Raw genomic sequence first — 56,832 nt, 5'->3', positions numbered from 1 at the left:
AAGGCGTCTTCGTCCATACCCGACAGGATGGCGAGTGCAAGCTTGGGCCCTACGCCATTGACCTTGATCAAGGCGCGGAACAGAGCACGTTCATGCTCACGACCGAAGCCATAGAGTAAGTGGGCATCATCACGAATGGTTAAATGGGTGAATAATGAGACGCTCTCGTTAATCGCAGGAAGTGCGACCAGCGTATTCATTGAGGTTTCTAGTTCGTAACCTACGCCATGAACGTCGATCACAATCCAGGGAGGTTGCTTTGCCACTAGCTGACCACTCAGACGTCCAATCATAAATACGCTCGCACCGGAATGAAAAAAATAGAGTGAAAAACAGGTGATTACTATAAAGCGACTCTGTACAGGTGACCAGTAGTTCAGCCAGCGGTACAGCGGGAATTAAAGCCGCCAGCGTCCAGTTGAGCGACGGCGGCCCCGAGATGGCGCAGCGGGCAAGCCATGGCTGCTAAACACAGAGCCGTTATAAGCATGGGTTAACGCAATGGCTAACGCGTCGGCGGCATCGGCCTGGGGAGTAGCGGAGAGCTGCAGAATGGCGGTCACCATATGCTGCACCTGCTCTTTGTCCGCGCCGCCCTGGCCGGTCACCGCCTGCTTGATCTGCCGCGCGGCGTACTCGGCAAGGCTCAAGCCATGATTGGCCATACACACCATTGCCGCCCCCCGAGCCTGGCCAAGCTTCAGCGCTGAATCGGGATTTTTGGCCATAAATACCCGCTCAATGGCCACCTGGGAGGGTCGATGCAGGCCGACGACTTCGCTAAGACCGGCGTAAATTTGCGCCAAGCGCTGCTCCAAGGCCCCTTCTGCCGTGCGGATACAGCCACTCGCTACGTAGCAGGGTTTAACGCCAATAATGTCGATCACCCCGTAACCGGTTACCCGGGAGCCAGGGTCTATGCCCAAAATGCGAATGGGTACGACGGGCTTTTGCTCTTCCATGGCGTCGATACTCGTGTGACTAGAACATACAAAAACACCGACGCCGTGGCGTCGGTGTTGAGCAGCCATCCAAACCGATTTATTCGGCGGCGGGTTCCGCTTTGACTTTCTGACGTAGGCGGATGTTCAAATCTTTCAACTGCTCGGGGCTGACTTCGCCCGGTGCATTGGTCATCAAACAGGCAGCGCTTTGGGTTTTCGGGAAGGCGATGACTTCACGAATAGTCTTGGCACCAACCATCAGCATGACCAAGCGATCCAAGCCAAAGGCTAAGCCACCATGAGGCGGCGCACCGTACTGCAGTGCATCCAGCAGGAAGCCAAATTTCTCTTGGGCTTCTTCTTCACCAATGCCTAGAATCTCAAACACCGTGCTCTGCATGGTCTGATCGTGGATACGAATAGAGCCGCCGCCCAATTCGGTACCGTTGAGCACCATATCGTAAGCGCGTGAAAGCGCGTTGGCAGGATCGGCCTTGAGCTCTTCCGGTGTGCAGGAAGGCGCGGTAAAGGGGTGGTGCAGTGGGCTAAGGCGGCCGTTGTCGTCGGCTTCAAACATTGGGAAGTCGACTACCCACAGTGGCGCCCACTCTTGAGTATAGAGTTCCAGGTCAGCACCGAGCTTGACGCGCAGCGCGCCAATGGCTTCGTTAACGATTCGCGCTTTATCGGCACCGAAGAAGATGATGTCACCATCTTCTGCGCCCACGCGGTCGAGCAGCTCTTCAACGATGTTTTCCATAAACTTGACGATCGGAGACTGCAGACCTTCAAGCCCTTTGGCGCGCTCGTTGACCTTGATCCACGCCAAACCTTTGGCGCCGTAGATGCCGACAAACTTGGTATATTCGTCGATCTCTTTGCGCGATAGCTTGGCGCCACCGGGTACTTTCAGCGCCGCTACGCGGCCATCATCCGCGCTGGCGGGGCCAGAGAAGACTTTGAAATCGACTTGCTGCATCAGGTCGTCGACATCGGTCAGTTCCAGCGGGATACGCAGATCCGGCTTATCGGAACCGAAGCGGTCCATCGCTTCCTGCCAGGTCATGCGCGGGAACTCAGGGAGTTCGGCTTTTAGCACGTCCTGGAAAAGCTGACGAATCATGGCTTCGGTAATGCCCATGATGTCGTTCTCTTCCACAAACGACGCCTCGATATCAATCTGGGTGAACTCAGGCTGACGGTCGGCGCGCAGGTCTTCATCGCGGAAGCACTTGGCAATTTGGTAGTAGCGGTCAAAACCCGCCACCATCAACAGCTGCTTAAACAGTTGCGGCGACTGAGGCAGTGCAAAGAAACTACCCGCGTGGGTACGGCTAGGCACCAGGTAATCACGAGCACCCTCTGGCGTAGCGCGGGTGAGTACCGGCGTTTCGATATCCAGGAAGCCTTGGTTTTCGAGGTACGCGCGCACGTTATGAGAAATACGCGAGCGCAGACGCAGCTTCTCGATCATATCCGGGCGACGCAGATCGATATAGCGATGCTTTAAGCGCACTTCTTCGCCGACCTTGCCATGCTCATCCAGCTGGAATGGCGGAGTAACGGCGGTATTGAGCACTTCAACGTCTTTTGCCAACACTTCAATCATACCCGTCGGCATGTTGGCGTTTTGGGTGCCTTCTGGGCGCAGCCGAACGCGGCCAGTGATACGCAGGACAAATTCACTGCGGGCACGGTCGGCATTAGCGAATGCCTCGGCGGTATCAGGGTCGACCACGAACTGTGCGATGCCGTCGCGATCGCGCATATCGAGGAAAATTACCCCACCGTGGTCACGGCGGCGATGAACCCATCCGCATACCGTAACCGTTTGATCCACCAAAGTTTCGTTTAGCTGGCCGCAATAATGGCTGCGCATGTCAAATCCTGTTCTGTTACGTGGCAATGAGTGTGTCGCGGGCGTCCCGACCCTGACTGCCGCGGCTATGCCGCGGCGCCCTTGTCTTTGGGAGTAACGCTCTTAGCGGTAGCGCTGGAATCGCTTGATTTACCGGCATCTGCAGAGGCAGTTTTGCCATCAGCGGCCAGGTTCTTTTTGCTACCCGTTTTGAAATCAGTTTCGTACCAACCGCCGCCGGCCAAACGGAATCCCGCTGCCGAGACAAGCCGTTCCAAGCCATCACTTTGGCATGCAGGGCAATCCTTGAGAGGATCGGCGCTAATCTTCTGCAATTTTTCCATACGATGGCCGCAGGCCTTGCACTCATATTCATAGATGGGCATCTTAATGACTCCTAATAAGCTCAACCCTGACAAGCTTAGTTCTGACAGAACTGATTCTAACGACTCAGCTCTACGGAAACAGCTCTGACAAATCCAGTTCTATCTAAAAGACTCGTTCTGAAAAGAAAGAACAATGGCGAACACAAACGCTGCCAGGCTGCAATATGTGGCCTGTCGGGTTAAATTCCAAGGCTGCGGTTGATAAAGCGCCGCCATTATACCCTTTTGTGCCCCCTGACGAGCAAGGTTATACAGACCCCTGCGGTTAATGGAGAGAAGAAAATGCCCCATGCGGTGATACTGGATACGCAAAGTCTCGGCCCCGAGATCAATTTGGCCGCCATTAAGGAGGCGGTTTCAAACCTTGAGGTGTTTGAGCAGAGTACCACGCAACAAGCGCGGGAACGCCTTGCTAACGCCGATATAGCGATCGTAAACAAGGTCGTGCTGGACGCCGAAACGCTGCAGCAACTGCCAAAACTGCGGCTGATATGCGTATTGGCGACAGGCCTCAATAATATCGATCTTGAAAGTGCAAAAGAACACGACATTGACGTTAAAAACGTGGCGGCTTACGGCACCGCTAGCGTTTCCCAACACACTTTGATGCTCATGCTCGCGTTAGCCAATCGTCTTCCCCAATATCAGCGCGATGTTGCCGCAGGCGAGTGGCAGCGTAGCGCTTTCTTCTGCTTGCAGGATTACCCAACGCTCCAACTGGCAGGCAAACAGCTCGTCATGGTCGGGCAAGGCGAGCTAGGTACCGAAGTAGCACGCTTGGCGGAGGCCTTTGGCATGCAGGTCACCTTTGCCGCCCGCCCCGGCAACGAAGCTAATGATAAGCGGCCTGCCCTGGACGACCTGCTTCCCGATGCCGATGTTATCAGCCTGCACTGCCCGTTGAGCGAGGCCACCAAGCACTTGATCAACCGGGAGCGCTTAGCGCGCGCCAAGAACTCACTACTACTGGTCAACTGCGCCCGCGGCGGGGTTATCGATGAAGTGGCAGCGTTAGAGGCGTTGCGCAGCGGCAAGCTGGGTGGATTAGGCGTTGATGTGCTGCCCGCTGAACCACCCAGAGATGGGCACCCACTGCTGGATGCGCTCAGCGAGCCGCTAAACTTAATCGTCACGCCTCACAACGCCTGGATCACACCGGAAGCGCGCCAGAATATTGTTAGCCTGACAGCTAACAATATCCTTGAATGGAAAGGCGCCCAATAGAAACCTGCCGTCTCATCAGAGGCTCCCAATAGGCTTTACTGGGTGGCAAAGTGGCTCGGGGCGCGGCAGTTATCCAGCACCTCGAGCTCCACGTGGGTAACTTGTGCACCTTCTGAGCCCTGCCATAGCCATTCGCTTAGCAGCTTGACTGCGTCGGAGTGACCACACATCAACACTTCAACCCGGCCATCGGGCAAGTTTTTGGCATAGCCGGTGATACCGTGCTGAAGGGCTTTCTCTTGGGTAGCCCGGCGATACCAGACCCCCTGCACCTTACCGGTCACAAGGGCACGTACACAGCAATCACTCATACTTACCTCCTTACCTTGGCGCTTCTGAACGGAGTGTTAAACATACTCACGTTTGACAATCACTGCACTGTTACGCGGAATCAGCGGGCGGCCACGGCGTAGTAGCAATGAGCGGGTGAACGCCGCCCCAAACAGCAATATTAGTGAACTGTAGTAGACCCATAGCAAAATCATGACTACCGACCCGGCGGCGCCATAGGTAGATGCTGTAGCCGTATACGCCAGGTAAATCGCGATTACACTGCGCCCAATAGTAAACAGTACGGCAGTGACGACTGCGCCAATCAACACATCTTGCCAGCGCAACACAACGTCGGGAAGTACTTTAAAAATGGTGGCAAATAGTAAGGTGACCACAGCCAGCGAGACCAGCGACTCAACTGACGTTGTCAGTAAGCTGGCATAAGGCACCAGATTATCGGCGGCCTGGAGCATACCGCGCAAAACGACGCCTAATACCAGCGATACCATCAGTATAAATCCGATGGAGAGCACCACCGTTAACGATAGCAACCGGCTTTTAATAAAACGTAAAGCGCTATTAGAAGTGGGCTTTGCCGTTACGCCCCAAATGGTATTGAGCGAAAATTGCATCTGGGCGAAAACGGTTGTTGCACCGATCACCAATGCCCCAACACCTAGTAGCGTTGGCAGTAGACCGGACTCTTCAATCCTCGACTGAGCAACAGCCTGTTCGATAGCCACTGCTGCATCCATTCCTAGCGTGCCTTGTAACTGAGCGACTATTTGTCCGTGGGCAGCCTCTTCACCTAAAACAACACCGATGACCGTGACTGCAATAATAATCGTGGGCGCCAATGAGAAAAGCGTATAGAACGCTAGCGAACCTGCGTAGCTAAAGGCATTACGCTCCAACCATAGTGACGTGGCGTCTTGGACTACTTTCCACCAAAAGGTAGCGGCGCGTTTAATCATATTCACTCCCTGTGCTCTGGGTATCGGGGCTTTTTATAAGCGTTATCAACATCCTATTTTTCTAGCATACCTAACCACAGCGTTTAGCGCAGTTTTCTGGTAGGTTGCATCTCTGAGTTCACCAAACGCAAAAGGAAGCTTGAATGGCTACTGATACTTCGCGCCCCGCGACTGCCTGCGACTTCGACTGTTTGGTGTTTATTGGTCGTTTTCAGCCGCCACATCTGGGGCATCTCGCGGTCATTCGTGAAGCGCTCAAACGCGCACGACAGGTCATTGTGTTGGTAGGCTCTTCTTGGCAGGCCCGCTCACTGCGTAACCCCTGGCGATTCGACGAACGACAAGCCATGCTTCGCGCGGGATTTGACGACGCCGATAATCAACGCTTGGAGATCACCCCGCTACTCGACGCCCTCTATAACGACGATGTTTGGGTGCGCGATGTGCAACGCAAAGTGCGCGATTTAGCTGCACCTGCCAATGCTCGCCTACCACGTATTGGCTTGATCGGAGCCAGCCGCGGCCAGTCAAGCTACTACCTTTCACTGTTTCCTCAGTGGGAGTCTGTCAGCGTGCAGTCGGTGGAGGGGATTTCAGCCAGCCAAATACGTGAGCGACTGTTTCGCTCGCCGAGCTCAACGAATGACTACCTGAGTACCGGCGCTTACCACGATTTACCGCCAGGGGTGGTGGAGAGCGTCAAACACTTTTGCAATGAGGGCGCCTATCAGCGCCTGATCGAAGAGCAGCAGTTGTTGGATCAGTACCGTCAGGCCTGGGCTCACGCGCCCTACCCGCCTATTTTTGTCACGGTCAACGCAGTGGTCGTGCAGTCAGGCCATGTGCTGCTGGTACGACGCACGGCGGCACCGGGCAAAGGCCTTTATGCCCTGCCGGGAGGGTTTATTAACCCCCATGAACGGCTGCTGGATGCTTGCTTGCGTGAACTTCGCGAACGCATTCGCTTAAAGGTTCCTGAGCCTGTACTCAAAGGCTCGCTGCGTGGGCAACGCCTGTTTGATGAACCCCACCGCAGCTGGCGCGGGCGCACCTTGGCGGAAGCTTTCTATTTTGCGCTACGCCCCGATCAGCAGCTGCCACGCCTAAAGCCCGTTAAAGGCGGTGATCATGCGCGCTGGGTAGCACTTGCAGATCTCGAGCCCGACAGCCTGTTTGAAGATCACTTCTTCATCATTCAGAACTTTTTAGGGCTACCCGCAGATTTTGGCAGTAGCTAAACGTCAACAGGCCCTAGGCTTGTAGGAAATCCCGCGGCAGCTTCATCATCTGCCGCCATAAACGCTCTACGCCGGGCTTATGCACCATCGAGCAGCGATATAAGCGGATTTCCAGGGGGATATCCCAGCTAGGGTCGCCTGCCCTCACCAAACGGCCACTTTTCAGCTCTTCACGAATACAAAAGTCGGGGATCCATGCGACGCCAACGCCTTGTAATACCATTCCCTTCAGGCCTTCAGCCATGGCCGTTTCATATACCGTACGCAGCTTCATACGCAGCGGGTCATTTTTCAGCAGCATGCGCACACTGCGCCCTAAAAAGGCCCCCTGGGTGTACGAAAGATAGGGAATGGAGGTGTCGTGCTGGAGTGAAAACTTTGCTTTCCCATGCTCGTCGGGTAACGAAACGGGCAGCATATTGACCTTACCAATTGAGAAAGAGGGGAATACTTCAGCGTCCAGTTGCATCGTCGCAAAAGGGTCATAGTAGGCGAGCATCAGATCACAGTTGCCCTCTCGCAGCACATGTATTGCCTCGCCCACATTCATGGCCACCAAGCGGGTCGGCAACTCGCCCAAACCCTGCTGCAGGCGAGAGATCCAAGGCGGATAAAAACTCAACGCCAGGGAGTGCGCCGCGACAATATCCAGCGCCTCATTGGCGATAGAGAGACCGCGCAAATGGCTAAGCGATTCGTTTAACTGTTCGACCAGATTGCGCGCAGTAACCAAAAACAGCTGCCCTTCGGGCGTTAACCCGACGGGGGTAGTTGAACGATCTACCAAGGTGACATCAACGGCCTGCTCCAACGCGCGAATACGGCGACTAAAGGCCGGCTGGGTCACGTGTCGCTGGCGTGCTGACGCAGAGAAGCTGCGCGTATTGGCTAGCGCTACAAAATCTTCCAGCCATTTTGTTTCAAGATTCACCCCATGACTCCTTGTCTCACCCTGCGTTTGAGCATCTCGATTTTCCTTTTAGGCTGACGTATCTATTGAACCGGGGCCATTAAATAGGCCGCCCGCGAAACGACTTTCATCCATACCGGGCGCTGGTTAATTTCATCGATGGTGACACGCCGACAGTGAGCAAAGTCTTTTTCCAGCATCGCCTCGACGCAGGTAGCAAAATCACGACTTGGAATAAACGCGGTAATCTCAAAATTTAACCTAAACGAGCGATTATCCAAATTGACTGTCCCTACCGTGGCTGCTTCGTTGTCTACCAGCATGACTTTTTGATGTAAAAAACCAGGGAGATAACGGTATATTTTAACACCTGCCCTTAACATATCGGGTAGAAATGAGAATGCAGAGAGAAAAACCAGCAAGTGATCGGGGCGCTCTGGAATCATTACCCGAACGTCGACGCCGCGCATCGCTGCAAGCCGGAGCGCATCCTGAACTCCCTGGTCAGGGACGAAATAGGGGCTGGTCACCCACAGGCGCTGCTTGGCACTATGAATGACCTGCTGGACGAGCAGGCTGGCGGTGTCCTGACGGTCGGCGGGCCCAGAAGGCACGATCACCACATGATGGTCGGTGGCAGAGGATGACGTGTCGGCCATCCAGTTCAGGCTAATCACTTCATCCGTCGCCCAGTGCCAATCCTCCCAAAATGCCTCCTGCAAGCCCAGTACGCTGGGTCCTGCAAGCTTGAGATGGGTATCACGCCAAGGCCCGTGCCGTGGGTTCTCGCCGAGATATTCGACCCCAATATTAAAGCCCCCTATCCAGCCCTCCTTGCCGTCTATTACCGTTATTTTGCGATGGTTGCGAAAGTTAAGCTGAAAACGGTGCTTAAAGCCTCGCGATGAGCGAAAGGCACTCACGGCCACCCCATCGCTGATTAAATCATTGAGGTAGCTATCGGCTAACTTGCGGCTACCCACTTCATCGTAAAGAAAATAGACCCTCACGCCGCGCCGGGCAGCGCGCTGTAAATGGTGCTTCAAACGTTGGCCGAGGGCGTCGTTACGAACAATGAAGAACTGCACCAACGCATACTGTTCCGCACGGTCAATACCATCAAACAGGCTTTCAAACGTTGCTGGCCCATCAATCAGCAGTGTGGCTTGATTGCCATGGGTTAGCGGCATCATGGCAAGCTGTTCGACCGCCTGAATATCGGCATTGGTAGAGGGCGCAACGTAGGGTTGAACATTAGCCCGGTAACGCACTAGAACCCGGCGTAGAACGGTGTCCCGCTGACCGCGGGCAGATACATAGCCATAAAACCTTGGCCGCCCGAAAAACCAGTACGCTGGAAGCGCGACATAAGGGAAGGTCAGCAGCGAGATGATCCATGCCACGGCACCCTGGGAGGTGCGACTGGACATCAGCGCCATAATGGCTGAAACGATGCCAAGCAGGTGTATCAGTAAGATGCTGGTCCCTAGCAACCAGGAGGTCATAGTCACGTCCTTATAAAGCCCTCACATAGAACAAGGCCTCGCCGTCAGCGAGGCCCTTATGCGTCTAAAGCCTAATCAACCTTACCACTCCATTACGCCGATTGGGCAATAATCTCTTTCCACTTTGCAGGCCCGGTTTGATGTACCGATGTGCCCAGGCTATCAACGGCGACGGTCACCGGCATATCTTCAACCTCAAATTCATAGATTGCTTCCATACCTAAGTCTTCGAAGCCCACTACCCGCGATTTTTTAATCGCTTGAGCGACCAGATATGCCGACCCACCGACCGCCATTAAGTACACCGCTTCATTGTCACGGATAGCATCAATAGCGGCTTGGCCACGCTCTGCTTTGCCGACCATACCTAATAGGCCAGTCTCTTCCAGCATAGTGCGGGTAAATTTATCCATCCGCGTGGCGGTCGTTGGGCCAGCGGGGCCAACGACTTCGTCACCAATGGGATCAACCGGGCCCACGTAGTAGATAAAGCGACCTTTCATATCCACGGGCAGCGGCTCGCCTTTGGCCAGCATATCGACCATGCGCTTATGAGCAGCATCGCGCCCCGTGAGCAGCTTACCGTTCAACAGCAGCGTATCACCAGGCTGCCAGGTTTTAACCTCCTCAGGCGTCACCGTATCAAGATTGACACGTTTGACGTTTTCACCCGCCTCGCGAGTGATTTCCGGCCAATCCTCAAGCTTCGGCGGCTCAAGTACCGCGGGGCCAGAGCCGTCAAGCGTGAAATGGGCATGACGGGTCGCCGCGCAGTTGGGAATAATCGCGACGGGCTTGTTGGCCGCATGGGTTGGATAGTCTTTGACTTTAATATCCAGCACGGTGGTTAAGCCGCCTAACCCCTGGGCACCGATACCGCTCTTGTTGACCTTGTCAAACAGTTCTAAACGCAGCTCTTCGGCACGGTTGCTGGGGCCACGGGCCTGTAGATCCTGAATATTGATAGGATCGAGTAGCGCTTCTTTGGCAATCAGCATGGCCTTTTCGGCGGTGCCGCCGATGCCAATCCCCAGCATCCCGGGTGGACACCAGCCAGCGCCCATCTTCGGAAGCTGCTCCATCACCCAATCAACCACACTGTCGGAGGGATTCAGCATGGCGAACTTGGATTTTGCTTCGCTACCACCGCCCTTCGCCGCTACGTGAATATCGACCGTATCGCCGGGCACAATCGAGTGGTGAATAATCGCCGGGGTGTTGTCTTTGGTATTGGCACGCTTGCCGTCGGGATCCGCCAGCACCGAGGCGCGCAGGATATTATCGGGGAGCAAATAAGCGCGACGAACACCTTCGTTAATCATGTCGTCCAGGCTCATGTCCGCTTCCCAGGTAACGTTCATGCCCACGTGAACGAATACGGTGACGATGCCAGTGTCCTGACAGATTGGACGGTGCCCGGTGGCGCACATGCGTGAGTTAATCAAAATCTGTGCGATGGCGTCTTTGGCGGCAGGGTTCTCTTCGCGCTCATAGGCGGCGGCCATGGCGTCGATGAAATCTTTAGGATGGTAGTAAGAGATGTACTGCAGAGCATCGGCAACGCTTTGAATAACGTCGTCCTGGCGAATCACGGTCATGGACTAATAGCTCCTAGGTTATCGTCTAGTCAGCGGCTTCCCCTCCGCGCCCGCGGAGGTGCCGTCTTAGCGTGCTACCAGTATACCGTATTGGCACTTACGCAGCAGCAATCCCTGGCACCTATATGACTACTATGGTTAGGGCTTTAGTCGATGGTATCTCTTAAGCAAGATAACGGTATAACCCTACTCACGCCGACTGACAATATGGGCATAAATAAAGCCTGCGCGCCCCGACCCTTTTGCGCTCGATCACCGTTCCACAGCGGTGGCACTCTAGCCCTGCTCGCTCGAAAACCGCAAAACGCCACTGCCTGCGCGGCTCACCCGCTGCTTTAGCCTGAGCAATCCAGGCCTCACGATTAGTAACACCTGCGGCTTGGTAGGCTTGCCGGGTAACATCAATGATGCAGTCAGCCAGAGTTTGCTGCTGTTCTGGGGTTAAATCCACCGGTCGAGCGCTTGGCGGAAGCTGGGAGAAAAAAAGGATTTCAGAGCGCAAATAGTTGCCCAGCCCGGCGACCAACCCCTGATCGAGCAGCAGTGCCCCCAGGCTGCGTTTATGAAACTGCTTTAAATTCAGCCGCTGCTGCACATCGGAGGGAGCCACGTCTTGACTCAGTAGATCAGGGCCCAAGCGGGCTAAGAAAGGGTGTTCGGTGAGATGTTCTGCGTGCCAGAGGGAAATATCGGAGGCGCTATAGAGGCTGGCGCAGTGCCCTTCTGCGCTCAATCGAACCCGCAGCGCTCGCTTGGTATTAGGCGGCTTATCCTCGCTATGCAGCTTCCAAACACCATAAAGTTGGTTGTGGGAATAAAGCACGCGCTGATCGGCAAACCGGACCAGCATTGCTTTACCCCAGGTATCTACTCGGGCAACTCGAACACCAATAAATGAGGCTGCCTGCTCGGCAAGTTCTGGAAAGGCGAACCAGGCATCGTCGATCACCCGTCCACCTATCTGCTGCTCAATACGATCCGCCGCGCGGCGAATTTCTGGGCCTTCTGGCATACCGCTAGCCCAGCGCCAGCTGTTTGTCTTTCATTTGATGGAGCTGGTCGCGAAGCCGAGCCGCCTCTTCGAACTCCAGATTTTGTGCTGCCTCAAACATGGCGTCTTCGAGCTTGCTGATGGCGCCCAACAGATCATGCTTGCTCATCGTGGTGACATCATACTCGGCGGCGCTTTCCGCCACCTTGCGCTCATTACCACGCCGACGGCTGTTCTTCTTGCCCGGCGCCTGGGCGGCTTCAAGGATATCGGCCACTGAGCGGGTAACCGTTGTTGGCGTAATACCGTGTTCTAGGTTGTGTTCGGTCTGCTTGGCGCGACGACGCTCGGTTTCATCAATCGCCTTGCGCATCGAGTCAGTAATCCGATCACCGTAAAGAATCGCCTTGCCGTGGGCGTTACGGGCAGCGCGGCCAATGGTCTGTATCAGCGAGCGTTCGGCACGCAGAAAGCCCTCTTTATCGGCGTCGAGAATCGCCACCAGCGACACTTCGGGAATATCCAGGCCTTCGCGCAGCAGGTTGATACCCACCAACACATCAAATTTGCCCAGGCGTAAATCGCGAATAATCTCAACCCGCTCGACGGTGTCGATATCCGAATGTAAGTAGCGCACCCGAATGCCGTGCTCATCAAAATACTCGGTCAGGTCTTCCGCCATACGCTTGGTTAGCGTGGTCACCAGTACTCGCTCGCCTACCGCAGTGCGCAAGCCGATTTCCGAAAGCAGATCGTCGACCTGGGTACTGGCCGGACGCACTTCGATTTCGGGATCCAGCAGCCCGGTGGGACGCACCACCTGCTCAACGGTCTGGCTTGCGTGCTCCCCCTCATAGCGGCCTGGGGTTGCGGAAACAAAGATGGTTTGTGGTGAAATGGCCTCCCACTCTTCAAACTTCATGGGCCGGTTATCCAACGCCGAAGGCAACCGGAAACCATACTCGACTAGGGTCTCTTTACGCGAACGGTCCCCTTTGTACATACCACCTACCTGGGGCACGCTGACGTGGGACTCGTCGATAAATAGCAGTGCGTCATCGGGCAGGTAATCAAAGAAAGTAGGCGGTGGCTCGCCGGGGGCACGCCCAGAGAGGTAGCGGGAGTAGTTTTCGATACCGTTGCAGTAACCCAGCTCCAGCATCATCTCAATATCGTAAAGTGTGCGCTGCTCAAGACGCTGTGCTTCTACCAGCCGTTCATGCTTACGCATCCACTCCAGTCGCTCTTTGAGCTCCTCTTTAATGGCATCAATGGCGCCCAGAATCGTTTCCCGGGGGGTGACGTAGTGCGATTTTGGATAGATAGTCATCCTTGGCACCTCCCCGCGGACAGCGCCGGTGAGCGGATCAAACAGTCGGATAGTGTCGATTTCGCTGTCAAACAGCTCTACCCGCACCGCCTCCTCGTCAGAGTCGGCAGGAAAGATATCGATCACATCGCCGCGCACCCGGTAAGTACCGCGGCGGAAATCCATATCATTACGAGTGTACTGAAGCTCGGCCAAGCGCCGCAGGAAAGCGCGCTGGTCAATCAACTCGCCGCGAGTGAAGTGCAGACGCATCTTTAAGTATTGGTCGGGGTCACCCAAGCCGTAAATCGCTGACACTGATACCACAATCAGCGCATCGCGCCTTTCTAGCAGTGCCTTGGTGGCCGAAAGCCGCATCTGCTCGATATGGTCGTTTATCGAGGCATCTTTCTCGATAAAGGTATCCGAGGAAGGCACATAGGCTTCCGGCTGGTAGTAGTCGTAGTAGGAGACGAAATACTCTACGGCGTTATCCGGGAAAAACGCCTTGAATTCGCCATACAACTGGGCAGCCAGGGTCTTATTCGGCGCCATCACGATGGTCGGGCGCTGCTGTTGTTCCACAACATTGGCCATGGTAAAGGTTTTGCCCGACCCGGTCACGCCAAGCAGCGTTTGGTGAGCAAGCCCAGATTCCAGGCCACTAATCAGCCCTTTAATAGCAGCAGGCTGGTCGCCAGCGGGCTGAAATTTTGACTGCAATCGAAAGGCTTTGCTCATCGGTGCTCCTATAAAAGATATAATTTAAACTAACCGGGTGGCGATCTCGACCGTAGACTGGGTCATCAGGCGTTGAATCGGGCAGCGGTGGCTAATATCTTCCAGCCGGGCGCGCTGTTCGGGGTCTTCAATACCGTGCAGTGTTAATGCCACGTCTAGCTTGTAGATGCCCTTTTTTTCCTGACTATCGTCCCGCTGCACGGTGACGGTAATGCCCTCAAGCGGCCACTCTTTACGCTTGGCGTACATCTGCACGGTAACCGCCTTGCAGGTACCCAGAGCAATATCGAAATAGTCGTGGGGATCAGGGGCACTGCCCTCGCCACCTACTATCGGTGGCACATCGGCATATAGATCTTCCAAACCATTGACTTCAACTCGCTGCCTAAAGACATGGTTGCGTTCACTGATCACGGTAATGGGAGGGTGCATTAGGATACCTTTACGCCTAGCTTGAGTTTTTCAATGGCATTAATCAGCGTCTCGCGTTTTGCCCGGCCGTCCACATCGGCACCATGGCGCCCCACTTCGGCACTATCAACGCCATCAAGCATCATGAGTGCAGTGGTGATTTTGTTCACCTGATCGACCGATTTAACACCCTGGAATGTCAACGACTGCTGTGCCATAGCGTTTCCCTACCTGTTGCCCTGTGCAAAACTGATACAAGAGAAAGAGTCTAGCACGCTAATGGTGCCTTGCAATCAGTGACGACTGCCCACACCTAATAGCATTCAAGGCACTTTTACTTTTACGTACTGAATGCATCACTATCGAACGCTTTCCCACTTTTGCAGGAGTTTTTATGGCGACCGTTACCGCTAGCACCCCCGCCCTTGGCAGCGTCCGCCTTAACCACTTAGCCGCGCTGGATGTGAAGGGGGCGGATGCAGAAAAGTTCCTACAGGGCCAGACCAGCGCCCAAGTCAGCTTGGCCGACGGGCACTTTGCGCCGCTCACCTGTTTCTGCACGCCTAAGGGCCGCATGCTGGCCAACGCCCAGCTAATGCGCTTGGGCGAAGAGCATTATCGGCTACTGCTCAGTAATACCCTATTGGATAGCCTAGAGAGTCATCTTAAAAAATTCGCCGCTTTTTACCGTGCTGAACTAACCAGCCAACGCGACCTAGTATTCATTGGTGCCAGCGATGAGGCCCAATCGCTTGCGAATCAGCTGGGCCTGACGCTAGCTGATCAAGTAGGCACCCATACTAGCAACGATCAGGCCTGCGCAATCCGCTACCCTGGTGAGACACCGCGCTGGCTATTGTGTTTCGCAAACGACAGCAAGGTCGATTTAGCGTCGGCTCAGGATGACCAAGCGGGCCGTAACGCTTGGCAGCTTGAGGATATTCGTAGCGGTTTGGCGTGGCTAACCGATACCCAACAGGATCACTTCCTGCCCCAAATGCTGAACTGGGAAGCGCTGGGCGGCATTAGCTTTAAAAAAGGCTGTTACACCGGCCAGGAAGTCGTCGCCCGAGCACACTTCCGGGGTCAGGTGAAAAAGCGCTTGATGCGTATTAGCTTAGAAGCCGACTCACTGCCCGCAGCAGGTGCTAGCGTGGTTAATAGTGACGATAAAGCGGTAGGTGAAGTGGTGGTCAGTGCGTTTAATCATCAAGGCGGCGTCGAATTACTGGCAGTCATGAGCACCAAAGTCGCCGAAGAAACTATGCAACTTTATTTAGATGGGGTGCCAGCGACACTTCTCACGTTACCCTATACGATTGAACGCGTTGACCCTGAACAGCTGGCAGTTAGCCTTAACGGCTAGGCTTACTCTAGGTTGAAGGCAAGCCAAACAGCGTCGCGGCGGTATTACTGCTCTGAGCTGCGACCTGCTCCTCTGTTTGCCCGCGCAGTGCGGCAACAACGCTGCATACCTCAGCCACTCGACATGGCTCATTACGCATGCCCTGGTAGCCGCTAAGCGGCATATCGGGGCTGTCGGTTTCCAGCACAAAGGCATCGTCAGGCAGTCCCTCAACGGTTCGCCGTAACCGCCTGGCGCGTTCATAGGTGACTGCGCCGCCCAACCCCAGCTTGAAGCCCAGATCGAGAAACTTGGTTGCTTGCTCAATGGAGCCTGAGAAGGCGTGAATCAGCCCTGCCTCTGGAAGCGCAAGCTGGCGTAGGCGCTTGGCGACCTTATCGTTGGCGTGGACACAGTGCACCACTACCGGCAGAGAATGCTGTTTCGCTAGCTTCAGCTGGACATCAAAGTAGTGCCACTGCGCTTCAAGCGTGTCGGTAAAGCGACCATCAATACCGCACTCGCCCACTGCTACTATCTCAGGGTGCTCAGCGAGCAAATGATCAAGCGCGTTGATATCCGACGCTTGATGCTCATCGACAAAGTAAGGGTGCAAGCCCAAGCATACCGACGTATCCGGCCGCTCGCCGAGCGCCAGCACCTGCTGCCAGCGCGAACGGGTCGTCCCCGGTACCACAAAGTGCACGACACCCACTGCCTTAGCGGACTCGAACACCTCAGCCCGATCATCATCGAACTGGGTAAAATCGAGATGGCAATGAGCATCTATCAGCATGGGAACGCCTGACATATAGGGATTAGTGCTCGCGGGTAGGCTGGAAGCGAATATCCGGCCAACGCTCCTGAGTCATCTGCAGGTTCACCCGGGTAGGCGCAATGTAGGTGAGATAACCACCGCCATCGATCGCCAGGTTGGCGCTGGCCTTGCGCTTGAACTCTTCCAGCTTTTTGGCATCTTCACAGTAGACCCAGCGAGCTGTCTGGACATTGACACCTTCATAGAGGCAGTCGACCTTGTACTCCTCCTTGAGACGGTGGGCGACCACATCGAACTGCAGGGTACCTACGGCGCCGAGAATCAGATCGTTGTTGTCCATCGGCATAAAGACCTGGGTAGCCCCCTCTTCGGAAAGCTGCTGCAAGCCTTTTTGTAGCGCCTTCATCTTAAGTGGATCTTTAAGCCGTACGCGCTTAAATAGCTCGGGGGCAAAGTGGGGTATGCCGGTAAAGCGCATATCTTCGCCCACGGTAAAGGTATCGCCGATCTGAATCGTGCCGTGATTATGCAGGCCAATAATATCGCCGGGCCAAGCCTCTTCTACCTGGGAGCGGTCGGAGGCCATAAAGGTCAAGGCGTCGGCAATTTTAACGTCCTTGCCGATACGCACATGGCGCATCTTCATGTTCTTTTCGTACTTACCCGAGCAGACGCGCAAAAAAGCGATGCGGTCGCGGTGATTGGGATCCATATTGGCCTGGATTTTAAACACGAAGCCGGTGAAACGCTCATCATCAGATGTAACTACCCGAGTATCGGTTTCGTGGGCCTTGGGCGGCGGTGCGTACTCGACAAAGCCATCCATCATCTCGCGCACCCCAAAGTTACCCATGGCGGTACCGAAATAGACCGGCGAAAGCTCACCCCGGCGATAAGCCTCCAGATCAAATTCATGGGAGGCGCCACGCACAAGTTCTACTTCCATACGCAGCTCTTCGGCCTGATCTTCCCCAAGCACAGCATCCACTTCGGGATTATCCAAACCCTCAATGCGCTTATCCTCGGGAATGCGGCTACCCTGCCCCTGGGTATACAGATGAATCACGTCGTTATAGAGGTGGTAAACACCTTTGAAGTGGCGACCCATACCGATCGGCCAGGTCATCGGCGCACATTGAATGTTTAAGACGGTCTCGACTTCATCCATCACCTCAATGGGGTCGCGGATATCGCGATCCATTTTGTTGATAAAGGTGAGAATCGGCGTGGTGCGCAGACGACACACTTCCATCAATTTAATGGTGCGATCCTCAACACCTTTGGCGCCGTCGATCACCATCAAGGCAGAATCAACCGCCGTGAGCGTACGGTAGGTATCTTCAGAGAAGTCTTCGTGACCCGGTGTATCCAGCAGATTGACGATGCGGCCGCCGTAGGGGAACTGCATCACCGAGGTCGTTACCGAGATCCCCCGCTCCTGCTCCATCTTCATCCAGTCTGACGTTGCATGGCGATCGTTACGCTTGCTCTTCACCGAGCCGGCTAACTGGATGGCATTCCCAAATAGCAGCATTTTTTCGGTAATGGTGGTTTTACCGGCGTCGGGGTGCGAAATAATAGCGAATGTCCTGCGAAGCTCGGCTTCACGGGCTAATTGAGTCTCTTTCATTGTGCCTCTTCAAATATAGGGTCTCATTCGCAGCACTCACTCAGCAGCTTTCGCTAACTAGCCACCGCGCGTTGAGCCATGTCCATTGCGACAATTGTAACGCTTGGAGGCGGCTGTTGTCGCGGGTGGCGTCAAATGTGACGCTCTTGAAAAAGGCCAAAAAAAACGCTGAACAAGTCAGCGTTTTAATCTTACAAAGTGGCACAAGGCCGATGTTAACCACCACCAAAGCCGGGGGCTAGGCGAAGGTATTTACCTGCGTACCTAGGGTGCCCTCTTTAGCTAGATCTGGCTGCGCGCCAGTATCGGCAGAGGCCATTATTTCAGTTACTTGATCAGCTTGCGTATCCAAAGCTTCTTTGAAAACCTGCATTTGAGCCTGTTCGGCGGTTTGCGCCTGATTCATATACAGCGATGCACTGACTGAACTGCTGATGCCTACATCCATATATCCACCTCATGGTGTGCAAATGTACTTATAAACTAGCAAAGCATTAGATCACGCGCAAAGATACCGTCTCTATTACTAGTGCTAGCGTCTATTACTATCGGCCTAACTCGCCTGATCATTAATAAATAAAGCGCTAGTTAGAACCTATCAGCACGAAATGGTGCCATATCGATGGCCGTGGGCTGCCCCTCCATCATATCCGCCATTAGATGACCGGTGGCGGGCCCCAGAGTGAACCCCTGATGGCCATGGCCAAAGGCAAGCCACAACCCTGGATGCCTTGGCGCAGGCCCAATCACTGGCTTCATATCGGGCAAACAGGGGCGCGCGCCTTTCCAAGGGGCGTCATCGCGTCGCTCGCCCAAGGGGAACACGCTGCGTGCCACTTTCTCGGCGGCGCCCAGTTGATTGACATCAGCAGGCGCATCCAAGCGATCCAGCTCAGCGCCGGTAGTCAAGCGAACCCCTGCGTTCATCGGCGCCAGCAGGTAGCCCACCTCGGCATCCATAACCCAGAAATTTAGCTTGGCTGGCGCTTGAGGCGCGTAGTGCATGTGGTAGCCACGTTTTACAAAGGTAGGAAAGTGGTAGCCCAATTCTTTTAGCCAGCTTCCCGCCCAGGGCCCTAGCGCCACGACGACGTCATCTACTTCTAACGCTTCAGCAGCGGTATTGACCTGCCAGCGATCACCCATTTGCTGAACCGACTTGATATCCGACTGCAAAATACGCCCGCCATCATTACTAAACGCTTGGGCGTAAGCCGCGACCAACCCACCTGGATCAGCAACCGTCCAGGGATCAAGCCAGTGAATTGCGCCGATAATGGTGTCACTCAAAGAGGGCTCTTTCTGCGCAAGAGCCGCCTTATCCAGTTGCTCAAACTGCACGCCATAAAGGCGCCGTGCTTCTTCGGCCTCGGTTATCCGCGCAGCAAGTTTTTCAGGCGTGCGATATAGCTCAAGCCATCCCTGCCTGCGCACCAAGTGCTCAGCGCCTGCGGCTTCAATCATCGGGCCGTGGGTTTTTAGCGAAAGCTGAATCAGTGAGGCGTATTCCGGCACGATTTTCTGGTAAGTCTTCGGCGCTGAGTTCATCCAGTAGCGCAATAGCGGGGAGGCGGCGTTGACCATACCCGCGGGGCGGTAACGAATATCTACCCGACGGTTAGGTAAAACGCTGAGGAGCGTTTTAACGTCGCGGGGAAAAGGGTAAGGCCTTACCGCTTCCCGCTGAATGATACCCGCATTGCCAAACGAGGTTTCGCGGCCAGGCTGAAGGCGATCTACCAGGGTCACCTCATGCCCACGCTGGCGCAGATGCCAGGCAATGCTGACACCGACCATGCCTGCTCCCAAAACTACCGTTTGACGCGCCATTTTGATGCACTCCCTTTTCAGCGTTTATGAACCACAATTGAAGACCTATAACTAATTGAAAAATATCACCAATCAATGCGCATTAACACAGTAGAAAACGCTATTTTATTTCTAAAAATCAGTAATTAATGCTGTCATAAGCGTTAAAAAGGATGACTTCACTATTAGCGGCATAACAATTGCTTAGTTTCTATTAGGAAACCTGAATGGCAGTCGGTTAGCACCGGTGCAACGGTTCCCCCTCCTTCCGCTTAAAACAAACAAAGCACCAAAAAGAAGCGCACTTGCACCAAAAGATACTAAGGAAAACACCATGCCTGCCACGCTAAATTTGGACAGCTCGTTGCTCGATATGCTCTGGGTGCTCTGGGCCGCTGCTCTGGTATTTGTGATGCAAGCTGGCTTTCTCTGCCTGGAAGCGGGCACTACGCGCACCAAGAATGCTATCAACGTCGCTATGAAAAACATAGCGGACTTTGCCATTGCCGTCAGTATTTTTTGGTTAGTCGGTTTTGGTCTCATGTTTGGCGACTCTCACCACGGCTTAATCGGCACAACGCTGTTTGGTTGGCAATTAGAAGCCTCCAGCCACTGGGTGATTACCGTTTTTATTTTCCAAGCAATGTTCTGCGCCACCGCCGCTACCATTGTGTCGGGCGCAGTGGCAGAACGTATGCCCTTTTTAGCCTATACCTGGACGGCCCTCTGGATAGCCTTGGTTATCTATCCGGTTTTTGGTCATTGGGCATGGGGCGGGCTTTTGGATGGCGCGGAAGGCTGGTTAGGGGCGCTAGGGTTTGTCGACTTTGCGGGCTCCACGGTCGTACATAGCGTAGGCGGTTGGGTCGCCCTGGCAGCGGTACTGTGTATTGGGCCACGCAGCGGACGCTTCAGCCACGGTAAACCACCTACTGCCTTCCCTTCAGGCAACTTACCCCTCGCCATGTTAGGCGCACTGTTTATGATCTTAGGCTGGTTTGGCTTTAACGGCGGTAGCACCCTGGCCGTTACCGAGCAAATACCCAGCATAATAGCCAATACTGTTTTGGGCGCCGTCGGCGGCATCCTTTCGGGCATGCTGATGGGGCTACGCACTCGGCGCTACGCCGACGTTATGTATGCGATTAATGGCGCCATTGCGGGCTTGGTCGCCGTCACCGCCAGCGCTCATGTGATCTCCTTATCGGCGGCATTTGGGCTGGGTGCAGTTAGTGGCGTACTGATGGTACTGACCAGCGAATGGCTGATAAGCAAACATATTGATGATGCAGTCAGCGCCATACCCTCGCACCTCGTCGCGGGCGTATGGGGTACGCTAGCACTGCCCTGGGTCGCTGACTTAACACTGATGGATAGTGGCTTGTCGCGATCCGCTCAGTTTGGCGTTCAGTTGATCGGTGTTGTGGTGTGCGGCGTTTGGAGCTTTGGCAGCGCCTGGCTACTGTTCCGCATTACCCGGCGCTTCCTGCCCATACGCGTCTCACCTGAAGCAGAAAAGATGGGCCTCAATCTCGCCGAGCATGGCGCCAAAAATGAGTTGAACCAACTGCTTGAGCATATGCGCCAGCATGAACAGCAGGGTGATATGCGCCAGCGAATTGACGCCGACCCGTTTACCGAAGTGGGCGAAATAGCGGCGAGCTATAATCGCGTAACCGCTGCCCTTGAAAGCGCCGTTGGACATACCCGCGTGATGCTTCGCAATCTCCGCGATGGCGTGATTACCTGGCAGGCAGACGGCACCCTGACCAGCCTTAACCCTGGAGCGGAGCAACTCTTCGAGGTCGACGCCAAACAGATTATTGGCCAACCTGTCTCGCAGCTATTGCCAACCCGCTCCCTCAGCCCCGGAGCACGCCATGAAATTAAACGCCGCTGCGCAGATATGCAGGTGCGCCACCTGGAAATACAAGTCAGCGAAGGAGCCAGCGGTTCCGCGTCAGAGCGCTCAGGGATGGTGCGCGATATTACCGAGCGCAAACAGCTGCAGGAGCAGTTAAACCGCGAACGCGACCTTGCCCGTACTACCCTGGCATCGATCGGTGATGGCGTTATTACCTGCGACGCTAGTGGCAACGTAACGTTTATCAATGCGGAAGCTAAGCGCTTGACCGGATGGACACTCGAAGAGGCCATGGATAAACCCATTTACGTGGTGTATCAACTACTCGATGAAGCCAGTGGCCAACCGCTAAACAACCCGGCCCGGCAAGTGCTCACTCAACTAACTCCGGTGCACTCCACCGAGCACTGCCTACTGGTCAGTCGTGATCACTCGCATACCCCCATCCAACACAGCGCTTCACCAATACGTTCGCGCAGCGGCATTACCTTAGGTGCAGTGGTCGTTTTTCAGGATGTTAGCCTCACTCGCCAGTTGACCGAACAGCTGAGCTATCAGGTCAGCCATGACAACCTGACCGACCTGCTCAACCGCCGCGCCTTCGAATCAGCACTGACTGCGCTACTTAATCGCGACGATGGCCACCATGTGCTGTGTTACCTGGATCTCGATCAGTTCAAAATCGTCAATGACACCTGCGGCCATCTCGCTGGAGATGAGCTGCTGCGCCAATTGGCGTTAAAATTTAAAGACCATGTGCGCAGCAGCGATATCGCCGCCCGCCTGGGTGGCGATGAATTCGCTTTGTTGCTACCCGATTGCGGTATAGAGCGAGCATTGACGATTGCGGAAGCGTTACGCTGCGATATTGAGCAGTATCGTTTTTCTTGGCAGGGCCATACCTTTGGTATCGGCGTAAGCATTGGTTTGGTTGAACTCAACGCCGCTCAGCCCATGCAGTTGAGCCAGGCTCTCCACGCCTCTGACGCTGCGTGCTACGCCGCGAAAGAGGCAGGCCGCAATCGCATCCACTGCTATCAGCCTGACGATCATGCATTACTGGAGAAACACGGCGAACTGCAGTGGGTACAACGCTTGCAAAATGGCTTGGATAACGACACCTTCCGTCTTTTCGCCCAACCCATTGCAGCCATTTGCGCCACTGGCCCTGGCTACCGGGAAATTCTGCTGCGACTTGAAGAGCATGGAGAGATCATCGCGCCAGGTAGCTTTCTACCCGCTGCCGAGCGTTATCACTTTATGGAGCGCATTGACCGCTGGGTGATTCGTAACACCCTAGCCTGGCTAGGGGATCAAAACCGCCATGCGACGCTGCCACCTCACAGCTTATGGGGGATCAATCTTTCAGGTGCGTCGCTTTCCGATGCGGATTTTTGTCACGACCTTATTACTCAGGTCGCCATGGCAGGCCTGCCCCACGGCACGCTCTGCTTTGAAATTACCGAAAGCACCGCCATTGCCCAACTCTCAAGCGTGAGTGAAATAATTGTCACCCTTAAAGAGTACGGCTGTCGCTTTGCACTGGATGACTTTGGTACCGGCCTCTCCTCTTTTAGTTATTTGAAGCAGTTGCCCGTCGATTATTTGAAAATTGACGGTAATTTTATCCGCAATGTGCATCAGGATCCGATTGATCGCGCTATGGTTGAGGCGATTCATGCCGTCGGCAAGGCGTTAGGAATTGAAACCATTGCTGAATTTGTGGAAACCCAGGCAACGCTGGATATTTTGCACCACATGGGAATCAACTACGCGCAGGGGTATTTGCTGGGCAGGCCTGAGCCGCTCACCCATATGGCGGGTAACCGCATTAAGGTGATGCCGCGCTAGCTACAATAAAGGGGGAGTCTAAAAGCCAGAAACACAAAAACCCCAGTTAAGGGCATACTCTCTAAAAGAAGGGGTAAACTAAAAGGAAATTAAAAATAGCAGAAGCGATATATGCTGGGGTAATGGGGTGGATGATGGGACTTGAACCCACGACCACCGGAGTCACAATCCGGGGCTCTACCACTGAGCTACACCCACCACAACCTAAAACTGGAAACGCAAATATTGTCACTGGGGTGGATGATGGGATTTGAACCCACGACCACCGGAGTCACAATCCGGGGCTCTACCCCTGAGCTACACCCACCAAAGACAATCTTACGTAGAACAAATAGCATGCGCTTGAAGATATGATTCTGACAGGTTGTTACCACTGAATTAGGTGGCACGCCCAGCAGGAATCGAACCCGCAACCTACGGCTTAGAAGGCCGTTGCTCTATCCGGTTGAGCTATGGGCGCACATATAGTATTCATATAATACGAATACCGATGAGCACTAGACCACAACTGCAGCTTGGAAAAGCAAACTACTACCTTTCATGCTAAGTGATTGGTCGGGATGGAGGGATTCGAACCCCCGACATCCTGCTCCCAAAGCAGGCGCGCTACCAGACTGCGCTACATCCCGATTTTTATCACCTTAGACGCTACCGTGCTGCCCGTCTCAAGCGAGGCATATATTACTATTTTTAATTTTAAAGTCAACCATTAAAGTGATTGTTCGTGAAGGCGCTTTGCCTGGATGCTCCAGCGTGCGAAAATTACCGCCTTTAAAGCGCTGTGGCTTGAGCGCTTTAATGCCTAGGCTATTTTTAACATTCACAGGGACTCCATTACATGACCGCCCAACTAATCGATGGCAAAGCCATCGCTGCTACTGTCCGCCAACAGGTTGCCGAAAAGATCGCTGCACGCCGTCAAACCGGCGGACGGGCACCGGGACTAGCCGTGGTTGTGGTCGGGGACGATCCCGCCTCTCATGTGTATGTCAGCAATAAGCACCGCGCCTGCGAACAAGCTGGCATTCTCTCCTTTCAGCATGCCCTACCCGCTACAACCTCACAGCATGAACTGGAAGCCCTGGTTGATCAGCTCAACAGCGACCCGACCGTTGATGGCATCTTGGTTCAACTGCCACTGCCCAAGCATCTCGATGCCGAGCCCATTTTAGAGCGTATTCTGCCTGGCAAAGACGTCGATGGGTTTCACCCCTACAACATTGGCCGCTTAGCGCAGCGTATGCCCGCCCTACGCCCCTGCACGCCGAAAGGAATCATGACCCTACTGGCACAGAGCGATATTGCGCTACGCGGCTTAGATGCCACCGTTGTGGGCGCCTCTAACATTGTAGGCCGCCCTATGGCGCTGGAGCTGATGCTGGCAGGCTGTACCACCACCGTATGTCACCGTTTTACCCGCAACCTTGAAGATCACGTAAGCCGCGCCGACATCCTGGTCGTGGCCGTCGGCAAGCCGGGTATCGTGAAAGGCGAATGGATTAAGCCGGGCGCTATCGTGATCGACGTAGGCATCAATCGTCAGGAGGATGGCACGTTAAAAGGCGATCTTGATTTTGCCACCGCCGCCGAACGCGCCAGCTTTATCACCCCCGTACCTGGCGGCGTGGGGCCGATGACCGTAGCTACTCTGCTGGAAAATACCCTTGAAGCCGCCGAGAAGCACGATTTAGCTCCCCTAGAGCACGCCTGAGTTAAACAACACCACTTTTAATGTAGGAGCATGGCGCAGTGAAGCGTATTGGTATTATTGGCGCAATGGCGCAGGAAGTGAGCACCTTGGTGAGTCAGTTGGACAATCCCCAACGCTACGAGCACGCGGGTTTTGTCTTCCATACCGGCACGCGTTACGGCCTTGAGGTCATTGTGCTGCAGTCAGGGATTGGTAAGGTCAATGCCGCAGTAGGCACGGCTATTTTATTAGAGCGCCATCAGCCCGATGCCATTATCAATACCGGTTCCGCCGGTGGCTTTGCCGCCGATTTAGCCATTGGCGATGTAATCATTTCAGACGAAGTACGCCATCACGACGTCGACGCCGTGGTATTTGGCTACGAGATAGGCCAAGTGCCAGGGATGCCCGCCGCCTACTTGGCCGACAAATCGCTGCGAGAGGTGGCGCGTAATGCCATCGCCTCGTTAGGTGAAGTCCAGGTACGCGAAGGCTTGATCGCCACCGGTGACGCCTTTATGGCTGACCCTGCAAGGGTAGACGCTACCCGTGCCCAGTTCCCTAGCATGCTTGCGGTAGAGATGGAGGGCGCAGCCATTGCTCAAACGTGCCACCTCTACCAGTGCCCCTTCGTGGTGATCCGCGCGCTCTCTGACATTCCTGGCAGTGGCGACAACCACCTCTCCTTCGATGAATTTCTGGAAGTGGCCGCCGACCACTCATCGCGCATGGTTGACCAAATGCTTAAGCAACTTGGCAACGTCTAACAGGGCTTACTAAGCGCTTGGAGCCGTCGACCGTTAAAGCGTCGACGGTTCTTGTTAAGACCTGGCTTGTTAAGACCTAATCGCCCAGTTAAGCGTCTCCCCCGCCAGCAATGGAATAATGTTCTCTCCCTGAGCGTAAGGATAACTCTCCGGCAGTGTCCAACCCCGTCGCTCTAGCGTAATGGTGTCTGCGTTAGCCGATAACCCATAAAAACGCGGCCCATTCAGGCTGGCGAAGGCTTCCAACTTATCCAGGGCACCCATTTCATCGAAGGCGGTGGCGTAAAGCTCAATGGCCGCGGGGGCAGTATAGGCACCGGCACAGCCGCAGCTTGACTCTTTAGCCCCCTGGGAGTGGGGCGCGCTATCGGTGCCCAAAAAGAACTTATGGCTACCGCTGGTGGCTGCTTTAAGCAGCGCCTGGCGATGCTGCTCACGCTTTAGAATGGGCAGGCAGTAGTAGTGAGGACGAATCCCACCCACCAGCATCTTATTGCGGTTAAACAGCAGGTGATGCGCAGTAATGGTGGCGGCCACATTATCCGGTGCCTGGGCAACAAACTCTGCGGCTTGCTGGGTGGTGATATGCTCACACACTACTCTCAGCGCCGGATGGCGTTCCAGCAGCGGTTTTAGCACTGTTTCAATAAACACCGCTTCGCGATCAAAAATATCGATCTCAGCATGGGTGACTTCACCGTGCACCAAAAGTGGCATGCCAACCTTAGCCATCATTTCGATAGTGGCGTCACAGTGGGCCAAATCGGTCACCCCTGAATCGGAGTTAGTCGTGGCACCCGCCGGGTAAAGCTTCACCGCTTTGACAATGCCACTTTGTGCCGCGCGCTCGATCTCTTCCGGTGGAGTTGTATCGGTGAGATAGAGCACCATTAAGGGCTCGAAGGTACTGCCCGCTGGCAAGGCAGCAAGAATACGCTGACGATACTCAAGCGCCTGAGCCGTAGTGGTAACCGGCGGGGTGAGATTGGGCATAATGATCGCCCGCCCCATCTGCGCTGCGGTATGGCCTACCACCGCGTTGAGCGCCTCATCGTCGCGCAAGTGAAGGTGCCAGTCATCGGGGCGGGTCAGTGTTACAGTGTCCACGGCATGTCCTGTAGTGGTGTTAAGTCGGGTAAAATACGCCATGTACAGTATACGCAATTGCGCGATGGGATAAATCTGCTCCTCAAGCGCCCACACCCCAGCCCAAGTATCGTATTATGGCGGCGCTGTTTTAGAGACACAGCTCTTTCAAGATCCAGATCTAACGGTTAGTTTTTGCAGTCGTTTATAAAAGTTAGTTTTTGACGCTAAGGATTCGGTTGTTTATGCAGAACGTGCGCCGCTATGCGGATATTATTGCCAGCCTGGAAGGATTGATGTGGCTAAGCCTCGCTTGGTCGATTTCGCTCTCCGTTCATATCGGCAGCACAGAACCCACTCTTGCTAGCTTATTGGTGATTGGTGCTCTAGTGGTTTTCTGCTGGGCTCATCGGCCACTGCGTTACCTGTTGCGCCGCTACCATATTCGCAAGCGACGCACCGACATGTGGATCCATACCCTGGCTCTGCCGTTGCTGCTGGCGATGTTCCTCCACATCATGCTTGAAGCGTTATTGGGTAGCGCCTGGTTGCCGCCTAAAATGCTGCTGTTCAATATATTGGCGTCGGCTGGCTGGACAACCTACGTGATGACCCTGTTGATTAAATCTGTCATTCATGGCTTTAAAGCCAAAACCAAGTAAGCCCATCATGCCGACTGCCCTACCCCTCCCGCTTTCTACACCCAACCGTAACTTGGTGCGACTGACTATTGTGCGCGGCATCACCTGGACGGGTTTTTTACTGGCGATTGTGGTGGGCGTTGAACTGCTCGCCTTCGATTTACCGGTGACCGCCGTGGTGAGCGTGGTCATTTCAATGGGCGTACTCAATATTGCCACCTGGTGGCGCCTGGGCCGTCCCCGCGCGGTGACGCACCTTGAGTATTTGCTGCATTTACTTGCCGATATCACCGGCTTAACACTACTGTTCTATTTCTCGGGCGGTTCCACCAACCCTTTTATTACCTACTACCTGGTGCCGGTTACCATCGCCGCCGCCACCCTGCCCTGGCGCCATGCCTGGATCATCGCCGCATGCTCCATGGCGGGCTATACCTTTTTAATGTTCTCCTACCACCCCATCCCGCAACTGGGCCATATCAACAGTGATAGCCCCTTGAGCCTGCATATACTAGGCATGTGGCTTAACTTTGGCCTCTCTGCGGGGCTGGTAACCTTTTTTATCTACAAAATGGCTCACGCGCTGCGTAGCCGTGATCAGGCGCTCTCCCGCACTCGGGAAGCGGCCCTGCGCAATGAGCAGGTGTTGGCGGTCGCAACCCAGGCCGCGGGCACTGCCCACGAACTGGGCACACCACTCTCGACCATGGCAGTCCTCCTCAAAGAGATGCAGGCCGATGCCCCCGCCGATTCGACGCTTGATCAGGACATTAACTTATTGCGCCAGCAGGTCGACGTATGCAAATCACGTCTACAAAATTTGGTCTCCAATGCTGACCGGCGGCGTATGGCAGAACCCGAAGTGCTCGATGCAGAAGTGTGGTTAGCGGGGGTTGTTCAGCGCTGGTTGGTGCTCCGTCCTGATGTGAGCCATCAGTTCGATGTGGCAGAGAAACGCGGAAGACCTTGGCTGGCCGTCGATGCCACGCTCGACCAAGCATTGACCAATTTGCTCAATAACGCCGCTGACGCCAATCCTGAGCACATTGCCATACGCTTAGACTGGCAGAGTGAGAGCGTGGTGATCGATATTCGTGACCATGGCCCAGGTGTCGCCATGTCGATCGCCGACCAGTTGGGTGAGACGTTTATTTCGACTAAAAGCAAAGGCATGGGCATCGGCTTGTTTTTAACCCATGCCACCATCAATCGCTTTGGTGGTGGTGTAAGCCTGTATAATCACCCGGAAGGGGGTACGCTAACGGAAGTCACGCTGCCCCGCTGCGCAGCGCCAACTTAATCGCGCCCGCCCCAAGCACCGCCAGTTATGGATTGAGGACAACATGCAAACGCGAGAGCAACGCCTGCTAATCATAGATGACGATGAAATGTTTTGTCATGTGCTGAACCGTGCCCTTACGCGCCGCGGTTACGACGTTATAGTTGCCCACGATGCCGAGCAGGCCCTGACCATGGCCGCGCAGCATTCACCCACCATGGCGACCCTTGATTTAAAACTGGAAAACAGCTCAGGTTTAAAACTGCTTCCGGAGCTGCTTGCCACCGTGCCCCAGTGTCGCATTGTGGTGCTGACCGGCTACTCCAGCATTGCCACCGCAGTGGAGGCGATTAAGCTCGGCGCGGTTAACTACCTGTGTAAGCCGGTGGATGCCGACGATGTATTAACCGCATTCGAGCGCCAAAGCGGTGACCCGGATATTGAGCTTGCAGACAATCCGCCATCGATTAACCGCATCACCTGGGAGCATATTCAGAAAGTGCTGCAGGAGCACGACGGCAATATATCCGCCACCGCACGAGCGCTGGGCATGCACCGCCGCACCCTGCAGCGCAAACTACAAAAACGCCCCGTACGTCGTTAAAGCCTGCAACAAAGCACCCCGCCAACCACATCAAGGTCACTGGCGGGGCCAAACTGATTAATTAATGCGCCGTCCAGCCTAAATCGATATTAAAGCTTGAGCCAGTCACAGCACCGGCTGCGTCGGATGCCAGATAAGCGACTAATTGCGCCACCTCTTCAGGTTCGATCAAGCGCTTGATGGCCGCCTGTTTGAGCATGACTTTCTCGATGACCTCCTGCTCATCCATACCGTGCAATTTAGCCTGGTCGGCGATTTGGTTGTCCACTAACGGGGTTTTCACATAGGCAGGACATACCGCATTCGCGGTGATGCCTTGTTCACCGCCCTCTAGCGCCGCCGTTTTGGTCAAACCAATCATGCCGTGTTTGGCACTGATGTACGCCGCCTTCCCTGGTGAAGCCACCTGAGCGTGTATCGAGGCCACGTTAACGATGCGTCCCCAACCCTTTTCACGCATATGCGGCCAAGCCGCCTGTGTTAGTAAGAAAGGCGCCGTTAGCATCAAGTCCATAATCTGACGCCACTTTTCCTCGGGGAAGGTCTCAATCGGGGCAACGTGCTGAATCCCAGCGTTATTGACCAATATATCAACACCGCCAAAGCGCTTGACCGCATCCGCCACCGCCGCACGGCAGGCGTCGGGATCGGTTAGATCCGCCTCAAAGAACGCCGCGCCGGATTTTTCAGCGACCGCCTTACCCGCCGGGTTAAAATCGACGGCAAGCACTTGATGACCTAATTCGCAAAAGTGCTTAACCACAGCGGCACCGATCCCGCTGCTAGTACCGGTTACCAGCGCAACTTGCGGTGTTGTAACGGCTTGGGAAGTCATGGGTAATTTCCTTTTTCACTGCGTGGATGGAAGATACTGTTTGTAGAAATCCTGACAGTATAGCTGGCTGCACTTAGGCGTTGAGCTCTTCATCGGGTTGCATTAAACGCGCCATCATTTGCTGCGCCAGCCTCGCGGCCTCCTGCATGCTCTCCAGCTCGCTTAAATCTCGCAAAATGGCGCGCTTATAGAGTCCGTAGCCGCCTGGCAAGCGCTCAAGAGATAGTGGGTATGTGCCTGAAGGCAGAGAAAGCGTAAGCGTATCCGCCAGAGTCTCGGTCAGCAGGGAGTGGTCAGGCACTGCAACCAGCCACAGCTCGCAGGGCGTAATCAACGCCCCCACCATGTGCTTAGCGCCATGATGCTGGAAGCATAGCGCATCAACCCCTAAACGCGGGTTCCAGTCACTTTTTCGTTTAATGGATGGCAAGTGCCTATCTCGGTACGCTTTCGACAGATCAGTAAGAAAGGTGTATTCGTCAGCGGTGAGCGTTTGCATAGGCTTGTTGGTTTTCCCAGGTGATAACGGACATTAATGGTTCGTGTAGCGAGCTACTATTGGCGAAACGAGCTCTGCTCAGCCACAATGGGCGCGAATTTATCGCTTAGCCAAACGGCTATTTACCCTTCAGTTACTGTCTACCTGATAACTTACTCAGTTTATCGTAAAGGAGCACCACCTATGTTCGTGGTTATTTTTGGTCGGATGTCATGTCCTTTCTGCGTACGCGCAAAACAGCTGGCCGAGCATTTGGAAAAAGTCGGAAAAATTGAAGGCTATCGCTATGTGGATATGCCCTCTGAAGGCGTCACTAAAGAAGATATCGCCAAAACAGCGGGTAAACCCATTCACACTGTCCCGCAGGTATTTGTCGATCAAACCCATGTAGGCGGCTTTACTGAATTTGATCGGTTTGTCCGCGATCAACAGCTACTTGCCGTTTAACCGCTCGTTAATAGCCGTTGAACCCTTGCTTACCCCGCTTGCCTATACTGAGCAGTTATTTAATGGCTCACGCTAGGTGTGCCACTTTAGGCAAGGAGTTCACCATGCAGCGTCAGGAGTTCGTTCAGCAGCTGTGGCTTGACTATGTACATACCCATCCCGACATCGGCGCCCTTAGACTTTGGCCACTATCAACGGCGGCTGAATATTTAACGCTGGTAACGCTCAATTACGGGCCCTTTGCCGCTGCCGCGCTTACCGGCAATTTAGCTCATATGGGCTATCGCGTCATGGGCCATTACGCCATGGCCGATAAAGGCCTATTGGTGCAACTACTCGCGCCAAGCGACGGCAGTAGTTGGCTGGTGCTGGCAGAACTGCAAATAGGCACATTGTCCAAGGCGCCCCGGGAAGCCATTGAAGGGCTGGTGCAACAATCTCACCCTCAGGATTGCAAGGGGCATAATTTGCTCTGCCGCGGTCGCCCCTGGCCGATGCCTAGCTGGGCGCTTTATCAACAGCTACAGCAAGCTCACCCCTTGGCTGCCTGGATAGCGGTGATGGGCCCTCGATTGCATCACGCTGGCTTTGATTGTGGGCAGTTGGGGGAACCCTTGAAAACGCTGGATCAACGCCTAAGTGAAGTGGGCATGCCAAGCCTTGAGGGCCAGCAAAACGGTGTCTTCACGGTATCATCACTGCTTGATCACCGCTTCTACCCCACCACACCACAGAAAACAGTCTTCGCCAATGGCGATGAACATCGCCTCTGCCTAGGCGGCCTGGCGTTAGCCCAAAAGCACGTTGAAGATAATCACGAGCGTATTGCCGATTTACTGCTACCCCACCATACGCGCTGTGAAATGGCCTGAGACGCTAGCAGTAATGGCGCTAGCGTCTCACTGTGCAGTTTATTTAACCCTCTAACCTTCGGCTGTTTATCATTCGGGCTAATGGGAGCGTACTTACTCGGCATCAAACGTCATTTCGGGAACATGGTCAGGCACAATCAGCTTGCCCGCCGTCTTCTCGACGATTTCCTCAACGCTTACGCCCGGAGCGCGCTCCTTGAGAATAAAGGCACCGTCTTTGATTTCAAGATAAGCTAAATCTGTCAACACGCGGTTAATGCAGCCTGCGCCGGTCAGCGGTAGTTCGCATTTTTCCAATAGCTTGGATTCGCCGTGCTTAGAGGCATGGGTCATAGTGCAAATGATATTGTCGGCACCGGCAACGAGATCCATGGCACCGCCCATGCCTTTGATCAACTTCCCTGGAATCATCCAGGACGCGATATTGCCCTGCTGATCCACCTCGAAAGCCCCCAGCACGGTGAGATCCACGTGGCCACCACGAATCATCGCAAATGATTCTGCGGAAGAAAAAATCGCTGCGCCTGGGCGCGCCGTCACCGTCTCTTTACCCGCATTAATCATATCTGGATCAAGTTCGTCTTCGGTGGGGTAGCGGCCCATCCCCAGCAGACCGTTCTCGGATTGCAGCATGACATCGATGCCATCCGGAATATAGTTGGCAACCAGGGTGGGAATACCAATGCCCAGGTTGACGTAAAAACCATCTTGAAGTTCGCGGGCGACACGCTGAGCCATCTGTTCTCGTGTTAAAGCCATGGTGACTTCCTCTTGTTGAATCGTTAAATGAGAAGCTAGTGTTGCGTTTGAAGGCGCGGCGTATTAGCTGCGCACCGTGCGTTTCTCTATCCGCTTTTCAAACGTGCCTTGAATAATCCGATCCACATAAATTCCTGGGGTATGGATCTGGCTAGGCTCAAGCTCACCCGGTTCAACGATCTCTTCAACTTCCACCACGGTAATTTTCCCCGCCGTGGCGGCCATGGGGTTAAAATTCTGCGCCGTATGGCGATACATTACATTGCCATAGCGATCCGCCTTCCAGCCTTTCACTATGGCAAAATCACCTACAATGGCTTCTTCTAAAATACAGTGTCGGCCATTAAACTCGCGAACCTCTTTCCCCTCACCAATCGGCGTGCCGTAACCGGTAGCGGTGTAAAAGGCGGGAATACCAGCGCCGCCTGCGCGCATTTTTTCCGCCAATGTGCCTTGAGGCGTTAACACCACTTCAATCTCATCGTTGAGCATTTGCTTCTCAAACAGGGCATTCTCACCTACGTAAGAGGCCAGAATCTTACTGATTTGGCGGTCTTCAAGCAGTATTCCCAAGCCAAAACCATCGACACCGCAATTATTGGATACCACGGTAAGGTCAGTGACGCCGCGTCGCTTGATCTCGGCAATCAGGTTTTCGGGAATACCGCAGAGCCCGAAGCCACCGGCGATGACGGTCATACCGCTTTCGATGCCTTCCATAGCCTCTTCGTAGGAAGCTACACGCTTATCGAATCCTGCCATTGTTGTGCCTCACATTGTTGTTGATGATCAGTATTATCGTAGATGAGTGCTGTCAAAAATTCGCGAACTGAAGCTTACGATAGTGCCAGTGTTGTGCGAGATGATATATTTGTTAAGTTTGTTTTTCTTATCAATTTATTTTTTAAACTTATAAAAGGTACTTTATGACCGTCAAACAGCTGCGCGCCTTTCTGGCGGTCGCCCAAACCCTCAGCTTTACTCAAGCCTGCGAGCGCCTGCATTTATCCCAACCAGCGCTAAGCCTGGCGATTAAAGGCCTGGAAGAGTCCCTGGGTGGCAAACTGCTGATTCGTAGCACCCGCAGCGTCAGATTAACCCCAGAAGGCGAGTCGCTACTACCGCTAGCCAAACATCTGCTGGCCCAGTGGGACAATACCGAGGAGCGTTTGCGCCAGCGCTTCACCCTCCAGCTGGGGCGCCTTAGCGTGGCGGCGATGCCCGCCTTTGCCGGTAACTTACTCCCTGCGGCGCTGGTTAAATTTCGCCAACAGTACCCCAAAATCAACATAACCGTGCACGATGTCATCAACGAGGAGGTTACCGCCATGGTGCGCTCCCGACAGGTAGAGATGGGGATCGCTTTTTCTCCGGAGGGTACCGGCAGCCTGCTCTTTACGCCGCTGTTTGAAGACCATTTTGTGGCGGTCGTGCCGACTGGCTCTCCGTTAACCCAGAACACCCAGCTCGCCTGGTCGACGCTGCTAAGCCACGATTTCATTACTCTTCAGCGCCCCTCCATGGTACGTCGTTTATTGGAACAGGAGCTGAGCAAACAGGATATGGAGCTCACTGTGGCCTTTGAAAGCCACCAGCTCTCCACCGTGGGGCGGATGGTTGCCGACGGCCTGGGCGTCAGCGCTGTGCCTTCCATGTGCATTCGTCAAATGCATGAACTGGGCGCTCGCTGCATACCGCTGACAGCGCCCGCTATCTCCTGCCGGGTCGGCATTTTGACTCACCAAGAGCTCTCCGTAGCCGCCCATGCACTGCGCACCGTTCTCTTGAACACCGTCCAAGCCCCTTCACTGCCGCTCGTCTAAAACATCATCAAGCTAATGAATTGCTGTAGGTTTCTGCTGGGCAGCGTGGCTAGGATCATTTAGCATTCAGTATTACGTTATTGGTCTGACGGTAAGGAAACGTGGTATGCCTATTTTAAAGGGGCTGATTAGCGCTCTGCTGCTAACGCTCAACACGCTGTTCTGGGGCGTACCTCTCATTCTGCTGACGCTACTTAAAGTCATTGCCCCAGGGCAGCGGCTTAAACAGTTAGTGTTGCAGGGGCTGAATGGCGTTGCGCTTAACTGGATAGGCGTTAATCTTTGGTGGATGCGGCACTGGCTCAAACCCGTGCTACACGCCAGCGTACCTGATAATTTGAGTCCACAGCAGTGGTGGTTGGTGATATCCAACCACCGCAGTTGGACGGATATCTTTATGCTGTTGATGGCGTTGCATCGGCGTATCCCCATGCCACGTTTTTTCTTAAAACGTCAATTGATCTGGATCCCCATCGTAGGATTGGCTTTTTGGGCGCTAGAATTTCCTTTTATGCGCCGCTTTAGCCGCGAACAAGTCGCTAAAAATCCTAAGCTGGCCACCATTGATCGAGCAGCTACCGAACGGATGTGCCAGCAGGCAAGGCTCTCGCCCATTGCGATTTTTAATTTTGTCGAGGGCACCCGCTTTTCGGTTGCCAAACGCGATGCCCAGCAGAGCCCCTACCGCCACTTATTACGCCCTAAAGCGGGCGGCATTGCCCAAGTACTTAGTCTGCTAGGCAACCAATTGGATGGTATCCTGGATGTGACGATCAGCTACGCTAACCCCTCGCCGACGTTTTGGGGCTTTTTATGTGGCAGGGAAGCGCCCATAACATTACAGGCACGGCAACTCAGCATTCCTGAGTGGATGTACGCATCAGAAAACCACGAAGAAAAGCAGCATAAGGAACGCTTCCACACATGGATCAATGCACTCTGGTTGGAAAAAGATGGCATGCTGGACAGCCGAACCGATCACGCCTAACCAGCTGGCTCACTGTTTGGCTGTTAGCGGGACTACTGACCGGCTGTTCCAGCGCTCCTCCATCGTCATCCCAGCGAGCAGCCGCTCCTAGCGCCAGTCAGATCAGTGGCAACTGGGTGCAAGTACAGCGTGGCGACACGCTGGGTAAGCTGGCGGCCCGGGCTAACGTGCCACTGGAACGCTTGGAGCGCTTTAACCCAGGTGCCGATACGCGGCGCCTGGAAATTGGGCAACGTCTATTAATTCCTACCCAGCAGGAGCGGGCACCTTCAGGTGGCCCCTACCGCTATCAAATCCGTCCTGGTGATACATTCTCGAGCATCGCCCGACATTTTGGCACTACCAGTGGCCGCATTCAGAGTGCCAACCCTAGTGCCTCTCCCACTAATTTGAGAATTGGCCAAATAGTCAGCCTCCCCCTTAGCGGTTCAGCGGCGCGAAGTTCATCTAGAAGCTCAGCAAACAGTAGCAGCTCTTCAAGCGCTAACAAGCCTGCCGCTGCACCTACCAGCAGCGCTCCCAGTCAGGCGCTACCCTCATCAGCCAGGCGCTGGCCCTGGCCGCTGGAGGATTATCGAGTGGTTCGCCGCTTCGGGCCAGACAGCCGAGGCACCCTGCAGCCCATGCTGCTGGCTACTCAAGCTGGCGCTCAGGCTAAAGCCGTCGCCCCTGGCGAAGTACGCTTTGCCGACGGTATGCGTCAGTTGGGTGAAGTGGTGATTGTGCACCATGCCAATAACCTCCAAACCGTATACGCCCTTTGCGAGCGCATTTTGGTCGAGGTAGGCAAACAGGTTAGCGCGGGAGACCCGCTTTGTGAGGTAGGTCAAAGCAGTGCCACCCAACGCTATGATCTACTCTTTGATCTGCGCCAAGGCGGCAAACCCATCGATCCCAAGCAGGTTCTGCGCTAAAACACTCGCTGGATAATACTGTCCTTTATAAAGCAACGGCCCCTAGCTAAGCAGGGGCCGTGGGTAGATGGACGCGCTTCTAGCCGCGATAGTAGCCCGGCTTTACAAACGGCGTAGGGGTTACCACCATAGGTAACTGTTTACCGCGTACCACTGCGAACACAGTGCTTTGCGGTGCTTCCTGCTCGCGAGTGACATAACCCATCGCCACAGGCTTACCGACGCTGGGACCAAAGCTGCCGGAGGTAACGATTCCAATCTCATTGCCTGCCTCATCCACAAGCGGCGCACCCTCACGCACCGGCGCGCGACCTTCAGCTAACAGCCCAACACGCTTGCGGGAGTGATCTTTGGCATCGACCTGATGAAGAATCACATCGGCGCCTGGAAAACCTCCCGGCCGATCACCGCCACGACGACGGGGCTTGCCAATCGCCCAAATTAGACCTGCTTCTATCGGGGTGGTTTGCTCATCCATATCGTGGCCATACAGGCATAAACCCGCTTCCAAACGCAGCGAGTCCCGCGCTCCCAGGCCAATCGCTTCGACTTCAGGCTCAGCTAGCAGTTGCTCAGCGAAGGCTTCGCAAGCATCGGCGGCGACGGAAATTTCAAAACCATCTTCACCGGTATAGCCGCTGCGGCTCACCCAAACCTCCTGCCCAGCAATGGTGAAGCGGCCATGCTGCATAAACACAAGCTCACAGGCTTCAGGGCAAAGCCGCTGCATGACATCCCGCGCCTGAGGCCCTTGGAGCGCCAGTAAGCCACGATCCAAAGGTTCAATTGTATGGGTTGACGCCAAATTGAGGCGCAGGTGAGTCAAGTCCTGATCTTTACAGGCGGCATTCACTACCAGATAGAAGTGATCACCCGCATTGACCACCATCAGGTCGTCAATAATGCCGCCTTCTGTGTTGGTGAACAGCCCGTAACGTTGGGCACCTTTCTCAAGGCTCATCAAATCGGCAGGAATCAAGGTTTCCAGGGCTTCGGCCACGCCGTCACCGGAAACGCTGATTTGCCCCATATGGGAGACATCGAACAGCCCGCACTTTTGACGGGTGTGTTCATGTTCTTTTTTGACCCCCAGCGGATACTGCACCGGCATATCGTAGCCAGCAAAAGGTACCATCTTGGCGCCTAGCTTGAGGTGCAGCGCATGCAGTGGCGTTTGCTTTAATTCAGACATAGGGGCTTTCCTCACTTAAAAGTGTTCGCTCAAAAAAGAGAACGGGAAGCCACTGATTAAGTGCCTTCCCGACTCTCCTGTTATTCACGTTCACCTACAGCGCCGATGAACGCGCTGCGGGTATTATTGGTCGTGATCCAGTGCTTCACCCGGCAATACGTCTTTGCCGTCGAAATAGTCCTTGGTTAGCTTAAAGACTACCGGCGAAAGCAGTGCCAAGGCAATCAGGTTCGGGATCGCCATCATGGCGTTGAAGGTATCCGCCATGAGCCAGATAAAGCCCAGTTGAGCGATAGCGCCCAGCGGGATGGCCAGTACGAACAGCACCCGATAGATCATAATAGAGCGAGTGCCAAACAGGAACTGGCAGCACTTCTCACCGTAAAATGACCAGCCTAGGATGGTGGTAAAGGCAAAAATCGCCAACGCAATGGCGACAATCTGATTCCCAAAGCCAGGCAGTGCAGCGTCAAACGAAAGCGCGGTCAGCGACGCCCCCGCTTCACCCTCTTGCCAAACCGTTGAGGTCAAAATCACCAACGCGGTAATCGTGCACACAAGAATGGTATCGATAAAAGTGCCCAACATCGCGATTAAGCCTTGGCGCACTGGATTTTTGGTTTTGGCCGCCGCGTGCGCGATCGGCGCACTACCCAAACCCGCTTCGTTGGAGAAGATCCCGCGTGCCACACCAAAACGAATCGCCGCCATGACGGCGGCGCCCGCGAAACCACCTGCGGCCGCCATGGGGTTGAAGGCATAGTAGAAGATCAAACCAAAAGCTTCACCGATCTGCCCGGCATTGACGATCAATACCAACAAGCCAGCCACTACGTAGGCAATACCCATAATCGGCACCAACTTGCCCGCCACTTTAGCAATACGCTTGATACCGCCCAGAATCACCGCGCCAGCCAGCACCATAATGACCACCCCCGTGAGCCAGTGCGGCACGCCGAAGGTGGCGTCCATGGCGTCAGCAACGGAGTTGGACTGAACGGTATTGCCGATCCCGAAGGCTGCGACAGCGCCAAAAAATGAGAACAGGCCGCCCAACCATAGCCACTTTTTACCCAGGCCATTCTTGATGTAAAACATCGGCCCGCCCACATGGTAGCCAGTGCTATCGGTTTCACGATAGCGCACGGCCAGCACCGCTTCAGCAAATTTAGTGGCCATACCCACCAGTGCGGTAATCCACATCCAAAACACAGCGCCAGGGCCACCTAACGCAATGGCTGTGGCAACACCGGCAATATTACCGGTACCGATGGTCGCAGAGAGTGCGGTCATCAAGGCATTAAAAGGAGATATTTCCCCTTCGTCTCCCTCTTTGGCAGCTGCCGCTTTACCCACCCCAGGTTTCGCATCACGCCCCGCCCACATTAGCTTGAAGCCCATGCCGAGCTTTCTAATCGGCATCAGTTTCAAGCCAAGCTGCAGGTAGATCCCCACACCGAGTAGCAGAATCAACATGACGGGCCCCCAGACCACGCCGTTGATCGCCCCTAAGAGGCTAGTTAATGCTTCCATGTTCATCTCCTCGCTTTGTTGGTATGCAATATTGGTGTGTATTATTGGCTTGTTGCGATTACGGGCTAGTCCTAACGACGCTATTGTTGGTTAGCGCACGATTTGAATGTTTTACACTATAAACTTAGCTAGCATCTAGGGTGATGTCGCTTGTGCATAGAGGATACCGCTTTTTTCATAACCCGATCTTCTGCACAAACCCGGCGAAAAGTAGCTGAACCGATAACGCTACCAAGCAAGCTTTGAAGCAACGAAGAAATTTGTTTCCGATTGGAAACACGTTAACATGCTTGCTTATTCGCTCGATCTACCCCAGTCACTAGTCGCCAAGGCGAACGACAACCGCTAGTATGCTCGGGCCCAGAAAACTGTTTCATATAGGAAAACACCATGAGCAATCTTCCTACCAATCTTCGTTACGCAGAAAGCCACGAGTGGGTGCTGGATAATAAGGACGGCACCGTGACCGTGGGTATAACTGATCACGCCCAGCAGGCGCTCGGCGATGTCGTGTTTGTTGAACTGCCTGAAGTGGGAACAGCGCTGAACAAAGGGCAAGAGTTTGGCGTTATCGAATCGGTAAAAGCTGCTTCTGATCTCTACTCACCGGTTGTTGGCGAAGTCATTGAGGTCAATGACGCTCTTGAAGACGCCCCTGAAACAGTCAATGAAGCGCCTTACGAAGGCGGCTGGATTATGAAAGTGCGTTTAGACAGCGACTCACTTGATGGCTTGCTCGACGCAGATGCCTATCAAGCAACGCTAAGCGCCGACGACTAAAGGCGGTAGCTGAATCATATATTAGGGCCTGCCTATATCCTTTATGGCAGGCTCTTCGCTTAACGCCCTGCACGGTTCTCTCTTAACGTCCGGAATCTTCTTCATGTCTCTTGAAACACGCCGTCTGGCCGAGCTGGCCGATCACGATGCTTTTATCAAACGTCATAATGGTCCAAGTCAAGATGACGTGGCCACCATGTTAAAAGCGCTCAACATGCAGCACATGGAAGATCTGATTGAACAGACCGTGCCGAGCGATATCCGTCTTGGCCGTGAGCTAGCGCTTGATGAACCGCGCAGCGAATCAGAGGCACTAGAGTACCTAGCGCAGCTCGCGCGGCAGAACCGCGTGGCTAAGAGCTATATTGGCCAGGGCTATTACGGCACCCATATGCCCGCGGTGATTCAGCGCAACGTATTGGAAAACCCAGGCTGGTACACGGCCTACACCCCCTACCAGCCGGAGATTTCTCAAGGACGCCTGGAAGGCTTGCTTAACTTCCAGCAGGTGGTCATGGATTTAACCGGCATGGAGCTGGCTAATGCGTCGCTGCTCGACGAAGCCACCGCTGCCGCCGAAGCCATGGCGCTGTGTAAGCGTGGTAATAAGAAAAGCAAATCCAACGCTTTTTTCGTCGCCGACGATGTTTTCCCGCAAACGCTGGATGTCGTTAAAACCCGTGCCGAGTTCTTTGGCTTTGAGCTGATCACAGGCCCTGCAGAAGAGTTGGCCAGCCACGATGTGTTTGGAGCCCTGGTTCAGTACCCCTCTGCCAGTGGTGAAGTGCGCGATCTGGCACCGCTATTAAGCGCCGCGGCTGAGCGCAATATAATGACCTGCGTGGCCAGCGATCTTTTGAGTCTGGTGCTGCTTAAAGAACCCGGCCAGCTGGGCGCGGATATTGTGGTGGGCAACTCCCAACGCTTTGGCGTACCCATGGGCTTTGGTGGCCCTCACGCGGCGTTCTTTGCTACATCCGACAAGCTCAAGCGCTCGATTCCTGGGCGTATCATCGGCGTATCAAAAGATAGCCGTGGTAACACCGCCCTGCGCATGGCAATGCAGACCCGCGAGCAGCATATCCGCCGCGAGAAAGCGACGTCCAATATCTGTACCGCCCAGGCGCTTCTGGCCAACATCGCAGGCTTTTATGCCACCTATCACGGTGCAGAAGGGTTGCGCAAAATTGCCGGCCGCGTTCATCGCCTAGCCACCCTGCTTGCCGAAGGCCTTAAGCAGGCAGGCGTATCGCTCGCTCATGACAGCTGGTTTGATACGCTACGTCTGACAGGTGTTGATGCAGGTAAGATCCATGGCCGAGCCATGACCCATGATATTAATCTGCACTACTTCGGCAATGGCGATGTCGGTATTAGCCTGGATGAAACCACCACCGCCCACGATGTAGCCACATTGTTTGATGTGCTGCTGGGCGATGAGCACGGCCTTGCCGTTGCAGTATTGGACGAGCAAGTGGTAGCTAGCGGCGCTTCCGGCATTCCCACGGCATGCCAGCGCGAAAGCGACTTCTTGAGCCATCCCACCTTTAACCGCTACCGCAGCGAAACCGAAATGCTGCGCTACTTAAAGCGTCTGGAGAATAAGGATCTGTCGCTTGCCCATGCAATGATCCCGCTCGGCTCCTGCACCCTGAAGCTCAACGCCACCAGCGAAATGATCCCCGTCTCCTGGCCCTCGTTTGCGCACCTTCACCCCTTTGCACCTCGCGACCAGGTGGCTGGCTATCATCAAATGATCGACGAGCTCTCGGCCTTCCTGGTCGAAGTCACCGGTTACGATCACCTCTCGATGCAGCCTAACTCCGGCGCTCAGGGTGAATATGCTGGCCTTGTGGCAATTCGTCGTTACCAAGCGGCCCAAGGCGAAGGTCATCGCGATGTCTGCTTGATTCCAAGCTCTGCCCACGGTACCAACCCTGCCTCGGCAGCCATGGTGCAAATGAAGGTGGTGGTGGTCGAGTGCGATCAAAACGGCAATATCGACATAGCGGATTTACGCGCTAAAGCTGAACAGCATAGCGATAAGCTCTCCGCCATTATGCTGACCTACCCATCCACACACGGGGTGTTTGAAACCAGCGTACGCGAAGCGTGCAAGATCGTTCACGACAACGGTGGTCAGGTGTATATCGATGGCGCCAATATGAACGCCCAGGTAGGATTAACCCGTCCTGGCGATTTTGGCGGCGATGTGTCTCACCTTAACCTGCACAAAACGTTCTGTATTCCCCACGGTGGCGGCGGCCCGGGCATGGGCCCTATCGGCGTGAAAGCCCACTTGGTGCCCTACGTTTCAAACCATGTGGTAACACCTATCAACGGCGTCAACACTGATAGCGGTGCAGTCTCCGCGGCTGCCTTCGGCAGTGCTTCCATTCTGCCCATTTCCTGGGCCTACATTAAGATGATGGGTGCCCGCGGGCTGCGGGAAGCTACCGAGCTTGCCATCCTAAACGCCAATTACATTGCCAAACGATTGGAAGCGGCATTCCCGATTCTATACCGCGGTCAGAACGGTACCGTTGCCCACGAATGCATAATCGATATTCGTCCGCTCAAAGCGGCCTCTGGGATTAGCGAGGAGGATATCGCCAAGCGTTTGATGGATTACGGTTTTCACGCACCAACCATGTCGTTCCCAGTGCCGGGCACGCTGATGATCGAGCCGACTGAGTCTGAGTCGCTGTATGAAATCGACCGTTTCTGCGATGCGATGATTGCCATTCGTGACGAGATCGCCCGAGTGGAGAGCGGCGAATGGCCGTTGGATAATAATCCGCTGGTCAATGCGCCACATACCCAGGCGGATCTAATGGATAGCGACTGGCAGCGGCCTTATGACCGCCAGTTGGCCGCCTTCCCGACCGCGGCTGTTCAAGCCGCTAAATACTGGCCCGCCGTTAACCGCGTCGATAACGTTTTCGGTGACCGTCAGTTAATCTGCTCCTGCCCTAGCATCGACGAATATCGCAACTAGCGGCAAAGCTGGCAAGATGTGAAGCGATAGCGCTCTAAGTAACGAAAACGCCCTTGGTGCCTAATCAATTAGACGGCATCAAGGGCGTTTTTTCTTGCAGACGCTGAGCGTGAAAACCGTCTAACAGCTTCGCGTAGCGCTTAGGCAGCACCGAGTCGCGGCGGCGCAGCAAATAGAGCACTTCATTGACCGCATTGGGCAGGTTCAACGCTTTTACCTGGCGCTGCCAAGGCGAAGTTTCCAATACCAATCGCGATACCACGCTAAAGCCCAATCCCCTGGCCACTGCATCCAGCACCATGCTGACTTCATTGGTAAAGCCTTGATGGCGGAAATGGGTCATTGAGCGAAACTCGTCGGGGTAATTGGCTCGCAGCAGTGCATTGGCATGGTTAATGCCGTCGTAATAATTGAGAAAGCCGATGCCCATTAAATCTGATAACGTGCTGCCCGCAAAATCTGCAGGCACCACCAAGCAGAGCGGTTCTTCATGCCAAATGCTGCAGCTAAGCTCAGGGTGCCGCATTGCCTCGGTGACTATCCCGATGTCATAACGCCCTTCAAGCAGGTCATTGACGATTTCGTGGTTGAACGCAAAGCTATAGTTGACCGTTAAATTGGGGTGCATTTGCTGCTGCCCCAATATATACGGATAGAACATCAGGCCAACGCTACCCGGCGAGGCAATGCGGCAGTCACCGCTATCCAAAGAGTCATCGTCTAGCCCGTGACGGAACTGTTCATGCTCAGCAAATAACTTTAAAGCGTAATCGTAAGCACGCCGCCCCGATTCGGTTAATGTAAAGCTACGCCCCTTGCGCTCTAGCAGCTCTTTATTTAAATAGTCTTCTAACTTGCGTACATGCTGGCTTACGCCCGGCTGGGTCATTTCTAAACGTTGCGCCGTACGGGTAAAACTGCCTGTTTCAACAAGCGTAATAAAGGTACGAAAATAGTGGGCATTGAACATAGTGAAGCGCCATGGTCTTTGATAACGGTCTTTAGCAGCTCTCTTTGAGAACCCGCTTTAGGCAACAGTTTAGTAACTAACAAAAAACGCTATTGCCGCCGCCCTATAAAATAGACCTCATAATAGCACACCCCGGCGAGCCAGCCGCTGCGCTGTACCCACCGCTTGGGCGTGGTAATATGCCAAGAGACATCAAACGATTAGGGACAGCCCCGCTAATGACCGAAAACGTTCAACCTCGCGCCACTCTTTCCAGCATCATTTCCCCCGAGGGGAGCCTCGAAGTACTCTCTCAGCATGAAGTTAATCGACTGCATAAAACTTCTCAAAGCGGTCTGCACGACCTTCTTCGGCGCTGTGCGTTGGCAGTACTCAATTGCGGTAATCCCAGCGACGATAGCCTGGCGATTTTAGAAGCCTATAAAGATTTCGATATTGAAGTGCTGCAGCAAGACCGCGGCATTCGCTTAAAGCTCACTAACGCCCCCGCCGAAGCCTTTGTAGATGGCCGCATGATTCGCGGTATCCGCGAGCATCTATCCTCGATCATTCGCGACATCGTTTACGTCTACAATGAGATTCAGCACCACAATCGTTTTGACCTGAGTACGGGAGAAGGCACCACCAATGCGGTCTTCCATATTCTGCGCAAAGCGGGCACGCTCAAACCCGGCCGCGACCCTAGCCTGGTGGTGTGCTGGGGCGGTCACTCTATCTCCCGGGAAGAGTACGAATATACCAAAGATGTGGGCTATCACTTAGGTCTGCGCGATTTAGATATTTGTACCGGCTGTGGCCCTGGCGCAATGAAAGGCCCCATGAAAGGCGCTAACGTTGCCCATGCCAAGCAGCGGCGTAAGGAAGGCCGCTATTTGGGTGTTTCAGAGCCCGGCATTATCGCTGCCGAAGCGCCTAACCCCATCGTCAATGAACTGGTTGTCATGCCAGACATTGAAAAACGCTTGGAAGCCTTTGTGCGCCTGGGCCATGGCATTATTGTGTTTCCTGGCGGGGTGGGCACCGCAGAAGAGATTCTCTATCTGCTGGGCATTCTGCTGCACCCCAGCAACCAGGATATTCCTTTTCCGTTAATTTTCACCGGCCCTGCCGATTCTGCGGCCTACTTTCAAAAAATTGATGAATTTCTGGTCTATACCCTCGGTGAGGATATCCGCCGTTACTACACCATCATTACCGGCGATCCGGTCTCGGTTGCACGCACCATGCGCCACGGCATCGATGAGATCGCTGAATTCCGGCGCACCCATCAGGATGCTTTCTACTACAACTGGCGATTGACCATTGCGCGCGACTTCCAGGCAACCTTTGAACCGACACACGACGCCATGCGTGGCTTAGCGCTGCACCGCCAGCAGCCTACCCATGAGCTCGCTGCTAATCTGCGCCGCGCTTTCTCGGGGATCGTCGCAGGCAACGTCAAAGAGGCTGGCATTCGAGCCATTGAAGCTCATGGCCCCTTTGTACTGACCGCAGAGCCCGAACTAATGCAACGCCTTGACGAGCTACTCACCTCGTTTGTAGCCCAAGGGCGCATGAAACTCGATGGCCAGCACTATGTGCCCTGCTATGTGCTGAAATAACAGCGTTTAGGCTCTGCCTGAAAACTGGCTGCGCTCGACCATACGGCGTTAAAAATCGGCTCAAAGTACTCATTTACACAACGTAAACTCCGTCTTTTCGCCGATTTTTGCCTTGTCTGGCCTTCGCTCGCCGACTTTTCAGACAAAACCTAATCCTGAAGAAAATCAATACGCACAGCTGCCGGTTGCGTGGCGGCTGTGCGCTAAAAAGGGCCGGTAACCTTATGCTGTTAATTGCGTTTATAGCGCTACTCGTTGCAGGTATCGTCAAAGGCGCCATCGGTTCAGGTGTCCCGGTTATTGTCGTACCCATTCTCACCATGCTGTACGACGTTCAACTCGCTATCGCTCTATTAGTCGCGCCTAACCTATTTAGTAATGCTTTACAGGTATGGCAATATCGACGCCACCTACTACCCTTGCGCTTCTTGGCAGCTTTCTCCATTGCTGGCGGGCTAGGCATCGTTCTGGGCACTTGGGGATTAGTCGTTTTATCTCCCGAAATACTGTCACTGGGTGTCGCGGGTGTGATCGTGCTTTACCTGATCATCAAAGTGATGAAACGTCGTATCGCCCTGCCTTTTAATATCGCTGCGCGACTAGTGATCCCTATTGGCCTACTCGCTGGCGTGCTTCAAGGCGCTGCAGGCATGTCGGCGCCAGCCTCGGTTACGTTTCTCAATGCGATGCAGTTGAAACGAAGCGTATTTATTGGCTCCATCTCGGTCTTCTTCGTCGCTATTACCAGTGTTCAAATACCGGCGCTTTTAAACGCGGGCATTTTAACTCTGGAACGCTTTTTGTTTAGTATTCTTGCCCTTGTGGTGATACTCGCCGCCATGCCCCTAGGCGCCCGCCTGGGCAATCGGCTGCCCCACCGCTGGTTTGATAATTTGGTTATGCTGTTGCTGGCAAGTATCGCCGGTAAAATTTTTATCGATACGCTGATGGCTGGCTAGCCCACGGAAAACCTTTTCTACGCTTTTTTTCTCACTTCAGCTAAGCAGTGTTGAGAACCAAGTCAGGTAAAAGCGGCCAGAATAGCTACACTGAGTGAGCATTACCTCACTATTGACCTTGAAAGGAACTCAACATGTCGATGATTAATCAGCTAAAAGATGTCAAAACCAAAGATTTCGCCAAGCACTGCTATGAAAGCAGCAGCGTCGATAAACTACGAGAGGCGTCGGCAGGCAGCGCCGATCAGTCAGAAATGGAGCATTGGGGGTTAACCGAAGGGCAGTGGGAAGAGGCAATTGTTGCCGCCCTCGCCGACCATGAAGCCAAAGAGTAAGTAACCCCGTTTGGCGAAAAGATAATTGGTAGAAATGTTTGCGCCCTATCGGATAACCGCTAGGGCGCTGTGGTTTTTGCACCGTTTACCCCACAAAGAGCTTAGTCCACACGAGACTCACTCCAAACGGGAGAAAGCAATGCCACCATACTCCTTCTGCAGTTGCTCAAGCCTGGCCAGTTCGTGTTCCGTTAGCTCAGGGGAGTCCCATAATGGCTGCTCATCAAGCCCTTTCAACCCTTGCAAGGTGACCGTCAGCTCTGCATCGCTGGGTATTTGAGCATTCCCCCATGGGCCAAAGCGGTTAGGCGCAAGGCTCCACTCCAGTGTTTCACCAGGCTCAATGCCACCAGGAACAACGTAGTAAAACGTTTCGTCTACCCAAGCTGCTGAGTGATCAGGGCTCGTCACCACGCCCCTCAACAGAAGCTCAGAAATGGCCTGATCCGTGTCATTGGTCACTGTAAGATCAATCACAGGTTCCGGAGCGCCATAAGGGCTTGAGCCAATGTAATAGCGAGCACTGTCAATGGTAAACCGCGCTAACTGCTGCTGATCACTGGTGGCTTTTGCACGCTTCTCTTCCAGCCGCTTTAAGGTGCGAATAGCCTGTTCGCGTTCGCGTGCCCGACGCTCGCGCAGAATTTGATCGGCACGCTGAATCACCTGATCCCCCGTTAACCCATGCATTTGCACATTGGCAGTTTCGGCAATCTCAGCGGCATTCATGCGGTGGGGGTTGAGAATATCGATACCACTAAACGACGTCGACGTGGCGATAATGATCAAGCCTTGATCAAACTCATCGCGCTTGTAGGTGGGCAAGGAGTTACGCACTTTCTCAACCGAGACAACCGACGCAGGCATGGAGCTAGTATCAATTTTGGGATCTGAGCAACCAGCTATCATGAGTACTGATAGTGATATTGCAGACAGCCTTAGCAGGCTCCACATACAATCACCTCAACGCAACCAAAAATAAAAAATTGTCGAGGAGCTTAACGGAAAGCGCTATTCACCACTAGCCCCTGCTAGCTTTGAACGCTGACCGAATCGTATTACCCGCCTGTTGCATTCATAAACCTCACTATTTGAACTTCACCATCCGTCGTGAAGTGATGGCGCTCAGGTTTTTTCTTCATTGCCGCCACAATGCTCGATTTAAGCCGCAGGGTATCACCCGGATAACGTCGCATTACGGCGCGTAAATCTACCGAGTGCTCATTGCCCAAGCAAAGGAGTAGTCGCCCTTCAGCCGTCACCCGAACACGATTACAGGCAGCGCAGAAATTGTGGCTATGGGGAGAAATAAAGCCAATCCTCGACTGGCTGTCTACCATGCGGTAATAACGGGATGGCCCTAGGGTGGTCTCGGTGGTGGGTAAGAGTTGATAGTGGTTTTCTATGGTCTCGCGTACCGCATCGGTGGAAAGAAAGGTTTCACCACGGTTATGCTCGCTGATAGCGCCCAGCGGCATCTCCTCAATAAAGCTTATATCGACTTGTTCATCCCGGGCAAAGTTTACCAAGTCGATAATTTCGTCGTCATTGCGCCCCTTGAGCAATACGGCGTTGAGCTTAATCGACTGAAAGCCAGCGCGGCGCGCTGCACGGATACCCGCGATCACCTGATCAAGATCCCCCGTCCGGGTTAATGCTTTAAAGCGTTCGGGCTTGAGCGAGTCGAGGCTAATATTGAGCCGATGTAGCCCGCCTTGCCGCAAAGCATTGGCATGCTTGACCAACCCTGAGCCGTTGGTGGTCATCGCCAGCTCGCGCAGACCTTCCAATGCACCGAGTTTTTGCACTAGCGTGAGTACGCCCTGGCGTACCAGCGGCTCACCGCCAGTTAGACGGATTTTCTCCACGCCCAGCTCGACAAATGCCTGTGAAAGCGCGGCTATCTCCTCAAGGGTAAGCAGTTGGGCGCGTGGCAGAAAGGTCATTTCCTCAGCCATGCAGTACACACAGCGAAAATCACAACGATCAGTTACCGATATACGCAGGTAACGCACCGTACGGCCATACCCATCGACTAGCGCACTCATTCCATGGGTTCCTCTTGGGTATTGGCATTAACGGACAGCCGTGCAATGAGTTCTTTTACTTCTGCGGTGACGTCGATGATTGTTTGCTCATCATAAAACTGGCCCCGCCGCTTGCGCAGGCCGTTTTCATATAGCTTTACGTGCTCTGTGGGTATCACATCCGCTTTGGCGAGACAGTGGCTGGCGCAGTGCATCTGGCACCCGTCAATGGCTACAATAGGGCGCCCTGAGCGGGCAATGCGCACCAGACCGGGCACACCACCGCCCACACCAGCAATGCAGGACATTTCTGCCTCTCCTGCATGGTCAAGACGCAGGGCAACGCTATTGGCAAGTTGCGCCACATCAGAGCAGCCGGAGCAGGCATAAATCAGTGTGCGGGGTTTGTGTTGTGAAGACATACCCTCTCCTATGAAAAAAAACGAGGTCAGTGGCCACGATAGGAAAAGCTGTTCAAGCGGCGAACTGATTGATGGGGTAATAGTGATAGGTGGCCCCTTCAGTTACCTCCGTGGCGGGGTTAATCATTAAATAACCATGGGCCTGGCTAGCCGCGCTGAGCATATGTGAGCCCTGCCCGCCCGCTAGCTGCGCCACGGGAGCCCCCTGTGACCAATCCATCACCACCCGTAGTAGCTCGCAGCGCCCCTGGGGGCCACGCTGAGAAAAGCCCGCTTTTACCGGATAACGCTGTAGAGCCGCTACGGCTCTACCTTGCATGGCATGGATAAACGGCAGCGCCAGCAGCTGCCAGCCCACCAGGGAGGCCACAGGATTACCCGGCAGCGCCATTAACGGTGTGGAAGAGGCAGGCTCCGCGCCCAGATAACCGAACGCAAAGGGCTTCCCTGGCTTCATGGCGACACCATGAAAATGTAAGCCACCGCGCTGCTCGATCACTGGGCGTACATGATCCTCCTCGCCTACCGAAACGCCTCCGGTGCACATCACCACATCCGCAACGGTTTGTGCGTGCTCAAAGGCCTGATGCAATGACTGCGGTGAATCAGCGATGATGCCCAAATCCAGCACGTCGCACTGAGCTTGCGCTAGCAGTACGTTAAGCATGGCGCGGTTGCTGTCGTATACCTGTCCCGGTGATCGCACTGTACCTGGGGCAATCAGCTCATCGCCGGTGGAAAGCAGCGCCACCCTCAGACGCCGTTTGACAGTCACGGCATTGATTCCATGGCTTGCCAGCAGCGCAATCGACGCGGCATCAAGAAGCTTACCCGCAGCGAGCAGCGGGGTGCCTATGCGAGTCTCCTCGCCTTGGCGACGAATGTTAGCGCCTAGCACCAAGCTACCCTCGAGGTGTATATGCCCGCGCGGATCAAGAGTCACCCGCTCTTGAGGCACCACAATATCTGCCCCCATGGGCACCGGCGCGCCGGTAAAAATACGCGCGCAGCCTCCTTCCGGTAGCAGCATGACGCCTGCGCCAGCTGGTACGCGTTGGAGAATGGGTAAGCCTGCGCCGCGAGGTGCCGCTTGGTAATCAGCCAGGCACAGCGCGTAACCATCCATAGCGCTATTGTCCACGCCCGGCATATCGAGAGGAGCGACCAGCGTTTCTGCCAGCACTCGCCCTGTCGATTGTTCTAGGGTGATGCTTTCTACTGCATTAATGGGCGTGGCTGCGTCGATAAGCCGTTGGCGCGCATCAAACAGATCTAACAAGCCGGGCGTGACTATTTCTGCGCAGTGACAGTTCATAAGCGCTCCACCTCATTGGAAGAAGTCGCTGTGTGACGTCCACTGCACGGGGTCGCTGAAGGCAGCACCATGGCGGCGAAGTTGCAGGGCCGAGTGCGGGAGTCCAGCTGCAAAGCAATAATCCTGTCCCACGCCAAGGCACACGCTTTGGGCGAACCGGGCATCGCAAATATCATCGTTCGGTTGGCCACCCCCGCTACGGCGCGAGACTGGATCGTCGCTGTGCCGATTGTTTTCAGGGAGTAGTGGCGGAACAGCTCGCCATACCCCTCAATCGCTTTGTCGAACAGCGGTATCAACGCCTCGGGAGTGGTATCCCGGGCGGTAAAGCCAGTGCCGCCATTAACCAGAATCGCGTGGACATCCGTTCGAGCAATCCACTCCGAGACCACGGCACGAACCTGGTAGATATCATCAGAAACGATGCGCCTCTCGACCAGGATATGGCCGCTTTCGCTCAGATGTTCAACCAGCAGGTCACCGCTACCATCCTCGTCGAAACCACGGGTATCGGAAACCGTTAGCACCGCGATGCCGAGCGGAGTGAAAAGAGCATCTACAGGAACATGGGACATCAAGCCTCTCCTATTAGCTTTGCTATTGCTTCAAGCTATTGCATCAAGCTGCCGCCAGCATCGTCATCCAGAACAATCCCTTCGACGCCTATTTCGCTCTCTAACGCCAGCAAATAGTGACGCAGCGCACGTCGAGTTGCCTGTTCCCGTAGGCTATGGCGCACCCGGTCAATCACTTGATCGAAAGGTAACGCCCTACCGTCTCGCCGCTCGTCAATACTCACCACATGCCAGCCATAGCGAGACGCCAAGGGGCGCTCGTGTAGACCTTCGGGTAAGTGCTGCAAAGCGCGATCCAACTCCGGAACAGTCTGCCCTGACACCAGCCAGCCCAAATCACCATCCAGCTCTTTTGAAGGGCACGCGGAGTGGTGTTGAGCAAATTCGGCAAACCGTTCGGGTATCTGCTTAAGCTGTTCGAGTAGCTTTTCACCAAGCTGGTAAGCGTCGTCGCGACCCTGGGAGTCATCGGGTGCGGCCGCGAGCAGGATATGCCGAACGCGTAACTGCACTGGTTCGCTGAAGCGCTCGCGGTGGGTGTCAAAAAAGCGCTGGCAATCTGTTTCCCCCGGTTCCGGCACCTCAAGCTCCTGTTCGAGCAAGGCAGCAATCGCCGCATCTTCCTGTGCTTCGTTAGTTTCCTGCCTCGACAGTAGGCCCAGGACGTTGGCTCGCTGGCGCAGCAGTTCCCTGACCACCAGGGCGCGGGCCGCCTGAAGCTGGGCCTCCCCCGACGTTTCGGCGGGGTGGTACTGCATCTCCAACGCAATCGTTGCTTCATCGATAGGGGTGTCACCGACACGTACCGGAGGCGCAGCGACGCCCCCAGGTAGCTGTTCGATATCAATCATCTGCATGTTATTTCTCCTCTAGGCCTGGCCGAGCACAAGCCAGTTTTTAGCCACGACGGCGGACAAGCTGATAGCGCCGGGTTACATAGCCGAACGGCGCGCTCCACACATGCACCAGCCGCGAAAACGGGAACAGCAGGATGATGGTTAAGCCGATAAAGATATGCAGTTTGTAGATCCATGACACTTCCTGCATGTAGTCCGCCGCACCGCCGCTGAAGAAGACAATCGACTGCGCCCAGCTGGAGAGTGTCAGCATCATCTCGCCGTCCATATGGCCCAACGAGAAGATGATGGTCACCATACCCAGGCACGCCTGTAAGACGATCAAGCCCAGGATCAAGGTATCCATCATGCTCGACGACGCCTTTACGCGTGGGTTGGCCAGGCGACGATAGAGCAACATGGCGCCGCCCACCACGCACATGGCACCGGCAATACCGCCCACCACGATAGCCACTAGCTGTTTAGTACCGGCGTGCAGGAACGGTTCATAGACCCAGTGCGGTGTGAGCATGCCCACCAGATGGCCGAAGAAAATCACGATAATACCGATATGAAACAGGTTGCTGCCCAGGCGCATATTCTTTGAAGAGAGCATCTGGCTAGAACCGGTCTTCCAGGTGTACTGACCATGATCAAAACGGAGCAGGCTGCCAAGCAGAAACACCGTGCCCGCGAGATAGGGGTAGTAACCGTAGATCAGATGGGTTAAGTAATGCGCAATCGCGTCATACATGGTGATTCTCCTATTAACGATCGGCGGAAGGAGCGGAAGAGGCATTTAAAGACGGAGCAGGCATAATGCGTACCGGCTGGCTCTGAACGGTGTGTTTGCGCTCGGCCAAGCGGCGGCCTTCGGCAGACTGCAGCGCGCAGTCTTCGTCAGAGGTTGCCGAGAAACGCACCGCTTCTTCTTCCCATACGGCGTCCAAGGCTTCGGGGGTGTTATCAGGCGCTTCTTTTTTGACCTGGGGCCGATGCTCTTCGACATCGCCCTCGGCCCCAATTAACGCCAAGAGTGATAGCGGCACCAGGGCGTGATCCGCTCCGCGCTCCTCCAGCCGCGCGGTGAGCAGCGCCAGGATATGACGTATTTCGCCCAACCAACGGCCGATCTCGGCGTCGTCGCACATCGAAAGGTATTCAAGAAATACCGGTATATGGTCCGGCAGCTCCCGGGCATCCAGTTCGAAACCGGCCGCGCTATATTCGGCCATAAGATCGACCATGGCCTGACCACGATCGCGGGATTCACCGTGAACGTGCTCGAATAGCAGCAGCGACGTAGCCCGCCCCTTATCGAACATGGCGACGTACTCGGCCTGCAGCTCAAGCAGGTCGCCCTCTTGGAGACGCTGACACCACTCCATTAGCGACGATTTGAGAGCCGCCCCCAGGCGGCGTTCGGCATTGAGAATTTCGATGAGCTCGCCGCTGGCATCCTGCAGTTCCTGGGTCGGGTAATCGAGCAGGCGGGCCAGTACGCGTAGGCTACGCATACCCTGTAGCGGTTCGAACGACGGCTCTACCGGGGTCGGCGATTGGGTAGCGGCTTCAGTCATGACGAGACTCCTCAAGTTGTGGCTGTGGGTCGAAGACCTCTACCGGTTTTACCAAAACGCTGGTCTGCTTACGGCCGTTAAATAGGTTGGGCTGGCTCTCACCGTGGCAACCATCACCAAAGGTAAAGCCACATCCACCCCGCTCGGGGAAGGCTTCGGTTGCCATCTCACGATGGCTGGTGGGGATCACGAAACGATCCTCGTAGTTGGCAATGGCCAGGTAGCGGTACATTTCTTCCACCTGGGCTACGCTCAGACCTACGGCGTCGAGCACCTCGGCATTAGGGGCGCCATCCACGTGCTTGCCGCGCATGTAGACACGCATCGCCATCAAGCGCTTGAGTGCCAATACCACGGGCTCCTCTTCACCGGCTGTCAACAGGTTAGCCAGGTACTTCACCGGGATACGCAGTGATTCGATCTTGGGCAGGATGCCATCGAACTCTACATGCCCCGCCTCAGCGGCGGACTGAATCGGCGACAGCGGCGGCACGTACCACACCATCGGCAGCGTGCGGTATTCCGGGTGCAGCGGCAGCGCCAATCCCCAGTCGATAGCCATCTTGTAAACCGGTGAGGCCTGGGCGGCTTTGATGACGTTATCCTGGATGCCATCCCGCTTGGCCTGGGCAATCACTTCCGGATCGTTGGGATCTAGGAAAATCTCGCACTGGCGGTGGTAGAGATCACGCTCGTCAGGGGAGCTTGCCACTTCCTCGATCCGATCAGCGTCATACAGCAGCACGCCGAGATAGCGAATGCGGCCCACACAGGTCTCGGAGCAGATGGTCGGCTGACCGGCCTCGATACGCGGGTAGCAGAAAATACACTTCTCGGACTTACCGCTTTTCCAGTTGTAGTAGATCTTCTTGTAGGGGCAGCCGGAGATACACATACGCCAGCCACGGCACTTGTCCTGGTCGATTAGAACGATGCCGTCCTCTTCCCGCTTGTAGATCGCACCACTTGGGCAAGCCGCTACACAGGTTGGGTTCAAGCAGTGCTCGCACAGACGCGGCAGATACATCATGAAGGTGTTTTCGAACTGGCCGTAAATATCTGCCTGCACCTTGTCGAAGTTGGCGTCTTTGCGCCGCTTGGCGAACTCGGTGCCAAGAATCTCTTCCCAGTTCGGGCCCCATTCGATCTTTTTCATACGCTGACCGGAAATCAGCGAGCGCGGACGCGCCACCGGCTGGTGCTCGCCGATCTTGGCGGTATGCAGGTGTTGGTAGTCGAAAGTGAACGGCTCATAGTAGTCATCCATCTCGGGCAAGTCGGGGTTGGCGAAAATGTTCGCCAGCACCCGCCATTTGCCACCAATACGCGGTTCAATCCGACCGTCGTTACGGCGCATCCAGCCGCCCTTCCACTTGGCCTGGTTCTCCCACTCTTTGGGATAGCCGATACCGGGCTTGGTCTCGACATTGTTGAACCAGGCGTACTCCATACCTTCGCGACTGGTCCAGACATTTTTGCAGGTCACCGAACAGGTGTGGCAACCAATACACTTATCAAGATTGAGAACCATGCCTACCTGGGAACGAATTTTCATTTCACGGCCTCCTGAACGCTGTCATTGCCTTCACCATCCAGCCAGTCAACGTGTTTCATCTTGCGCACTAACACGAACTCATCGCGATTTGAGCCGACGGTGCCGTAATAATTAAAACTGTAAGAGAGCTGCGCGTAGCCGCCGATCATATGGGTTGGCTTGGGGCAGACACGGGTGACCGAGTTGTGAATACCGCCCCGCGTACCGGTGACCTCAGAGCCAGGGACGTTCACGTTGCGTTCCTGGGCGTGGTACATCATCACCATGCCCGCCTTGACCCGCTGGCTGACCACTGCCCGCGCGGCAATCGAGCCGTTGGCGTTGTAGACCTCGATCCAGTCGTTGTCCTCGATATCGATCTCAGCCGCGTCAGCCTCGGAGAGCCACACCACCGGGCCGCCTCGGTTAAGCGTCAACATCAGCAGGTTGTCCGAGTAAGTGGAGTGGATGCCCCACTTCTGGTGCGGCGTGAGAAAGTTCAGCGCCTTGCTCTTGAAGCCGTTGTCGGCGGGAAGCTGGAAGCCTTTGGCCGCCTTGGTATCGATGGGCGGACGATAGACCAGCAGGCTTTCACCGAAAGCGCGCATCCAGGCATGATCCTGATAGAACTGCTGACGGCCACTCACGGTGCGCCAGGGAATCAGCTCGTGAACGTTGGTGTAGCCGGCGTTATAGGAGACATGTTCATCCTCGAGGCCGGACCAGGTCGGGCTGGAGATAATCTTACGCGGCTGGGCGACGACATCGCGAAAGCGGATTTTTTCGTCATGTTTGGGCCTTGCCAGGTGGGTATGGTCACGCCCGGTAATTTTGGAGAGTGCATCCCACGCTTTTACTGCCACGGCGCCGTTGGTTTCTGGTGCCAGGGTCAGAATCATCTCGGCGGCATCGATAGCGCTGTCGATCAACGGACGCCCTTTATGCGGGCCATCCAGCTTGCGATGGTTGAGTTTGCCCAGCAGCTCGACTTCAGCATCGGTATTCCAAGCGATACCCTTGCCGCCGTTACCAATGCTTTCCAGCAGCGGCCCAACAGAAGTGAAGCGCTCATAGGTTTCGGGATAGTTGCGCTTGACCTCAATCAGCGATGGCATGGTCTTGCCGGGAATCGGCGCGCATTCGCCCTTCTTCCAATCCATCACCGCCGGCTGGGCCAACTCTCCTGGCGAGTCGTGCTGCATCGGCAGCGTGACCAGGTCGGTCTCTTCTCCCAGGTGGCCTACACACACCTTGGAAAACGCTTTGGCAATACCCTTGTAAATATCCCAGTCGCTGCGCGATTCCCAGGCCGGGTCGGTGGCGGCAGTCAAG

The 56,832-nt window shown here is 54.8% G+C and carries 55 protein-coding genes and 4 tRNA genes (2 of these 59 running past the window's edge); 19 read left to right on the top strand and 40 right to left on the bottom strand.

Features of this window, described 5'->3' with window-relative positions:
• The 4 genes from ruvA to RO22_RS12930 all read right to left on the bottom strand — a co-directional run.
• Nucleotides 1-293, bottom strand: partial view of a Holliday junction branch migration protein RuvA gene (gene ruvA, locus RO22_RS12945; protein ID WP_009286690.1) — the 5' end (the start) only. Its footprint begins 316 nt before the window's first position; 293 of the gene's 609 nt are visible here — the first part of the coding sequence; its start codon is at nt 291-293; its stop codon lies off the left edge, out of view.
• A gap of 105 nt (nt 294-398) precedes the next feature.
• On the bottom strand, nt 399-962 hold the full coding sequence (ruvC, locus tag RO22_RS12940; RefSeq protein WP_027959417.1) for a crossover junction endodeoxyribonuclease RuvC: 564 nt from the start codon (nt 960-962) through the stop codon (nt 399-401).
• A 79-nt stretch (nt 963-1,041) separates the two neighbouring features.
• Entirely contained in the window at nt 1,042-2,823 is a 1,782-nt protein-coding gene (gene aspS / locus RO22_RS12935; RefSeq protein WP_039858484.1) for an aspartate--tRNA ligase, read from the bottom strand.
• Between the two features lie 65 nt (nt 2,824-2,888).
• A complete protein-coding gene (locus RO22_RS12930) occupies nt 2,889-3,188 on the bottom strand; it encodes an FmdB family zinc ribbon protein (protein WP_027959416.1) in 300 nt (99 codons plus the stop codon).
• 282 nt (nt 3,189-3,470) lie between these two features.
• Here RO22_RS12930 and RO22_RS12925 point away from each other — a divergent pair, with 282 nt between their 5' ends.
• A complete protein-coding gene (locus RO22_RS12925; RefSeq protein WP_039858482.1) occupies nt 3,471-4,412 on the top strand; it encodes a D-2-hydroxyacid dehydrogenase in 942 nt (313 codons plus the stop codon).
• Nucleotides 4,413-4,447: 35 nt separating this feature from the next.
• On the opposite strand, the gene RO22_RS12920 is transcribed toward RO22_RS12925, so the two are convergent.
• Together RO22_RS12920 and RO22_RS12915 are read right to left on the bottom strand one after the other, a co-directional pair.
• Nucleotides 4,448-4,723, bottom strand: coding sequence for an acylphosphatase (locus RO22_RS12920; protein WP_022523494.1), 276 nt, complete (start codon nt 4,721-4,723; stop codon nt 4,448-4,450).
• A gap of 36 nt (nt 4,724-4,759) precedes the next feature.
• On the bottom strand, nt 4,760-5,659 hold the full coding sequence (locus RO22_RS12915; RefSeq protein WP_039858480.1) for a YihY/virulence factor BrkB family protein: 900 nt from the start codon (nt 5,657-5,659) through the stop codon (nt 4,760-4,762).
• 143 nt (nt 5,660-5,802) lie between these two features.
• Between RO22_RS12915 and RO22_RS12910 the strand changes: the two genes are divergently transcribed.
• Nucleotides 5,803-6,897, top strand: a complete 1,095-nt coding sequence (locus tag RO22_RS12910; protein WP_039858478.1) for a bifunctional nicotinamide-nucleotide adenylyltransferase/Nudix hydroxylase — start codon at nt 5,803-5,805, stop codon at nt 6,895-6,897.
• Nucleotides 6,898-6,910: 13 nt separating this feature from the next.
• Here the strand turns inward: RO22_RS12910 and RO22_RS12905 are convergent, their stop codons facing one another.
• From RO22_RS12905 to RO22_RS12875, 7 genes are all read right to left on the bottom strand, one after another.
• Nucleotides 6,911-7,828 carry a LysR substrate-binding domain-containing protein gene (locus RO22_RS12905; protein ID WP_009286686.1) on the bottom strand — a complete coding sequence of 306 codons (918 nt, stop codon included), beginning with the start codon at nt 7,826-7,828 and terminating at the stop codon, nt 6,911-6,913.
• A 62-nt stretch (nt 7,829-7,890) separates the two neighbouring features.
• Nucleotides 7,891-9,312 (bottom strand): cardiolipin synthase, encoded by a 1,422-nt coding sequence (gene cls / locus RO22_RS12900; RefSeq protein ID WP_039858476.1) that lies wholly within the window; start codon nt 9,310-9,312, stop codon nt 7,891-7,893.
• 92 nt (nt 9,313-9,404) lie between these two features.
• Nucleotides 9,405-10,910 (bottom strand): fumarate hydratase, encoded by a 1,506-nt coding sequence (locus RO22_RS12895; protein WP_022523498.1) that lies wholly within the window; start codon nt 10,908-10,910, stop codon nt 9,405-9,407.
• Nucleotides 10,911-11,100: 190 nt separating this feature from the next.
• Entirely contained in the window at nt 11,101-11,922 is an 822-nt protein-coding gene (gene nei / locus RO22_RS12890; protein WP_041158458.1) for an endonuclease VIII, read from the bottom strand.
• Nucleotides 11,923-11,926: 4 nt separating this feature from the next.
• Nucleotides 11,927-13,951, bottom strand: coding sequence for an excinuclease ABC subunit UvrB (gene uvrB / locus RO22_RS12885; protein ID WP_009286682.1), 2,025 nt, complete (start codon nt 13,949-13,951; stop codon nt 11,927-11,929).
• A gap of 24 nt (nt 13,952-13,975) precedes the next feature.
• The gene (locus RO22_RS12880; protein ID WP_022523500.1) at nt 13,976-14,383 is read right to left on the bottom strand and encodes an OsmC family protein; all 408 of its coding nucleotides are present in this window, start codon (nt 14,381-14,383) and stop codon (nt 13,976-13,978) included.
• Nucleotides 14,383-14,580, bottom strand: a complete 198-nt coding sequence (locus RO22_RS12875) for a hypothetical protein (RefSeq protein WP_007114205.1) — start codon at nt 14,578-14,580, stop codon at nt 14,383-14,385. Before RO22_RS12875 ends, RO22_RS12880 begins: the two co-directional genes overlap by 1 nt.
• A 176-nt stretch (nt 14,581-14,756) precedes the next feature.
• Here RO22_RS12875 and RO22_RS12870 point away from each other — a divergent pair, with 176 nt between their 5' ends.
• Nucleotides 14,757-15,728 (top strand): YgfZ/GcvT domain-containing protein, encoded by a 972-nt coding sequence (locus RO22_RS12870; protein ID WP_009286681.1) that lies wholly within the window; start codon nt 14,757-14,759, stop codon nt 15,726-15,728.
• Between the two features lie 7 nt (nt 15,729-15,735).
• Here RO22_RS12870 and RO22_RS12865 read toward each other — a convergent pair whose 3' ends face one another.
• From RO22_RS12865 to RO22_RS12850, 4 genes are all read right to left on the bottom strand, one after another.
• Nucleotides 15,736-16,503 (bottom strand): TatD family hydrolase, encoded by a 768-nt coding sequence (locus tag RO22_RS12865; RefSeq protein WP_027959408.1) that lies wholly within the window; start codon nt 16,501-16,503, stop codon nt 15,736-15,738.
• Between the two features lie 22 nt (nt 16,504-16,525).
• Complete coding sequence (locus RO22_RS12860) at nt 16,526-18,115, bottom strand: peptide chain release factor 3 (RefSeq protein WP_009286679.1); 1,590 nt, start codon at nt 18,113-18,115, stop codon at nt 16,526-16,528.
• A 238-nt stretch (nt 18,116-18,353) separates the two neighbouring features.
• Complete coding sequence (locus RO22_RS12855) at nt 18,354-18,563, bottom strand: putative motility protein (RefSeq protein WP_022523503.1); 210 nt, start codon at nt 18,561-18,563, stop codon at nt 18,354-18,356.
• Between the two features lie 140 nt (nt 18,564-18,703).
• Nucleotides 18,704-19,945, bottom strand: coding sequence for an NAD(P)/FAD-dependent oxidoreductase (locus RO22_RS12850; protein WP_009286678.1), 1,242 nt, complete (start codon nt 19,943-19,945; stop codon nt 18,704-18,706).
• Nucleotides 19,946-20,258: 313 nt separating this feature from the next.
• On the opposite strand from RO22_RS12850, the gene amt reads away from it, so the two are divergent.
• The gene (gene amt, locus RO22_RS12845) at nt 20,259-23,639 is read left to right on the top strand and encodes an ammonium transporter (RefSeq protein ID WP_041158457.1); all 3,381 of its coding nucleotides are present in this window, start codon (nt 20,259-20,261) and stop codon (nt 23,637-23,639) included.
• A gap of 123 nt (nt 23,640-23,762) precedes the next feature.
• On the opposite strand, the gene RO22_RS12840 is transcribed toward amt, so the two are convergent.
• From RO22_RS12840 to RO22_RS24680, 5 genes are all read right to left on the bottom strand, one after another.
• Nucleotides 23,763-23,837, bottom strand: a tRNA-His gene (locus tag RO22_RS12840).
• A 34-nt stretch (nt 23,838-23,871) separates the two neighbouring features.
• Nucleotides 23,872-23,946 (bottom strand) — tRNA-His (locus RO22_RS12835).
• Nucleotides 23,947-24,022: 76 nt separating this feature from the next.
• A tRNA-Arg gene (locus tag RO22_RS12830) sits at nt 24,023-24,099 on the bottom strand.
• 92 nt (nt 24,100-24,191) lie between these two features.
• Nucleotides 24,192-24,268 (bottom strand) — tRNA-Pro (locus RO22_RS12825).
• A 36-nt stretch (nt 24,269-24,304) separates the two neighbouring features.
• Nucleotides 24,305-24,463, bottom strand: coding sequence for a hypothetical protein (locus tag RO22_RS24680; protein WP_022523505.1), 159 nt, complete (start codon nt 24,461-24,463; stop codon nt 24,305-24,307).
• A gap of 14 nt (nt 24,464-24,477) precedes the next feature.
• Here RO22_RS24680 and folD point away from each other — a divergent pair, with 14 nt between their 5' ends.
• Nucleotides 24,478-25,350 (top strand): bifunctional methylenetetrahydrofolate dehydrogenase/methenyltetrahydrofolate cyclohydrolase FolD, encoded by an 873-nt coding sequence (gene folD, locus RO22_RS12820; RefSeq protein ID WP_009286677.1) that lies wholly within the window; start codon nt 24,478-24,480, stop codon nt 25,348-25,350.
• Nucleotides 25,351-25,388: 38 nt separating this feature from the next.
• Nucleotides 25,389-26,096, top strand: a complete 708-nt coding sequence (gene mtnN / locus RO22_RS12815) for a 5'-methylthioadenosine/S-adenosylhomocysteine nucleosidase (RefSeq protein WP_009286676.1) — start codon at nt 25,389-25,391, stop codon at nt 26,094-26,096.
• 69 nt (nt 26,097-26,165) lie between these two features.
• On the opposite strand, the gene pyrC is transcribed toward mtnN, so the two are convergent.
• Nucleotides 26,166-27,203, bottom strand: coding sequence for a dihydroorotase (gene pyrC, locus RO22_RS12810; RefSeq protein ID WP_041158456.1), 1,038 nt, complete (start codon nt 27,201-27,203; stop codon nt 26,166-26,168).
• Between the two features lie 224 nt (nt 27,204-27,427).
• On the opposite strand from pyrC, the gene RO22_RS12805 reads away from it, so the two are divergent.
• The 3 genes from RO22_RS12805 to RO22_RS12795 are packed head-to-tail and all read left to right on the top strand — an operon-like array spanning nt 27,428 to nt 29,706.
• Nucleotides 27,428-27,844 carry a hypothetical protein gene (locus RO22_RS12805; protein ID WP_022523508.1) on the top strand — a complete coding sequence of 139 codons (417 nt, stop codon included), beginning with the start codon at nt 27,428-27,430 and terminating at the stop codon, nt 27,842-27,844.
• A 7-nt stretch (nt 27,845-27,851) separates the two neighbouring features.
• The gene (locus tag RO22_RS12800) at nt 27,852-29,123 is read left to right on the top strand and encodes an ATP-binding protein (RefSeq protein WP_027959404.1); all 1,272 of its coding nucleotides are present in this window, start codon (nt 27,852-27,854) and stop codon (nt 29,121-29,123) included.
• Nucleotides 29,124-29,166: 43 nt separating this feature from the next.
• Nucleotides 29,167-29,706: a response regulator transcription factor gene (locus RO22_RS12795; RefSeq protein WP_009286672.1), complete on the top strand. Its 540-nt coding sequence runs from the start codon at nt 29,167-29,169 to the stop codon at nt 29,704-29,706.
• Nucleotides 29,707-29,767: 61 nt separating this feature from the next.
• Here the strand turns inward: RO22_RS12795 and RO22_RS12790 are convergent, their stop codons facing one another.
• Nucleotides 29,768-30,541 carry a 3-hydroxybutyrate dehydrogenase gene (locus tag RO22_RS12790; RefSeq protein WP_041158455.1) on the bottom strand — a complete coding sequence of 258 codons (774 nt, stop codon included), beginning with the start codon at nt 30,539-30,541 and terminating at the stop codon, nt 29,768-29,770.
• A 73-nt stretch (nt 30,542-30,614) separates the two neighbouring features.
• The gene (hybE, locus tag RO22_RS12785; protein ID WP_027959403.1) at nt 30,615-31,040 is read right to left on the bottom strand and encodes a [NiFe]-hydrogenase assembly chaperone HybE; all 426 of its coding nucleotides are present in this window, start codon (nt 31,038-31,040) and stop codon (nt 30,615-30,617) included.
• A 183-nt stretch (nt 31,041-31,223) separates the two neighbouring features.
• Between hybE and RO22_RS12780 the strand changes: the two genes are divergently transcribed.
• Together RO22_RS12780 and RO22_RS12775 are read left to right on the top strand one after the other, a co-directional pair.
• On the top strand, nt 31,224-31,487 hold the full coding sequence (locus RO22_RS12780; RefSeq protein WP_027959402.1) for a GrxA family glutaredoxin: 264 nt from the start codon (nt 31,224-31,226) through the stop codon (nt 31,485-31,487).
• 104 nt (nt 31,488-31,591) lie between these two features.
• Nucleotides 31,592-32,359: a DUF1338 family protein gene (locus RO22_RS12775; protein ID WP_027959401.1), complete on the top strand. Its 768-nt coding sequence runs from the start codon at nt 31,592-31,594 to the stop codon at nt 32,357-32,359.
• A gap of 93 nt (nt 32,360-32,452) precedes the next feature.
• Here the strand turns inward: RO22_RS12775 and RO22_RS12770 are convergent, their stop codons facing one another.
• Together RO22_RS12770 and RO22_RS12765 are read right to left on the bottom strand one after the other, a co-directional pair.
• Entirely contained in the window at nt 32,453-33,118 is a 666-nt protein-coding gene (locus tag RO22_RS12770; RefSeq protein ID WP_022523514.1) for a CoA transferase subunit B, read from the bottom strand.
• 63 nt (nt 33,119-33,181) lie between these two features.
• Nucleotides 33,182-33,880, bottom strand: coding sequence for a CoA transferase subunit A (locus tag RO22_RS12765; RefSeq protein WP_009286666.1), 699 nt, complete (start codon nt 33,878-33,880; stop codon nt 33,182-33,184).
• Between the two features lie 164 nt (nt 33,881-34,044).
• On the opposite strand from RO22_RS12765, the gene RO22_RS12760 reads away from it, so the two are divergent.
• The 3 genes from RO22_RS12760 (at nt 34,045) to RO22_RS12750 (ending at nt 36,843) form a co-directional block, all read left to right on the top strand.
• A complete protein-coding gene (locus tag RO22_RS12760) occupies nt 34,045-34,941 on the top strand; it encodes a LysR family transcriptional regulator (protein ID WP_041158454.1) in 897 nt (298 codons plus the stop codon).
• A 106-nt stretch (nt 34,942-35,047) separates the two neighbouring features.
• Nucleotides 35,048-35,929: an acyltransferase gene (locus RO22_RS12755; protein WP_027959399.1), complete on the top strand. Its 882-nt coding sequence runs from the start codon at nt 35,048-35,050 to the stop codon at nt 35,927-35,929.
• A 116-nt stretch (nt 35,930-36,045) separates the two neighbouring features.
• Complete coding sequence (locus RO22_RS12750) at nt 36,046-36,843, top strand: LysM peptidoglycan-binding domain-containing protein (RefSeq protein WP_027959398.1); 798 nt, start codon at nt 36,046-36,048, stop codon at nt 36,841-36,843.
• A gap of 79 nt (nt 36,844-36,922) precedes the next feature.
• On the opposite strand, the gene gcvT is transcribed toward RO22_RS12750, so the two are convergent.
• Together gcvT and RO22_RS12740 are read right to left on the bottom strand one after the other, a co-directional pair.
• Nucleotides 36,923-38,035, bottom strand: a complete 1,113-nt coding sequence (gcvT, locus tag RO22_RS12745) for a glycine cleavage system aminomethyltransferase GcvT (RefSeq protein WP_041158453.1) — start codon at nt 38,033-38,035, stop codon at nt 36,923-36,925.
• Between the two features lie 123 nt (nt 38,036-38,158).
• Nucleotides 38,159-39,568 (bottom strand): alanine/glycine:cation symporter family protein, encoded by a 1,410-nt coding sequence (locus RO22_RS12740; protein ID WP_022523519.1) that lies wholly within the window; start codon nt 39,566-39,568, stop codon nt 38,159-38,161.
• A gap of 390 nt (nt 39,569-39,958) precedes the next feature.
• Between RO22_RS12740 and gcvH the strand changes: the two genes are divergently transcribed.
• Both gcvH and gcvP read left to right on the top strand, forming a co-directional pair.
• Nucleotides 39,959-40,348, top strand: a complete 390-nt coding sequence (gene gcvH / locus RO22_RS12735) for a glycine cleavage system protein GcvH (RefSeq protein WP_022523520.1) — start codon at nt 39,959-39,961, stop codon at nt 40,346-40,348.
• A gap of 103 nt (nt 40,349-40,451) precedes the next feature.
• A complete protein-coding gene (gene gcvP / locus RO22_RS12730) occupies nt 40,452-43,346 on the top strand; it encodes an aminomethyl-transferring glycine dehydrogenase (protein ID WP_041158452.1) in 2,895 nt (964 codons plus the stop codon).
• A 64-nt stretch (nt 43,347-43,410) separates the two neighbouring features.
• Here the strand turns inward: gcvP and RO22_RS12725 are convergent, their stop codons facing one another.
• Nucleotides 43,411-44,316 carry a LysR family transcriptional regulator gene (locus RO22_RS12725; RefSeq protein ID WP_009286662.1) on the bottom strand — a complete coding sequence of 302 codons (906 nt, stop codon included), beginning with the start codon at nt 44,314-44,316 and terminating at the stop codon, nt 43,411-43,413.
• A gap of 218 nt (nt 44,317-44,534) precedes the next feature.
• On the opposite strand from RO22_RS12725, the gene ppnN reads away from it, so the two are divergent.
• From ppnN to RO22_RS12710, 3 genes are all read left to right on the top strand, one after another.
• A complete protein-coding gene (ppnN, locus tag RO22_RS12720; protein ID WP_022523522.1) occupies nt 44,535-45,917 on the top strand; it encodes a nucleotide 5'-monophosphate nucleosidase PpnN in 1,383 nt (460 codons plus the stop codon).
• A 224-nt stretch (nt 45,918-46,141) separates the two neighbouring features.
• Nucleotides 46,142-46,876 carry a sulfite exporter TauE/SafE family protein gene (locus tag RO22_RS12715; protein WP_233974000.1) on the top strand — a complete coding sequence of 245 codons (735 nt, stop codon included), beginning with the start codon at nt 46,142-46,144 and terminating at the stop codon, nt 46,874-46,876.
• A 134-nt stretch (nt 46,877-47,010) separates the two neighbouring features.
• Nucleotides 47,011-47,211 carry a hypothetical protein gene (locus RO22_RS12710; RefSeq protein ID WP_022523524.1) on the top strand — a complete coding sequence of 67 codons (201 nt, stop codon included), beginning with the start codon at nt 47,011-47,013 and terminating at the stop codon, nt 47,209-47,211.
• A 117-nt stretch (nt 47,212-47,328) separates the two neighbouring features.
• Here the strand turns inward: RO22_RS12710 and RO22_RS12705 are convergent, their stop codons facing one another.
• The 10 genes from RO22_RS12705 to RO22_RS12660 form a co-directional block, all read right to left on the bottom strand.
• Complete coding sequence (locus RO22_RS12705) at nt 47,329-48,120, bottom strand: DUF6694 family lipoprotein (protein WP_411906402.1); 792 nt, start codon at nt 48,118-48,120, stop codon at nt 47,329-47,331.
• Between the two features lie 149 nt (nt 48,121-48,269).
• Complete coding sequence (gene moaA, locus RO22_RS12700; protein ID WP_041158451.1) at nt 48,270-49,259, bottom strand: GTP 3',8-cyclase MoaA; 990 nt, start codon at nt 49,257-49,259, stop codon at nt 48,270-48,272.
• Complete coding sequence (locus RO22_RS12695) at nt 49,256-49,660, bottom strand: putative zinc-binding protein (RefSeq protein WP_041158450.1); 405 nt, start codon at nt 49,658-49,660, stop codon at nt 49,256-49,258. The genes moaA and RO22_RS12695 overlap by 4 nt, the downstream gene beginning before the upstream one ends.
• Nucleotides 49,661-49,712: 52 nt before the next feature.
• Nucleotides 49,713-50,975 (bottom strand): gephyrin-like molybdotransferase Glp, encoded by a 1,263-nt coding sequence (gene glp, locus RO22_RS12690; protein ID WP_041158449.1) that lies wholly within the window; start codon nt 50,973-50,975, stop codon nt 49,713-49,715.
• Complete coding sequence (gene moaB, locus RO22_RS12685) at nt 50,972-51,550, bottom strand: molybdenum cofactor biosynthesis protein B (protein WP_035579129.1); 579 nt, start codon at nt 51,548-51,550, stop codon at nt 50,972-50,974. Before moaB ends, glp begins: the two co-directional genes overlap by 4 nt.
• Before the next feature lie 35 nt (nt 51,551-51,585).
• The gene (locus RO22_RS12680; protein ID WP_027959391.1) at nt 51,586-52,407 is read right to left on the bottom strand and encodes a peptidylprolyl isomerase; all 822 of its coding nucleotides are present in this window, start codon (nt 52,405-52,407) and stop codon (nt 51,586-51,588) included.
• Nucleotides 52,408-52,447: 40 nt separating this feature from the next.
• Nucleotides 52,448-53,140 carry a respiratory nitrate reductase subunit gamma gene (gene narI / locus RO22_RS12675; protein WP_039858452.1) on the bottom strand — a complete coding sequence of 231 codons (693 nt, stop codon included), beginning with the start codon at nt 53,138-53,140 and terminating at the stop codon, nt 52,448-52,450.
• Between the two features lie 13 nt (nt 53,141-53,153).
• Nucleotides 53,154-53,966, bottom strand: coding sequence for a nitrate reductase molybdenum cofactor assembly chaperone (narJ, locus tag RO22_RS12670; protein ID WP_022523530.1), 813 nt, complete (start codon nt 53,964-53,966; stop codon nt 53,154-53,156).
• Complete coding sequence (gene narH, locus RO22_RS12665; RefSeq protein ID WP_009286654.1) at nt 53,959-55,521, bottom strand: nitrate reductase subunit beta; 1,563 nt, start codon at nt 55,519-55,521, stop codon at nt 53,959-53,961. Before narH ends, narJ begins: the two co-directional genes overlap by 8 nt.
• Nucleotides 55,518-56,832 carry the 3' portion of a nitrate reductase subunit alpha gene (locus tag RO22_RS12660; protein WP_041158448.1) on the bottom strand. 2,468 nt of this gene lie beyond the right edge of the window, so the window shows 1,315 of its 3,783 coding nt (coding positions 2,469-3,783); its start codon lies off the right edge, out of view — the gene reads right to left on this strand; it ends in the stop codon at nt 55,518-55,520. The genes narH and RO22_RS12660 overlap by 4 nt, the downstream gene beginning before the upstream one ends.

It is taken from the genome of Halomonas sp. KHS3 (assembly GCF_000830495.1).
In the GTDB taxonomy this organism is placed as follows: Bacteria; Pseudomonadota; Gammaproteobacteria; order Pseudomonadales; family Halomonadaceae; genus Vreelandella; species Vreelandella titanicae.
This window is presented reverse-complemented; position numbering and strand designations above follow the sequence as displayed.

Coding starts and splice junctions, on each gene's coding strand:
- RO22_RS12715 (WP_233974000.1), top strand. CDS start 46,142: ATGCTGTTAATTGCGTTTATAGCGCTACTCGTTGCAGGTATCGTCAAA.
- RO22_RS12755 (WP_027959399.1), top strand. CDS start 35,048: ATGCCTATTTTAAAGGGGCTGATTAGCGCTCTGCTGCTAACGCTCAAC.
- RO22_RS12895 (WP_022523498.1), bottom strand. CDS start 10,910: ATGACCGTGATTCGCCAGGACGACGTTATTCAAAGCGTTGCCGATGCT.
- RO22_RS12760 (WP_041158454.1), top strand. CDS start 34,045: ATGACCGTCAAACAGCTGCGCGCCTTTCTGGCGGTCGCCCAAACCCTC.
- RO22_RS12680 (WP_027959391.1), bottom strand. CDS start 52,407: ATGCAGATGATTGATATCGAACAGCTACCTGGGGGCGTCGCTGCGCCT.
- narH (WP_009286654.1), bottom strand. CDS start 55,521: ATGAAAATTCGTTCCCAGGTAGGCATGGTTCTCAATCTTGATAAGTGT.
- RO22_RS12860 (WP_009286679.1), bottom strand. CDS start 18,115: ATGAAAGAGACTCAATTAGCCCGTGAAGCCGAGCTTCGCAGGACATTC.
- glp (WP_041158449.1), bottom strand. CDS start 50,975: ATGAACTGTCACTGCGCAGAAATAGTCACGCCCGGCTTGTTAGATCTG.
- RO22_RS12920 (WP_022523494.1), bottom strand. CDS start 4,723: ATGAGTGATTGCTGTGTACGTGCCCTTGTGACCGGTAAGGTGCAGGGG.
- gcvH (WP_022523520.1), top strand. CDS start 39,959: ATGAGCAATCTTCCTACCAATCTTCGTTACGCAGAAAGCCACGAGTGG.
- RO22_RS12850 (WP_009286678.1), bottom strand. CDS start 19,945: ATGGCGCGTCAAACGGTAGTTTTGGGAGCAGGCATGGTCGGTGTCAGC.
- RO22_RS12740 (WP_022523519.1), bottom strand. CDS start 39,568: ATGGAAGCATTAACTAGCCTCTTAGGGGCGATCAACGGCGTGGTCTGG.
- RO22_RS12790 (WP_041158455.1), bottom strand. CDS start 30,541: ATGACTTCCCAAGCCGTTACAACACCGCAAGTTGCGCTGGTAACCGGT.
- RO22_RS12805 (WP_022523508.1), top strand. CDS start 27,428: ATGCAGAACGTGCGCCGCTATGCGGATATTATTGCCAGCCTGGAAGGA.
- moaB (WP_035579129.1), bottom strand. CDS start 51,550: ATGTCCCATGTTCCTGTAGATGCTCTTTTCACTCCGCTCGGCATCGCG.
- RO22_RS12710 (WP_022523524.1), top strand. CDS start 47,011: ATGTCGATGATTAATCAGCTAAAAGATGTCAAAACCAAAGATTTCGCC.
- aspS (WP_039858484.1), bottom strand. CDS start 2,823: ATGCGCAGCCATTATTGCGGCCAGCTAAACGAAACTTTGGTGGATCAA.
- narJ (WP_022523530.1), bottom strand. CDS start 53,966: ATGACTGAAGCCGCTACCCAATCGCCGACCCCGGTAGAGCCGTCGTTC.
- RO22_RS12780 (WP_027959402.1), top strand. CDS start 31,224: ATGTTCGTGGTTATTTTTGGTCGGATGTCATGTCCTTTCTGCGTACGC.
- folD (WP_009286677.1), top strand. CDS start 24,478: ATGACCGCCCAACTAATCGATGGCAAAGCCATCGCTGCTACTGTCCGC.
- RO22_RS12705 (WP_411906402.1), bottom strand. CDS start 48,120: ATGATAGCTGGTTGCTCAGATCCCAAAATTGATACTAGCTCCATGCCT.
- narI (WP_039858452.1), bottom strand. CDS start 53,140: ATGTATGACGCGATTGCGCATTACTTAACCCATCTGATCTACGGTTAC.
- RO22_RS12695 (WP_041158450.1), bottom strand. CDS start 49,660: ATGTCTTCACAACACAAACCCCGCACACTGATTTATGCCTGCTCCGGC.
- hybE (WP_027959403.1), bottom strand. CDS start 31,040: ATGCAAACGCTCACCGCTGACGAATACACCTTTCTTACTGATCTGTCG.
- RO22_RS12875 (WP_007114205.1), bottom strand. CDS start 14,580: ATGGCACAGCAGTCGTTGACATTCCAGGGTGTTAAATCGGTCGATCAG.
- RO22_RS12910 (WP_039858478.1), top strand. CDS start 5,803: ATGGCTACTGATACTTCGCGCCCCGCGACTGCCTGCGACTTCGACTGT.
- RO22_RS12855 (WP_022523503.1), bottom strand. CDS start 18,563: ATGGATGTAGGCATCAGCAGTTCAGTCAGTGCATCGCTGTATATGAAT.
- nei (WP_041158458.1), bottom strand. CDS start 11,922: ATGCCAGAAGGCCCAGAAATTCGCCGCGCGGCGGATCGTATTGAGCAG.
- uvrB (WP_009286682.1), bottom strand. CDS start 13,951: ATGAGCAAAGCCTTTCGATTGCAGTCAAAATTTCAGCCCGCTGGCGAC.
- ppnN (WP_022523522.1), top strand. CDS start 44,535: ATGACCGAAAACGTTCAACCTCGCGCCACTCTTTCCAGCATCATTTCC.
- RO22_RS12800 (WP_027959404.1), top strand. CDS start 27,852: ATGCCGACTGCCCTACCCCTCCCGCTTTCTACACCCAACCGTAACTTG.
- ruvC (WP_027959417.1), bottom strand. CDS start 962: ATGGAAGAGCAAAAGCCCGTCGTACCCATTCGCATTTTGGGCATAGAC.
- moaA (WP_041158451.1), bottom strand. CDS start 49,259: ATGAGTGCGCTAGTCGATGGGTATGGCCGTACGGTGCGTTACCTGCGT.
- gcvT (WP_041158453.1), bottom strand. CDS start 38,035: ATGTCTGAATTAAAGCAAACGCCACTGCATGCGCTGCACCTCAAGCTA.
- RO22_RS12930 (WP_027959416.1), bottom strand. CDS start 3,188: ATGCCCATCTATGAATATGAGTGCAAGGCCTGCGGCCATCGTATGGAA.
- RO22_RS12725 (WP_009286662.1), bottom strand. CDS start 44,316: ATGTTCAATGCCCACTATTTTCGTACCTTTATTACGCTTGTTGAAACA.
- RO22_RS12880 (WP_022523500.1), bottom strand. CDS start 14,383: ATGCACCCTCCCATTACCGTGATCAGTGAACGCAACCATGTCTTTAGG.
- cls (WP_039858476.1), bottom strand. CDS start 9,312: ATGACCTCCTGGTTGCTAGGGACCAGCATCTTACTGATACACCTGCTT.
- RO22_RS12915 (WP_039858480.1), bottom strand. CDS start 5,659: ATGATTAAACGCGCCGCTACCTTTTGGTGGAAAGTAGTCCAAGACGCC.
- amt (WP_041158457.1), top strand. CDS start 20,259: ATGCCTGCCACGCTAAATTTGGACAGCTCGTTGCTCGATATGCTCTGG.
- RO22_RS12865 (WP_027959408.1), bottom strand. CDS start 16,503: ATGCTGATAGATGCTCATTGCCATCTCGATTTTACCCAGTTCGATGAT.
- gcvP (WP_041158452.1), top strand. CDS start 40,452: ATGTCTCTTGAAACACGCCGTCTGGCCGAGCTGGCCGATCACGATGCT.
- RO22_RS12925 (WP_039858482.1), top strand. CDS start 3,471: ATGCCCCATGCGGTGATACTGGATACGCAAAGTCTCGGCCCCGAGATC.
- RO22_RS12870 (WP_009286681.1), top strand. CDS start 14,757: ATGGCGACCGTTACCGCTAGCACCCCCGCCCTTGGCAGCGTCCGCCTT.
- RO22_RS12795 (WP_009286672.1), top strand. CDS start 29,167: ATGCAAACGCGAGAGCAACGCCTGCTAATCATAGATGACGATGAAATG.
- RO22_RS12765 (WP_009286666.1), bottom strand. CDS start 33,880: ATGGCAGGATTCGATAAGCGTGTAGCTTCCTACGAAGAGGCTATGGAA.
- RO22_RS12775 (WP_027959401.1), top strand. CDS start 31,592: ATGCAGCGTCAGGAGTTCGTTCAGCAGCTGTGGCTTGACTATGTACAT.
- RO22_RS12770 (WP_022523514.1), bottom strand. CDS start 33,118: ATGGCTTTAACACGAGAACAGATGGCTCAGCGTGTCGCCCGCGAACTT.